56 protein-coding genes and 1 pseudogene (1 of these 57 only partly in view) are annotated in these 55,731 nt (G+C 61.7%); 24 read left to right on the forward strand and 33 right to left on the reverse strand.

Annotation, left to right across the window (positions count from 1 at the left end; all coding sequences use genetic code 11):
- The 3 genes from P0D70_RS22350 to P0D70_RS22360 form a co-directional block, all read right to left on the reverse strand.
- Positions 1-1,139: MFS transporter (locus P0D70_RS22350; RefSeq protein WP_408186075.1), on the reverse strand; the 1,139-nt coding region annotated here is incomplete at its 3' end.
- 154 nt (positions 1,140-1,293) lie between these two features.
- Entirely contained in the window at positions 1,294-2,052 is a 759-nt protein-coding gene (locus tag P0D70_RS22355) for an SDR family oxidoreductase (protein ID WP_091796257.1), read from the reverse strand.
- Positions 2,053-2,103: 51 nt separating this feature from the next.
- Positions 2,104-3,543, reverse strand: a complete 1,440-nt coding sequence (locus P0D70_RS22360) for an aldehyde dehydrogenase family protein (protein ID WP_408186076.1) — start codon at positions 3,541-3,543, stop codon at positions 2,104-2,106.
- A gap of 253 nt (positions 3,544-3,796) precedes the next feature.
- Between P0D70_RS22360 and ppa the strand changes: the two genes are divergently transcribed.
- Positions 3,797-4,324 (forward strand): inorganic diphosphatase, encoded by a 528-nt coding sequence (ppa, locus tag P0D70_RS22365; protein WP_408186077.1) that lies wholly within the window; start codon positions 3,797-3,799, stop codon positions 4,322-4,324.
- 271 nt (positions 4,325-4,595) lie between these two features.
- The gene (locus P0D70_RS22370; RefSeq protein WP_408186078.1) at positions 4,596-6,695 is read left to right on the forward strand and encodes an FUSC family protein; all 2,100 of its coding nucleotides are present in this window, start codon (positions 4,596-4,598) and stop codon (positions 6,693-6,695) included.
- Positions 6,696-6,725: 30 nt separating this feature from the next.
- Here P0D70_RS22370 and P0D70_RS22375 read toward each other — a convergent pair whose 3' ends face one another.
- Both P0D70_RS22375 and P0D70_RS22380 read right to left on the reverse strand, forming a co-directional pair.
- The gene (locus tag P0D70_RS22375) at positions 6,726-7,052 is read right to left on the reverse strand and encodes a GIY-YIG nuclease family protein (RefSeq protein WP_408186079.1); all 327 of its coding nucleotides are present in this window, start codon (positions 7,050-7,052) and stop codon (positions 6,726-6,728) included.
- Positions 7,053-7,061: 9 nt separating this feature from the next.
- Entirely contained in the window at positions 7,062-8,231 is a 1,170-nt protein-coding gene (locus tag P0D70_RS22380) for a GNAT family N-acetyltransferase (RefSeq protein WP_408186121.1), read from the reverse strand.
- A 133-nt stretch (positions 8,232-8,364) separates the two neighbouring features.
- Here P0D70_RS22380 and P0D70_RS22385 point away from each other — a divergent pair, with 133 nt between their 5' ends.
- Both P0D70_RS22385 and glnK read left to right on the forward strand, forming a co-directional pair.
- Positions 8,365-10,053 (forward strand): NAD+ synthase, encoded by a 1,689-nt coding sequence (locus P0D70_RS22385; protein WP_408186080.1) that lies wholly within the window; start codon positions 8,365-8,367, stop codon positions 10,051-10,053.
- Between the two features lie 136 nt (positions 10,054-10,189).
- Positions 10,190-10,528: a P-II family nitrogen regulator gene (gene glnK, locus P0D70_RS22390; protein WP_006048444.1), complete on the forward strand. Its 339-nt coding sequence runs from the start codon at positions 10,190-10,192 to the stop codon at positions 10,526-10,528.
- Positions 10,529-10,789: 261 nt separating this feature from the next.
- Here glnK and P0D70_RS22395 read toward each other — a convergent pair whose 3' ends face one another.
- The 5 genes from P0D70_RS22395 to P0D70_RS22415 all read right to left on the reverse strand — a co-directional run bounded on the left by P0D70_RS22395 (position 10,790) and on the right by P0D70_RS22415 (position 15,834).
- Positions 10,790-11,941, reverse strand: a complete 1,152-nt coding sequence (locus tag P0D70_RS22395; RefSeq protein WP_408186081.1) for a porin — start codon at positions 11,939-11,941, stop codon at positions 10,790-10,792.
- A gap of 590 nt (positions 11,942-12,531) precedes the next feature.
- Positions 12,532-13,311: an ABC transporter ATP-binding protein gene (locus tag P0D70_RS22400; RefSeq protein WP_091796244.1), complete on the reverse strand. Its 780-nt coding sequence runs from the start codon at positions 13,309-13,311 to the stop codon at positions 12,532-12,534.
- Positions 13,312-13,357: 46 nt separating this feature from the next.
- Positions 13,358-14,071 carry an ABC transporter permease gene (locus tag P0D70_RS22405; protein ID WP_091796242.1) on the reverse strand — a complete coding sequence of 238 codons (714 nt, stop codon included), beginning with the start codon at positions 14,069-14,071 and terminating at the stop codon, positions 13,358-13,360.
- Entirely contained in the window at positions 14,068-14,757 is a 690-nt protein-coding gene (locus tag P0D70_RS22410; RefSeq protein ID WP_091796240.1) for an ABC transporter permease, read from the reverse strand. Before P0D70_RS22410 ends, P0D70_RS22405 begins: the two co-directional genes overlap by 4 nt.
- Before the next feature lie 300 nt (positions 14,758-15,057).
- The gene (locus P0D70_RS22415; protein WP_408186082.1) at positions 15,058-15,834 is read right to left on the reverse strand and encodes an ABC transporter substrate-binding protein; all 777 of its coding nucleotides are present in this window, start codon (positions 15,832-15,834) and stop codon (positions 15,058-15,060) included.
- Between the two features lie 478 nt (positions 15,835-16,312).
- Here P0D70_RS22415 and P0D70_RS22420 point away from each other — a divergent pair, with 478 nt between their 5' ends.
- Complete coding sequence (locus P0D70_RS22420) at positions 16,313-17,023, forward strand: pirin family protein (RefSeq protein ID WP_408186083.1); 711 nt, start codon at positions 16,313-16,315, stop codon at positions 17,021-17,023.
- A gap of 172 nt (positions 17,024-17,195) precedes the next feature.
- On the opposite strand, the gene P0D70_RS22425 is transcribed toward P0D70_RS22420, so the two are convergent.
- Positions 17,196-17,741: a Spy/CpxP family protein refolding chaperone gene (locus P0D70_RS22425; protein WP_408186084.1), complete on the reverse strand. Its 546-nt coding sequence runs from the start codon at positions 17,739-17,741 to the stop codon at positions 17,196-17,198.
- Positions 17,742-17,961: 220 nt separating this feature from the next.
- On the opposite strand from P0D70_RS22425, the gene P0D70_RS22430 reads away from it, so the two are divergent.
- Both P0D70_RS22430 and P0D70_RS22435 read left to right on the forward strand, forming a co-directional pair.
- Entirely contained in the window at positions 17,962-18,687 is a 726-nt protein-coding gene (locus P0D70_RS22430) for a response regulator (protein ID WP_091796232.1), read from the forward strand.
- Positions 18,671-19,990 (forward strand): ATP-binding protein, encoded by a 1,320-nt coding sequence (locus P0D70_RS22435; RefSeq protein WP_408186085.1) that lies wholly within the window; start codon positions 18,671-18,673, stop codon positions 19,988-19,990. Before P0D70_RS22430 ends, P0D70_RS22435 begins: the two co-directional genes overlap by 17 nt.
- A 115-nt stretch (positions 19,991-20,105) precedes the next feature.
- On the opposite strand, the gene P0D70_RS22440 is transcribed toward P0D70_RS22435, so the two are convergent.
- Positions 20,106-20,372: a double-stranded DNA-specific endonuclease gene (locus P0D70_RS22440; RefSeq protein ID WP_007175813.1), complete on the reverse strand. Its 267-nt coding sequence runs from the start codon at positions 20,370-20,372 to the stop codon at positions 20,106-20,108.
- 144 nt (positions 20,373-20,516) lie between these two features.
- Positions 20,517-22,208 (reverse strand): sensor domain-containing diguanylate cyclase, encoded by a 1,692-nt coding sequence (locus P0D70_RS22445; RefSeq protein ID WP_091796228.1) that lies wholly within the window; start codon positions 22,206-22,208, stop codon positions 20,517-20,519.
- 709 nt (positions 22,209-22,917) lie between these two features.
- Between P0D70_RS22445 and P0D70_RS22450 the strand changes: the two genes are divergently transcribed.
- Both P0D70_RS22450 and P0D70_RS22455 read left to right on the forward strand, forming a co-directional pair.
- A complete protein-coding gene (locus P0D70_RS22450) occupies positions 22,918-24,669 on the forward strand; it encodes an ABC transporter permease (RefSeq protein ID WP_091796226.1) in 1,752 nt (583 codons plus the stop codon).
- Positions 24,670-24,688: 19 nt separating this feature from the next.
- Positions 24,689-26,035: an ABC transporter ATP-binding protein gene (locus P0D70_RS22455; protein WP_091796224.1), complete on the forward strand. Its 1,347-nt coding sequence runs from the start codon at positions 24,689-24,691 to the stop codon at positions 26,033-26,035.
- A gap of 108 nt (positions 26,036-26,143) precedes the next feature.
- Here P0D70_RS22455 and P0D70_RS22460 read toward each other — a convergent pair whose 3' ends face one another.
- The 4 genes from P0D70_RS22460 to P0D70_RS22475 form a co-directional block, all read right to left on the reverse strand.
- A complete protein-coding gene (locus tag P0D70_RS22460) occupies positions 26,144-26,713 on the reverse strand; it encodes a hypothetical protein (protein WP_408186086.1) in 570 nt (189 codons plus the stop codon).
- Positions 26,710-27,288: a hypothetical protein gene (locus tag P0D70_RS22465; RefSeq protein ID WP_408186087.1), complete on the reverse strand. Its 579-nt coding sequence runs from the start codon at positions 27,286-27,288 to the stop codon at positions 26,710-26,712. Before P0D70_RS22465 ends, P0D70_RS22460 begins: the two co-directional genes overlap by 4 nt.
- Before the next feature lie 111 nt (positions 27,289-27,399).
- The gene (locus P0D70_RS22470; protein ID WP_408186088.1) at positions 27,400-27,579 is read right to left on the reverse strand and encodes a hypothetical protein; all 180 of its coding nucleotides are present in this window, start codon (positions 27,577-27,579) and stop codon (positions 27,400-27,402) included.
- Positions 27,580-27,612: 33 nt separating this feature from the next.
- Positions 27,613-28,671 carry a sigma-54 interaction domain-containing protein gene (locus P0D70_RS22475; RefSeq protein WP_091796218.1) on the reverse strand — a complete coding sequence of 353 codons (1,059 nt, stop codon included), beginning with the start codon at positions 28,669-28,671 and terminating at the stop codon, positions 27,613-27,615.
- A gap of 372 nt (positions 28,672-29,043) precedes the next feature.
- Between P0D70_RS22475 and P0D70_RS22480 the strand changes: the two genes are divergently transcribed.
- The 6 genes from P0D70_RS22480 to otsA all read left to right on the forward strand — a co-directional run bounded on the left by P0D70_RS22480 (position 29,044) and on the right by otsA (position 33,797).
- Positions 29,044-29,361 carry an ElaB/YgaM/YqjD family protein gene (locus P0D70_RS22480; RefSeq protein WP_091796216.1) on the forward strand — a complete coding sequence of 106 codons (318 nt, stop codon included), beginning with the start codon at positions 29,044-29,046 and terminating at the stop codon, positions 29,359-29,361.
- Between the two features lie 47 nt (positions 29,362-29,408).
- Positions 29,409-29,678, forward strand: coding sequence for a hypothetical protein (locus P0D70_RS22485; protein ID WP_091796214.1), 270 nt, complete (start codon positions 29,409-29,411; stop codon positions 29,676-29,678).
- A 307-nt stretch (positions 29,679-29,985) separates the two neighbouring features.
- The gene (locus P0D70_RS22490) at positions 29,986-31,386 is read left to right on the forward strand and encodes a sigma-54-dependent transcriptional regulator (RefSeq protein WP_091796213.1); all 1,401 of its coding nucleotides are present in this window, start codon (positions 29,986-29,988) and stop codon (positions 31,384-31,386) included.
- Positions 31,387-31,521: 135 nt separating this feature from the next.
- A complete protein-coding gene (locus P0D70_RS22495) occupies positions 31,522-31,791 on the forward strand; it encodes a hypothetical protein (protein WP_091796211.1) in 270 nt (89 codons plus the stop codon).
- Positions 31,792-31,944: 153 nt separating this feature from the next.
- On the forward strand, positions 31,945-32,157 hold the full coding sequence (locus P0D70_RS22500; protein ID WP_091796209.1) for a hypothetical protein: 213 nt from the start codon (positions 31,945-31,947) through the stop codon (positions 32,155-32,157).
- A 212-nt stretch (positions 32,158-32,369) separates the two neighbouring features.
- Positions 32,370-33,797 carry an alpha,alpha-trehalose-phosphate synthase (UDP-forming) gene (otsA, locus tag P0D70_RS22505; protein ID WP_408186089.1) on the forward strand — a complete coding sequence of 476 codons (1,428 nt, stop codon included), beginning with the start codon at positions 32,370-32,372 and terminating at the stop codon, positions 33,795-33,797.
- A 149-nt stretch (positions 33,798-33,946) separates the two neighbouring features.
- Here the strand turns inward: otsA and P0D70_RS22510 are convergent, their stop codons facing one another.
- The 5 genes from P0D70_RS22510 to P0D70_RS22530 form a co-directional block, all read right to left on the reverse strand.
- On the reverse strand, positions 33,947-35,404 hold the full coding sequence (locus P0D70_RS22510; RefSeq protein ID WP_408186090.1) for an MFS transporter: 1,458 nt from the start codon (positions 35,402-35,404) through the stop codon (positions 33,947-33,949).
- Between the two features lie 125 nt (positions 35,405-35,529).
- Entirely contained in the window at positions 35,530-36,033 is a 504-nt protein-coding gene (locus P0D70_RS22515) for a YbhB/YbcL family Raf kinase inhibitor-like protein (RefSeq protein WP_091796203.1), read from the reverse strand.
- A 162-nt stretch (positions 36,034-36,195) separates the two neighbouring features.
- Positions 36,196-36,642: a very short patch repair endonuclease gene (locus P0D70_RS22520; RefSeq protein ID WP_408186091.1), complete on the reverse strand. Its 447-nt coding sequence runs from the start codon at positions 36,640-36,642 to the stop codon at positions 36,196-36,198.
- A 54-nt stretch (positions 36,643-36,696) separates the two neighbouring features.
- Positions 36,697-37,977 (reverse strand): DNA (cytosine-5-)-methyltransferase, encoded by a 1,281-nt coding sequence (dcm, locus tag P0D70_RS22525; protein ID WP_091796198.1) that lies wholly within the window; start codon positions 37,975-37,977, stop codon positions 36,697-36,699.
- A 288-nt stretch (positions 37,978-38,265) separates the two neighbouring features.
- Positions 38,266-38,592 carry a hypothetical protein gene (locus P0D70_RS22530; protein WP_408186092.1) on the reverse strand — a complete coding sequence of 109 codons (327 nt, stop codon included), beginning with the start codon at positions 38,590-38,592 and terminating at the stop codon, positions 38,266-38,268.
- 175 nt (positions 38,593-38,767) lie between these two features.
- Between P0D70_RS22530 and P0D70_RS22535 the strand changes: the two genes are divergently transcribed.
- The 3 genes from P0D70_RS22535 to P0D70_RS22545 all read left to right on the forward strand — a co-directional run bounded on the left by P0D70_RS22535 (position 38,768) and on the right by P0D70_RS22545 (position 40,333).
- Entirely contained in the window at positions 38,768-38,959 is a 192-nt protein-coding gene (locus P0D70_RS22535; protein WP_095420133.1) for a CsbD family protein, read from the forward strand.
- Positions 38,960-39,169: 210 nt separating this feature from the next.
- Complete coding sequence (locus tag P0D70_RS22540; RefSeq protein WP_091796194.1) at positions 39,170-39,391, forward strand: hypothetical protein; 222 nt, start codon at positions 39,170-39,172, stop codon at positions 39,389-39,391.
- 234 nt (positions 39,392-39,625) lie between these two features.
- Complete coding sequence (locus P0D70_RS22545; protein WP_408186093.1) at positions 39,626-40,333, forward strand: glutathione binding-like protein; 708 nt, start codon at positions 39,626-39,628, stop codon at positions 40,331-40,333.
- 326 nt (positions 40,334-40,659) lie between these two features.
- On the opposite strand, the pseudogene P0D70_RS22550 reads toward P0D70_RS22545, so the two are convergent.
- Positions 40,660-40,767 (reverse strand): annotated as a pseudogene (locus P0D70_RS22550) (cysteine hydrolase); the annotation flags it as partial.
- A gap of 258 nt (positions 40,768-41,025) precedes the next feature.
- Between P0D70_RS22550 and P0D70_RS22555 the strand changes: the two are divergent.
- Both P0D70_RS22555 and P0D70_RS22560 read left to right on the forward strand, forming a co-directional pair.
- Positions 41,026-42,099 (forward strand): acyltransferase family protein, encoded by a 1,074-nt coding sequence (locus P0D70_RS22555; protein WP_408186094.1) that lies wholly within the window; start codon positions 41,026-41,028, stop codon positions 42,097-42,099.
- A gap of 208 nt (positions 42,100-42,307) precedes the next feature.
- A complete protein-coding gene (locus P0D70_RS22560) occupies positions 42,308-43,345 on the forward strand; it encodes a methyltransferase domain-containing protein (RefSeq protein WP_408186095.1) in 1,038 nt (345 codons plus the stop codon).
- Positions 43,346-43,411: 66 nt separating this feature from the next.
- Here P0D70_RS22560 and P0D70_RS22565 read toward each other — a convergent pair whose 3' ends face one another.
- The 3 genes from P0D70_RS22565 to P0D70_RS22575 all read right to left on the reverse strand — a co-directional run bounded on the left by P0D70_RS22565 (position 43,412) and on the right by P0D70_RS22575 (position 46,811).
- Positions 43,412-43,621, reverse strand: a complete 210-nt coding sequence (locus tag P0D70_RS22565; protein ID WP_091796186.1) for a hypothetical protein — start codon at positions 43,619-43,621, stop codon at positions 43,412-43,414.
- A gap of 78 nt (positions 43,622-43,699) precedes the next feature.
- Positions 43,700-44,443, reverse strand: coding sequence for a YoaK family protein (locus tag P0D70_RS22570; protein ID WP_091796184.1), 744 nt, complete (start codon positions 44,441-44,443; stop codon positions 43,700-43,702).
- Positions 44,444-44,618: 175 nt separating this feature from the next.
- The gene (locus P0D70_RS22575; RefSeq protein WP_408186096.1) at positions 44,619-46,811 is read right to left on the reverse strand and encodes a TonB-dependent siderophore receptor; all 2,193 of its coding nucleotides are present in this window, start codon (positions 46,809-46,811) and stop codon (positions 44,619-44,621) included.
- Positions 46,812-47,314: 503 nt separating this feature from the next.
- Between P0D70_RS22575 and P0D70_RS22580 the strand changes: the two genes are divergently transcribed.
- On the forward strand, positions 47,315-48,460 hold the full coding sequence (locus tag P0D70_RS22580) for a chymotrypsin family serine protease (RefSeq protein ID WP_408186097.1): 1,146 nt from the start codon (positions 47,315-47,317) through the stop codon (positions 48,458-48,460).
- Positions 48,461-48,465: 5 nt separating this feature from the next.
- Positions 48,466-48,681, forward strand: coding sequence for a hypothetical protein (locus P0D70_RS22585; RefSeq protein WP_408186098.1), 216 nt, complete (start codon positions 48,466-48,468; stop codon positions 48,679-48,681).
- A gap of 75 nt (positions 48,682-48,756) precedes the next feature.
- On the opposite strand, the gene P0D70_RS22590 is transcribed toward P0D70_RS22585, so the two are convergent.
- Positions 48,757-49,158 (reverse strand): hypothetical protein, encoded by a 402-nt coding sequence (locus P0D70_RS22590; protein WP_408186099.1) that lies wholly within the window; start codon positions 49,156-49,158, stop codon positions 48,757-48,759.
- Between the two features lie 475 nt (positions 49,159-49,633).
- The gene (locus P0D70_RS22595; protein WP_408186100.1) at positions 49,634-49,891 is read right to left on the reverse strand and encodes a hypothetical protein; all 258 of its coding nucleotides are present in this window, start codon (positions 49,889-49,891) and stop codon (positions 49,634-49,636) included.
- A gap of 153 nt (positions 49,892-50,044) precedes the next feature.
- Here P0D70_RS22595 and P0D70_RS22600 point away from each other — a divergent pair, with 153 nt between their 5' ends.
- Positions 50,045-50,362 (forward strand): hypothetical protein, encoded by a 318-nt coding sequence (locus P0D70_RS22600; protein ID WP_408186101.1) that lies wholly within the window; start codon positions 50,045-50,047, stop codon positions 50,360-50,362.
- Between the two features lie 38 nt (positions 50,363-50,400).
- Positions 50,401-50,604 carry a DUF4224 domain-containing protein gene (locus tag P0D70_RS22605; protein WP_408186102.1) on the forward strand — a complete coding sequence of 68 codons (204 nt, stop codon included), beginning with the start codon at positions 50,401-50,403 and terminating at the stop codon, positions 50,602-50,604.
- A gap of 28 nt (positions 50,605-50,632) precedes the next feature.
- Here the strand turns inward: P0D70_RS22605 and P0D70_RS22610 are convergent, their stop codons facing one another.
- From P0D70_RS22610 to P0D70_RS22630, 5 genes are all read right to left on the reverse strand, one after another.
- Positions 50,633-52,387, reverse strand: a complete 1,755-nt coding sequence (locus P0D70_RS22610; protein ID WP_408186103.1) for an AAA family ATPase — start codon at positions 52,385-52,387, stop codon at positions 50,633-50,635.
- 530 nt (positions 52,388-52,917) lie between these two features.
- Positions 52,918-53,931, reverse strand: coding sequence for a tyrosine-type recombinase/integrase (locus P0D70_RS22615; RefSeq protein ID WP_408186104.1), 1,014 nt, complete (start codon positions 53,929-53,931; stop codon positions 52,918-52,920).
- A gap of 68 nt (positions 53,932-53,999) precedes the next feature.
- Entirely contained in the window at positions 54,000-54,563 is a 564-nt protein-coding gene (locus P0D70_RS22620; RefSeq protein WP_408186105.1) for a DUF4376 domain-containing protein, read from the reverse strand.
- Between the two features lie 11 nt (positions 54,564-54,574).
- A complete protein-coding gene (locus P0D70_RS22625) occupies positions 54,575-55,213 on the reverse strand; it encodes a gp53-like domain-containing protein (RefSeq protein ID WP_408186106.1) in 639 nt (212 codons plus the stop codon).
- Positions 55,214-55,601: 388 nt separating this feature from the next.
- Positions 55,602-55,731: the final stretch of a DNA circularization protein gene (locus P0D70_RS22630; RefSeq protein WP_408186107.1), read on the reverse strand. Its footprint extends 1,325 nt past the window's final position; only the last 130 of its 1,455 coding nucleotides appear in the window; its start codon lies off the right edge, out of view; it ends in the stop codon at positions 55,602-55,604.

Consider the following 55,731-nt stretch of genomic DNA (forward strand, 5'->3'; position numbering starts at 1 on the left):
GCGGCGCCCGTGCCGGCGAGGATCGCCGTAGGCAAACTCCAAAACAGCGGCAGGGTAGTAAGAATCCCCATCGTCGCAAGCGTCAGCGAAGCCATCGCCAACACAGTGTTATGCGTCCACACGACAGAAAGCACCAACCCAATCGCCCCCGCAAACGCCGGCAGCGCAATATGCCACCGCCGCTCCCGCTTCCTATCCGCACTACGCGACACAAACACCATCGCCACCACAGCCCCCGCGAACGGAATCGCCGACAGCAACCCGATCATGAAAGCATCCGTCACCCCAGTCGCCTTAATAATCGTCGGCAACCAGAAGCTCACCCCATACAACCCCATCACAAACGAGAAGTACGTCAGACTGAGCATCAACACCCGCCCACTCGTGAGCACCTGCCGAATCGGCATGTCATGCTTGGTCGCTTCCTCCGCGGACACATGCCGCTCGAGCATCTCCTGCTCTTCCTTGGTCAGCCACTTCGCCTTCGAGATCCGATCGTCCAGCATGGCGAACACCATGATCCCGACGATCACCGAAGGAATCCCTTCGAGCAGAAACAGCCACTGCCAGCCATGCCAGCCGTTCATGCCGTTAAAGGTCTTCAGGATATAACCCGACACCGGCCCGCCGATCACACCCGACAACGCAATCGCCGTCATGAACCACGTCGTCATGCGACCACGCCGATGCGACGGATACCAGTACGTCAGATAAAGAATGATCCCAGGAAAGAACCCCGCTTCAGCCAGACCCAGCAGAAAGCGCATCACATAAAACATCGTCGGCGTAGTCACGAACATGGTCAGCATGGAGATCACGCCCCACGACACCATGATCCGCGCAATCCACACCCGTGCGCCGACCTTATGCAAAATCACATTGCTCGGAATCTCGAAGATGAAATAGCCGACAAAGAAAATCCCCGCGCCGAATCCGTACACCGCATCGCTCAGCCCAAGATCGCTGGTCATTTGCAGCTTGGCGAAACCGACGTTGACGCGATCCAGATACGCGACCACGTAACAGAGCATCAGAAGCGGCGCGAGCCGCCAGGTGACCTTGCGGTAGGTGGCCTCTTCGAAAGTGGAAGGTGGCGCACCCGCGCCGGGATGGTGGAGCGGATTTGCGGGACTAGCCATGGTGTCTCCTCTTTTCTTGTGGAATTGAAGTACCGCCGTCGATCGATTCTATCCGCGCTCAGTGCTTTGCATGACGAATCGATACCGGGGGAAAACACTGACTGCGGCGAGGGCGGCGCAGCGGCCGCCCTCGCTCGAATGGCCCGGCGCGGCGCTACACGCAGCGCCCGCCGTCTACTTCGAGGCACACGCCGGTGATGAACTCTGCCTCGTCCGAGGCCAGATAAAGCGCGGCGTTGGCAATATCCTGCGGCGTCGAGAAACGCCCGAGCGGAATGCCGGCGAGAAAGCGCTGGCGATTTTCCGGCGTATCTTCCACGCCCATGAATTCGGACAGCAGCGCCGTCTCGCCGATCACCGGATTCACGCAGTTCACCCGAATCCGGTCCGGACCCAGCTCGACCGCCAGCGACTTGCTCGCGATAATCACCGCGCCTTTGCTGCCGTTGTACCAGACGAGCCCAGGGCGCGGCCGCACACCCGCCGTGGACGCAATATTGATGAAGCAGCCGCCGCCTTGCTCGCGGAAATACGGCACGAATTCCTGCACGCTCCAGTAGATGCTTTTCACATTCACTGCATAGACGCGGTCGAATTCGGCTTCCGTGACTTCCATCACCGGCTTGTTGCGATGCGTGGTGCCGGCGTTGTTGACGACGATCTGGACGCTGCCGAAGTCTTCGAGCGCGGCTGCGCGCAGCGTCTGCCAGTCCTCGCGCTGGGCGACGTTGCCGGCCACCGCGATCGCCTTGCCGCCGGCCAGCGCGATTTCGCTCGCCACGCGCTCGGCGGCCGGGCCGTTCAGATCGTTGACCACCACGTTCGCGCCTTCGCGCGCGTAGGTCTTCGCAATGCCTTCACCGAAACCCGAGCCGCCACCTGTGACGATGGCTGTTTTACCTGTCAACCGCATGATGTCTCCGTTGTTCGTTGTGGATGGTGATGCCAGTGCATGCCGCGCCCGCTAACCGTGCCGGATGGCAATGGTCTTCAGCACGGTGAACCCATAGAGCGCTTCGAAGCCTTTTTCGCGTCCGTGGCCCGAATGCTTGACGCCGCCGAACGGCAATTCCACGCCGCCGCCCGCGCCATAGTTGTTGATGAACACCTGGCCGGAGCGCAGGCGGCGCGCGAGCCGCATCTGCCGTGCGCCGTCGCGCGTCCAGATACCGGCCACCAAACCGAATGGCGTGCCGTTGGCGAGGTTCAAAGCTTCGTCTTCATCGCTGAACGACATGGCGGCGAGTACCGGTCCGAACACTTCGTCGCGCGCGAGGCGGTGGCTCGCGGGCACGTCGCGCAACAGCGTGGGCGCCTGATAGAAGCCGGCTTCCGGCGCTTCGGGAATTACCTCGCCGTGCGCCGCCATGGCGATGCCGTCGTGTTGCGCATCGTTGAGGAAATCCCACACGCGCCGCTGCTGTTTCGCGCTGATCAGCGGCCCGCAGTCGAGGTCGGCCTGCGAAGGGCCGACGCGCAACGCGTGAAACGCGCTGCTCAGTCGGTCGAGCAAGGGCTCGTAAATGGCCCGGTCGATCAGCACGCGGCTACCCGCCGAGCAGGTCTGCCCGGCGTTTTGCACGATCGCCGACACCAGCACGGGCAGCGCGGCGTCGAGGTCGGCATCGGCGAAAACGATTTGCGGCGATTTGCCGCCGAGTTCCAGCGTGACCGGCACGTGATTCTCGGCGGCCATTTGCGTGACGAGCTTGCCGGTCTCCGGCGAGCCGGTGAACGAAATGTGATCGATGCCCGGATGACGCGCGAGCGCCGCGCCGGCTTCATGGCCGTAGCCGGTGACGATATTCAGCGCGCCGGCCGGCAAACCGGCCTCGGCCGCGAGTTCGGCGACGCGCAGCACGGACAGGCACGCATCTTCGGCCGGCTTGACGACGCACGCGTTGCCGGCGGCGAGCGCCGCGCCCACGCTGCGCCCGAAAATCTGCATGGGGTAATTCCACGGCACGATATGGCCGGTCACGCCGTGCGGCTCGCGAATGGTCAGCACCGTATAGCCGGTCTGGTAAGGCAGCGTTTCGCCGTGCAGCTTGTCCGCCGCGCCGGCGTAAAACTCGAAATAGCGGGCGAGGGCGGCGGAATCGCCGCGCGCCTGCTTGAGCGGCTTGCCGGTGTCGCGGGCTTCGAGTTGGGCGAGTTCCTCCTGGCGCGCGGCGACCAGCATGGAGAGCCGGTACAGAATGCGGCCGCGTTCGGCGGCGCTGGCTTGGCCCCAGAGGCCTTCGAAAGCGCGGCGCGCGGCGTGCACGGCGGCGTCGATATCCGCTGCGGTGCCGCGTGCGAGTTGGGTAAAGGGCTGGCCGTCCGAGGGATCGAGTACGGCGATCGTCTCGCCGCCTGATCCGGCGGACCATTCTCCGCCGATGAAATGCCGGGCTTCTTCCATGCAGGCTCCTTGAGGTGTCACGAGCACCGCGCGGCGGTGACGTGGTGTTCACAAACGAGAGGCACAATCGAGAGACGCCCGACGATTATCGCCCCGATGTTCCGAGGGATGCCATTAGGTGATTGGCTATAATGCCGTATTCAGCACTGTCCGGCCGCAGCGCCGCTGCTCGAGGCGAGTTTCACGTTGCATCCCGTTCGAGCAAGCGCGCCGCACGCCGTGTTCCGAATTCCATCCCGACCAGAGAGCGCTCATGAGCTTCAATAACGTCCCCGCAGGCAAAGACCTTCCGCAAGATTTCAACGTCATCATCGAAATCCCGGCGCAAAGCGATCCGGTGAAGTACGAAGCCGACAAGGAAACGGGCCTGCTCCACGTCGATCGTTTCATCAGCACGGGCATGCGCTATCCGGCTAACTACGGCTACATTCCGCAAACGCTGTCGGGCGACGGCGACCCGGTCGACGTGCTGGTGATCACGCCGTTCCCGCTGCTGGCTGGCTCCGTGGTGCGTGCCCGCGCACTCGGCATGCTGCAAATGACCGACGAATCCGGCGTGGACGCGAAGCTGGTCGCCGTCCCGCACGACAAGGTCTGCCCGATGACCGCAAGCCTGAAGTCGATCGACGACGTTCCGGCGTACCTGAAAGATCAGATCAAGCACTTCTTCGAGCAATACAAGGCGCTCGAGAAGGGCAAGTGGGTGAAGGTCGAAGGCTGGGCGGATATCGAAGCCGCGCACAAGGAAATCACCGAAGGCGCGGCGAACTACAAGAAGTAAGCTGCGTCACGTTTGGTGGACAAAAAAACCGCGCGAGCCTGCAAGGGCCGCGCGGTTTTTTCATTTGCAAGTCGAAGCGGGAGGCCGGCGCGTTACATAGTCTTCAGAAGGGAGCATAGACGTAGCGCATCGATTGGATGAACCGAATGCATTTTTATAATTAGGGGTAAACCCTTATCATGGGGCAGCCGATGCGCTCACGTTGTTTCGCCGGCCTTTCTCAATGCGCTGATGCGGCGCCAATCCCTGTTCTTCTGAGCCCACCGTCCGGATGCTGAATCGCAAGTCCAACCCGTCGTCGTCTTCGCTGCGCTGGTCGAACTGGCTGTATGCCGTCGCGAGCGCGATCTATCGCAAGCGGCCGGTCTGGATGGTGTCGTTTTCCACGAGCGAGGCCAGTCTGTCGGAAGGCTTGAGAGCGGCTTGCGCATCCACGGCCATGCTCGCGCTGGGCAATGTGCTGCATGAACCGATGTTCGCGTGGGCCGCCATCGGCGCCTTCTGGACCTGTCTCGCCGATGCCGCCGGCTCCAACCGCGCCCGCTTTGCATCGATGATGGGCTTCGCGGTGCTTTCCACGGTGTGCGGTGGCTTGACCTCTTTCGCGTCCGCAGAGGGAACGGTGGTCGCTGCGCTCGCGGTGTTGCTGTTCACGAGCCTTGGCGCGTTCGGCAGGATCTGGGGCGCGGCTACATCGCAGGTGACGATTCTCGTGGCGACCGCCTGCGTCGTGATGGTCGATCGGCCGATGCACGATGTGCGGCAAGGTATGGCGTTTCTCGGTATCTACCTGGTCGGCTGCCTGTTCGCTGTCGCGCTGAGTCTGACGGTCTGGCGCATTCATCCGTTCGGTACGAGCCGCTCGACGCTGCGTGCCGTGTATCTGCGTCTGGCCGATATCGCGCTGGATAGCGCGCGGCTGCTCGAACGGCGCGCGGCTCGCGGCGAATGGGCCACGCATGCGGCGAAATTTCGCGCCGATGCCCGAGCCGCGCTCGAACGCTCGCGCAAAGTGCTGGCGCGGGTGCCGGCGTCGAGAACGGGCGGCCGCGAAACCTACGACACGCTGCTCGGCTTGCTGACCGACGGCGAAGCGTTGTTCGCTTACCTGATCGCCGTGTCCGGCGCCTGTGAGCGAGCGCCGGATAACGCATGGCGCGCGAAACGCGCGGCGCGGCTGCTGGCCGTGATGGGCGACTTGCTGCGCGACATCGGCGCGGCCGTCAATGATGCGCAGTGGGAGCGTCTCACTGCTTTGCAATTGCGCTTGCGCCGTTTTGCAAAGCGGCTCGAAACCGCGTTGTCGGAACCGGTGTCGCTGAAGTCCGATTTCGAACTGGTCGACTTCGCGCCGGTGTATGCGCAGCCCGAAGGCTGGCGCGACAGCGCCACGCGCCTCTTCACGCGCATCTGGGCTACGTTCAAGGCGAACCTGTCGGTCGAATCCGTCGGCTTGCGGCATGCGGCCCGCGTCGGCGTAACGACCACCGCCGGCTTTCTCGTGATTCGCGCGCTCGGGCTGCCGTTCGGCTACTGGGCCACCATGGCGACGCTGCTGATCTTGCAGCCTTCGATTGCCGCGACCTGGCCGCGCAGTATCGAGCGGGCGGCGGGCAGCATCGTCGGCGGCGTGTTGGCGGCGGCGATCGGCTACGCGATTCATTCGCCGCTCGGCATTTCCCTCGCGGTGTTTCCGCTGGTGATGGCGACCATGGCGCTGCGTCCCGTCAGCTACAGTCTCTTCGTGCTGTTTCTCACGCCGACTTTCGTGCTGGTGGCCGACTTCGCGACGCCGGGCGCCAGCGAATTCGTCTATGCGATCAGGCGGCTCGGCAACAACGTGCTCGGCTGCGTATTGGCGCTGCTCGCCACGTTCTATCTATGGCCGACGCGCGAAAAGATCGACTACCGCGCGTATCTGGGCGAAGCGGTGCGCGCCAATCTCGCGTATCTGCGAGCCGCGTTGGCGTCGCCTCGCCGCAGCGAGAAGGAGATGGAGCGCTTGCGCCGGGCCGCCGGTCTGGGCAGCAATAACGCGGAAGAGGCGATCGGCCGGATGCGCCTTGAGAAACTCGAGGACTCGATGGCCGATACGGTGACGCTGACGGTGCTGAGCGTGTTGCGCAGAATGGCCGGCACCGCGACGCAACTGCGGCTGAGTACGAACCGGCGCGATACGCACGACGAACTCGACGCGTGGATCGCGACCGTGAGCGCGGATATCGACGCCGCGTTGGATCGGACCTTGCGGCCGGTGCGTCACGCGTTGCCGGCGCGGGATGGGCTGACTTCGCTGGAAGCGGATGCGGTGGGGGAGCTTGCGTTGATGCATCGGCTGCTGAATGAGCGGATGAGAGAGGCGAGGGGATAGCGAGCCTGAACGAAGCCGAACGGCCCTCGTTCAGGACGCGCCAGTCACCTGCTCCGTCGCCTCATCAAGCACCACTTCAGGCTCCGGCAACGGCATCACAGACTCAAGCGTGCGCAATCCCGCCGCCAACGCCCGCTTCTCTGATGCCGCGAGCCGCTTGACCCAATACTCGGCGCGCGACGCGCTCGACCGGTCCGTCAATTCAAACGACGCCAGCACCCGCAACGGCTTGCGCGAACGCGTATAACGCGCGCCTTCGCCGCTGACGTGTTTGTCGAAACGCGCCTGCACATCGACGGCAATGCCGGTATAAACGCTGCCGTCCGAGCATTCGAGCAGATAAAGAAACCACGCCATAAACGCGCTTCAGCCTTTGAACGGATTGTGTTCGCGCAGCTCATCCACATACGCGTGGATGCTGTTCTTTTCGTTGTCGAGAAAGTGGCCGACCGCATCCGCGAAAGCAGGGTGGGCGAGCCAGTGCGCCGAGCGCGTCACCGTGGGCAGGAAACCGCGCGCCATCTTGTGTTCGCCCTGCGCGCCGCCTTCGAAGGCACCAAGCTTTTCCTCGATGCAGAATTCGAGCGGCTGATAGTACGCGGTTTCGAAGTGCAGGCACGGCACGTGTTCGAGCGCGCCCCAATAGCGGCCATACAGCGTGCCGCCGGTTTTCGCGTCGCGCTGATACACCACCAGCGAACTCGCGATCGGCTTGCCTTCGTATTCGGCGATCACGAGCAGCAGATTCTCCGGCATCGACGCGCCGATCATGCGGAAGAAATCGAGGTTCAGATACGGACTCGAAAAGTGCTCGCGGTATGTCTGCCGATAGCACTTGCTGAAGAAACGCCAGTCCGCGTCCTGAATGTCCTCGCCGCGAATCCGGCGCATCGTCACGCCGGCCTCCTGCACTTTGCGGCGCTCGGCGCGAATATTCTTGCGCTTCTTCTGTTCGAGCGTGGAGAGGAAATCGTCGAAGTCGCGATAGCCGTCGTTCAGCCAGTGAAACTGCACGCCTTCGCGTTGCATCATGCCCATGTCGGTGAGCGCGTCGGCTTCCGTTTCGGTGGGAAACAGCACATGCAGCGACGACACGTCGGCCTGCTCGGCGAACGCCATTAGCGTGGCCGCCAGATGCTTGAGCGCATGCGTATCCGCCGATAACAACCGGTTGCCTTGCACCGGCGTGAACGGCACGGCGCACAGCAGCTTCGGGTAGTACGGCAAGCCGTTGCGCTTGTAGGCGTCAGCCCAGGCCCAGTCGAACACGTACTCGCCGTACGAGTGCCCCTTCAGGTACACCGGCGCGGCGGCCACCAGCTTGTCCGTGCGCGGGTCCGTCAGCGTGACGAATTGCGGCGCCCAGCCGGTATCGGCGACCGCGCAACGGGTCGCATGCAGCGCGCTCAGAAACTCGTGCCGCAAAAACGGCGTGGGCTGCGACTGCTGGGCGAGGAGGGCATTCCATTCGGCGGCGTCCACCTCGGAGGGCGACGCCAGAATGCCCGTGCGATAATCAAAGCGTTCCTGGTTCAATCTGTGTGACTGTTCCCAATGAGCGGCGCGGCGCATCAGGCGCTACGCCGTTCGTTTATCCGATTTGTCCATTCCGTCGAGCTAACCAGCCGCGGTACTCGCAAGCCACGTCGGCTTGCCTGTCGATCCTGCCATGAAGACCCGAATCGCTCTTGCCCAAATCAATGTCACCGTCGGCGACTTCGCCGGCAATGTCGAAAAGATTGTCGCCGCCGCGCGCACCGCGCACAACGGTGGTGCGAAGCTGCTGATCGCGCCTGAACTCGCGCTCTCCGGCTATCCACCCGAAGATCTGCTGCTGCGTCCCGCGTTCTATGCCGCGAGCGCGGCGGCCCTGGCCGACCTCGCTTTGCAACTGAAACCGTTCGCCGGCCTGCATGTGATCGTCGGCCATCCTTTCCGTGACGTGGCGCACGGCCATGGTAATGCAAACGCGCCGATCGAGCGCGGCGTGCCGCCGGTCGATACGTTCAACGCGGCGTCGCTGATCGTGGATGGCGAAGTGCGCGGCACATATCGCAAGCAGGATTTGCCCAATACCGAGGTGTTCGACGAGAAGCGCTACTTCGCGTCCGACCCGCAGCCGTTCGTGTTCGAACTCGACGGCGTGAAGTACGGCGTGGTGATCTGCGAGGACGCATGGCATGCGTCGGCGGCGCAAATGGCGAAGGCGGCAGGCGCGCAAGTCGTGCTGATTCCGAACGGCTCGCCGTATCACCTGAACAAGGAAGCGGTGCGTTTCGACATTCTGCGCGCGCGGATTCGCGAGACCGGCCTGCCGATGGTCTACGTGAACATGGTCGGCGCGCAGGACGAACTGGTGTTCGACGGCGGCTCGTTCGTGCTCGACGCGCAAGGCGAACTGGTCGCCAAGATGGCGCAGTTCGAGGAAGCGACCACGATCGTCGAATTCGAAAACGGCACGCCGTTGCCCGCGGCGATCGCGCCGGATCTGTCGATCGAGGCTCAGGTTTATGCGGCGCTCGTCATGGGCGTGCGCGACTACATCAACAAGAACGGCTTTCCGGGCGCGCTGATCGGCCTGTCGGGCGGCGTGGATTCGGCGCTGGTGCTGGCCGTTGCGTGCGACGCGCTCGGCGCGGACCGCGTGCGCGCGGTGATGATGCCGTCGCGCTACACGGCGGACATTTCCACGACGGACGCCGCCGAGATGGCGCGCCGCGTCGGCGTGCGCTACGACGAAATCGCGATCGCGCCGATGTTCGACGCGTTCCGCAGCTCGCTCGCGGAGGAATTCGCGGGCCGCGCCGAAGACGCCACCGAAGAAAACATTCAGGCGCGCATTCGCGGCACCTTGCTGATGGCGCTGTCGAACAAGTTCGGCTCGATCGTACTGACCACCGGGAACAAGAGCGAAATGGCGGTGGGCTACTGCACGCTGTACGGCGACATGGCCGGCGGCTTCGCGGTCATCAAGGACATCGCGAAGACGCTCGTTTATCGGCTGTGCCACTACCGCAACCAGGCGACCACCTTCAGCAAGCAGGACATCATTCCCGAACGGATACTGACGCGCGCGCCGTCGGCGGAACTGCGCGAGAACCAGACCGATCAGGACAGCTTGCCCGAGTACGAAGTCCTCGACGCGATCATGCGCATGTACATGGAAGAGGACCGCTCGCTCGCCGAAATCATCGCGGCGGGCTACGCGGTGGAAGACGTGAAACGCGTCACGCGCCTCATCAAGATCAACGAGTACAAGCGCCGCCAGGCGCCGATCGGCATTCGCGTCACGCATCGCGCGTTCGGGCGCGACTGGCGTTATCCGATCACGTCGCGCTACACCGAACCGGTGGAGTGAGCCGCGCCGAATTCTCGGCCGATCGCTGCGGACTCAACCAAACCACGCGCCGGATTGCCGCAACGCATCCGGCGCGGCGTAGAATAAAAATCATCCATTTCCCTTTCACTCTTCCAGACACGAGACGAGGTCCGCCATGAAGCGCATCACTGCAGTCATCAAACCGTTCAAACTCGACGAAGTGCGCGAGGCGCTCGCTGAAGTCGGCCTCACCGGGCTGACCGTGACCGAGGTCAAGGGTTTCGGCCGGCAGAAAGGCCATACCGAGCTCTATCGTGGTGCAGAGTACGTGGTCGACTTTCTGCCGAAAGTGAAAATCGAAGTGGTGGTGGCGGATAACCAGTGCGATCAGGTGATCGACGCGATCATCGGCGCGGCGCGCACCGGCAAGATCGGCGACGGCAAGATTTTCGTCGCCGACGTGGAGCGCGTCATCCGTATCCGCACCGGCGAAGAAAACGAAGCGGCGGTTTGAACCGCCTGACTTCGTCGCTTCGAAGCAGGGACTGGGCGCGGCGGAATTAACCCACTGCGCTCACAAGCGCGACGTGAGCCAGGCATGCACCGAGGCGGTGCGCCAAGGCAGAAGGCAAAACCGTCCGCTCAAATAAAAAACGGTGCGATACCCTTTCGGACATCGCACCGATACGCGCCTCTCGCAGCAGCGTGAAAAAGATTCTCTTGAAGAATTCTTGACTACACCCCGGAGGAAGTCCCTCCGGGGAACACCGTTCGATTAGAACGAGTGTTGAATACCTGCGTACACGCCAGTCTGGCTATGACCCGGCAGCGGATTGTCCGTGCTGGTTGCCGTACCTGCGTTATTGGCATTCAGGCCGTAGTTAGCCGTCTTGCTGTTTTGCGTCGTTGCAACCTGGAGGTCCAGCAGCGTGCGCTTGGACAGGTTGTACGAGCCGCCGACCGTGTAGATCGTCGCGTTGCCCGCGCCATTGTTGCCGTTCACGTGGTAGACCGCAGCGATCAGCGCCGCTGCCGGCGTTGCTTGCCACGTCACACCGCCCCATTCGTGATCGAGCGTGGTCGGCTGGCCCGGCAGAACGTTCTGTGCACCTGCCGAACGGACAGCCTGGTAAGCAGCCTGAATCTTGAACTGACCCAGGAACACGTTCACGAGAGCCGAATATTCACGCGATGCCGCGAACACGCCGTTACCGACGTTGGCCGTATTGACTGCGCTCGGGTTCGGGCCGTACAGGGTACCGTTAGTCGGATTGCGGATTTCGTCGTAAATACCGCGAACCTGGAACAGCGAGTTCGTGTAGGTGACTTGTGCGCCAGCTTCACGACCTTGCGGGGTCGTGCCGTTGCCGTTCCAGCTCGTTGCGTTCGACAGCGCGTATTGACCGTAGAAGTCAAAGCCTGCGATCTTCGGCGACTGGTACGCGAAGTTGTTGCTCGATTGCGGCCAGTTGCGGCCACGCACCAGCGATGCCGACGACCAGTTCGATTGACCGAACGGGTCGAAGTCCCACACGCCGTTCGAGATGTACAGCATGCGACCCATCGTGAACGTACCGTACTGGTCGTTCGACAGGCCGACAGTTGCCCAACGATTGAAGAGACCGCCGCCGCCAGGGCCTGCACCCGTCATGGTGTTGAAGGAGCCTTCCAACTGGAACAGGACCTTGTTGCCGCCACCAATGTCCTCAACGCCCTTCAAACCCCACAGGCTGGTACCCCAGTCGCCGCTTTCAGCGCGCCAGCGGTTCGTGCTGCCAGTTGCCTGACCATTTGCACCCACGCCTTGCGGAACGCCCGTCATGTACTCAATACCGGCGTCAAGGCGGCCGTACAGCGTCACGCTGCTTTGGGCGTGCGCAACAACACCGGCTGTCATCAGCGCAGCGGCGAGCAAAGCTTTCTTCATCTTCTCCTCCATACCCTGTCAAAAAGTGAAACCCAGTACTGCGAATGGTGCTCGGCCGCGAATTGCGCCGAACAGAAATCGGTACCAGGGAGATTAGCGGGTGGATTGGGTCTCCTGCCGTGACGTGTAGCCTTGGGGCTATCTGGTCGTCATGCCGATCCCTCGCCGACCGGTTCTCCTCTGTGCTTTGAAGTAAAACTACTTTTAATGAACTTTGTTTTGCTACTTTGGTTACTAATTTATCAAAAATACACTTCACTGGGAGAAGAAATTAGTACCGGCCTCGATTGATGTCTCCAAATTGCAATAAGAATATGGGCGACGACCCGTCGCAACACCGGCGAAAATCGTGAAAACCCTTATGCGACAAGGGAATCACGGTTCGGCACGGGTAGCGTTAAGGATTGCCACTATTGACGCCTTAGATGCGGCAGAGTAGGGCGGAAAGGCGGGGGTTCGAGGCGGATAGGAGGCGGATTTCGTGGCCGAAATCGCCGGAATGCACAGGTCACCGAAACAAAAAAGGCGCCGGTAAGCGCCTTGTAATACTACTTCGACTACAGCCCAGATAATGGGTTATTCGTGGGCCGTTATTTGAGGCTGCCGGAGAGGAATTGCTTGAGCCGTTCGCTCTTCGTGTTCCTGAACACTTCGTCGGGATGGCCTTCTTCTTCCACGCGGCCTTGATGCAGAAACATCACGTGATTCGACACGTTGCGCGCGAACGCCATTTCATGCGTGACGACGATCATCGTGCGGCCTTCTTCGGCGAGCGTCTGCATGACCTTGAGCACTTCGCCGACCAGTTCGGGGTCGAGCGCGGAGGTCGGTTCGTCGAACAGCATCACGTCCGGATGCATGGCCAAGGCGCGCGCGATTGCCACGCGCTGCTGCTGGCCGCCCGACAGATGCGACGGATACTGCTTTTCGAGGCGCGGCGCGAGCCCGACCTTTTCCAGATATTCGCGCGCGCGCTCTTCGGCTTCCTTGCGCTTCAGTCCCAGCACGTTCACGGGCGCTTCGATGATGTTCTCGAGCACGTTCATGTGCGACCACAGGTTGAAGTGCTGGAACACCATCGAGAGCCGGGTGCGCACACGCTGCAACTGCTTCGGGTCCGACACGCGCAACGCGCCGTTCTTGCCGATCTGCGTGCGGACTTCTTCGCCATCCACGAAGATGCGGCCGGAATTCGGCTGTTCGAGGAAGTTGATACAGCGAAGCATCGTGCTCTTGCCCGACCCGGATGAGCCGATCACGCTGATCACGTCGCCGGCATTGGCCCGGAGCGACACGCCCTTGAGAACTTCGTTGTCGCCGTACTGTTTGTGAAGCTCATCGACGAAGAGCTTTTGCTTCTTGGTGTTCATCTGAATCCTTGGGCGTGCTGACTTACTGAGGGCGCGGTGCCTTGGGTTACTTGCCTTGCGGCCGCAGGTAAGCGAGCCAGCGGCGCTCGGCGCGGCGGAACAGCCACACGAGCGCGAACGAAATGCACAGATAGAGCAGGGCGGCGATACCGAACGCATTGAACGACTGATACGTGGCGGAGTTCACGTCGCGCGCGATCTTGAGGATGTCCGGCACGGTCGCGGTAAACGCGACGGTGGTGGCATGCAGCATCAGGATCACTTCGTTGCTGTAGTACGGCAACGCGCGGCGCAATGCCGAAGGCAGAATCACGCGCCGGTACAGCGTGAACGACGACATGCCGTAAGCGCGGGCCGCTTCGATTTCGCCATATGGCGTCGCCTTGATCGCGCCGGCGAAAATCTCGGTGGTGTACGCGCAGGTGTTCAGCGTGAAAGCGAGCAGCGTGCAATGCATGCCGTCGCGGAAGAACGCGTTGGTGAGCTCGTGATTGCGGATGATCTCGAGGCTGTACAAGCCGGTGTAGCAGAGCAGCAGCTGCACATACAGCGGCGTGCCGCGGAAGATATACGTATACAGCCACACGAGACCGGCGAGCCACTTCTTCTTCGACACGCGGGCTACCGAGAGCGGAATCGACAGGCAGAAGCCGAGCCCGATCGACACCACCAGCAGCCACAGCGTGATCGCCACGCCGGTGATGCGGTAGCCGTCGGTATAGAGGTAATTGCGCCAGTATTCCTGAATGATCTCGATCATAGATCCGCCTTTCGCACGCCGGTCGAGTAACGCTTTTCGAGGTACATCAGCACGAAGTTGGACACTGTGGTGATGACGAGATAGATCGCCCCTGCGAACAGGGTGAAGAAGAAGAACCGCAACGTGCCCTTGCCCGCGTCCTGCGAAGCCTTCACCACGTCGGCGAGGCCGATGATCGACACCAGCGCGGTGGCCTTGACCATCACCTGCCAGTTGTTGCCGATGCCGGGCAGCGCGAAGCGCATCATTTGCGGGAACATCACGCGGGTGAACACCTGCCAGCCGGTCATGCCGTAAGCCGAGCCGGCTTCGAGCTGACCGCGCGGCACGGCGAGAAACGCGCCGCGGAAGGTCTCGGTGAAGTACGCGCCGTAAATGAAGCCGAGCACCGCAACGCCGGCCACGAACGGATCGATGTCGATCTGATCCCAGCCGAGCAGGTCGGTCAGGTTGTTCAGCCAGATCTGGATGCTATAGAACAGCAGCAGCATTAACACCAGATCGGGCACGCCGCGCACGAGCGTGGTGTAGACGGTGCCTACGCCGTTCGAGATGCGGTTTTTCGACAGTTTCGCCGCCGCGCCGAGCAGGCCCAGCACGAAAGCGAACGCCAGCGACAACACCGCCAGTTTGACGGTTTGCCAGGTGCCGTTGAGGAGCAGCGGGCCGTAGCCTTGAAGGAACATAGGGGGTCCTTGACGATGTGTTTGCGACACACCGCGAAAGACGCGGCCAACTCTGCGCCGCGTTTGTCGCGAGCTGGTGGCTCGCTGTGACCTGCGGCGCACAGCGCACCGCTGTGCAAATCATGACTGCATGGCCGTTGCCGGTCTTGCAGCGCGCTTTTCGACTCTTGGGGTGAAGCTACGGGTGAATCTACTGCCGACTGTATTACGAAGCCTCGTGAAAGCCCATGCGGGCGTGCCCCGAGTTTCGTGGGTGCTGCTTCCGGTGTCCGGGCTCAGTGTCCGGGCACCGGTCCGGACTCAATGCCCAGGATAGATGTCGAAGTCGAAGTACTGCTTCTCGAGCTTCCTGAACGTGCCGTCCTGATGAACCTGCGCCAGCGCCTGGTTGAACATCGCCTTCAGCTCGGCGTCGTCCTTGCGCAGGCCGATGGCCGTGCCTTCGCCGATCGTCTTCGGATCCTTCACTTCGGGGCCGGCCCAGCCGAAGCCTTTGCCGCGCGGCGTCTTCAGAAAGCCGGCGTCGGCCTGCACTTCGTCCTGCAATGCGGCGTCGAGACGCCCCGAGGCGAGGTCGGCGTACACCTGATCCTGATTCTGGTACGGCACCACGGTCACGCCTTTGGGCTCCCACCATGCCTTGGCATAGGCTTCCTGCGTCGAACCCTGCTCGACGCCGACGCGCTTGCCCTTCAGCGAGGCCGCCGTGGGCAGCAGCGGTGAACCGGTCCGGGCGATCATGCGGGCGGGGGCGTCGAACAGCTTGTCGGAGAAGTCGATCTGCTCGCGGCGCTTGTCCGTGATGGTCAGCGACGACACGATCGCGTCGAACTTCCTGCCCTTCAACGCGGGAATGATGCCGTCGAGATCCTGTTCGACCCACACGCATTTCACGTTCATCTTCGCGCACAGGGCGCGGGTCAGGTCGGCGTCGAAGCCGACCACCTGGCCGTTGGGGGCCATGGATTCGAACGGCGGATAGCTGGCGTCCACCCCGATTCGCACGGTCTTCCACTCTTTGGCCATCGCGCCGGTGGCCATGACCGCCAAGGCCACGCACAGTGCGAGCTTCTTCATGTTTCTCCTGGGTCAAACTGATCGTCGTGGTGCTCCGATCTCGACGACCGCCGGTTCGTGGCCGGCCGTCGCTATTCTAGGCGGTCAAAATTGTCGCGCCGCCCGCTGATCCTGCTTCGCGGTGGGCCGCGTCCATTTGATGCCGCGATGGAGTCTGGCGCGGGTCTGGAACCCGCCGCTCATCCATCACGGTCCGCCGTGGCGGGCCCGCTGACGTGCCTTCGGCGCCCACGCAATCTCGAAAAGCGCGGTATTTTACCCGAACAGGGACGGGGCGCCAGTGCGGGGCGCCTGCGGCAGTGAACTGGCGGGTGCGGACGTTGTGCGAGCGCGACGCTAACAGCGCAACAGCGCAACAGCGCGCCAACTGCCGATTGCACTCATTGATGAAACGATCCGGTGCACTCACGCCGATTGTTTAGCGCAGGCTCTGCCCATACATTCTCGACATCGCCATTTACTCACCGGGAGTTCCTCCATGTTCGAGATTCGCCGCTCCGAAGAACGCGGTCACGCCAACCACGGCTGGCTCGACTCGTATCACAGCTTCTCGTTTGCCGACTATCGCGATCCCCAGCACGTCCACTTCGGCCCGCTGCGGGTCATCAACGAAGACCGCATCGCCGGCGGACAGGGTTTCGGCACGCACGGCCATCGCGACATGGAGATCGTCACGTATGTGCTCGAAGGGGCGCTGGCCCACCGCGACAGCATGGGCAACGGCTCGACCATCCGTCCCGGCGACGTGCAGCGCATGAGCGCCGGCACGGGCGTGCAGCACAGCGAGTTCAACGCGTCGCAGGACGAACCGGCGCACCTGTTGCAGATCTGGGTGATTCCGCAACGCGCGGGCGACCAGCCGGGCTACGAGGAAAAGCGCTTCGACGCCGCCGACAAGCGCGGCCGTCTGCGCGTGGTCGCTTCGCCCGACGGCCGCGACGGCTCGGTGACGATTCACGCGGACGCGTCGATTTACGCGGCGCTGCTCGATGGCGCGGAAACGGCCACGTTCGCGCTGCCCAAAGGCCGGCTCGCGTATGTGCATGTAGCGCGGGGCGCGGTGACGGTGAACGGCGAAGCGCTGCGCGCGGGCGACGCCGCCAAGCTCAGCGAAACCGATACGGTGACACTGGAGAAGGGCGATGACGCCGAAGTGCTGCTGTTTGATCTTGGGCCGCTGAACGGCTAAGTCGCAAGCTGCCGGTTAGTGCGGCCGTCTTCGCATAAAGGACGATCGACGCGCGCGCTGCGAGCCCGCTGTGTAACAAAAGAAACGCCACGGAAGGCAAACCTCCGTGGCGTTTTTGCATCTGGCAGAGCAGGCGGCCGCGCCAGCCGCTTGCCTGCCGTGAACTGTCTACTTACTGATTGGCCGCAGGCGCCGATGCCGGCCCCTTGCGATGCTCCCAGCGCTCGTGCATCTTTTCATGACGCGACTCCATCTTCGCAAAGCGCTGTTTGAGTGCCGTGCTGACGGTGGTCTTCTGCTGGTCGTTCAGGCCGTTATAGAACTTGAGCCACGCGTCCGTGGTTTGCTGACGCAACTGCGCGTCTTTCTGCTCGACCTGCTGGTGCGCGGCGGCCATGGCGTTCAGGTCCAGAATCGGCTGCTGCTGCGCGGCCTTGAACTGGTCCTTGATCTGGTCATGGTTGGCGCGCATGGCCTCGTGGTTCTGCTTCATGGTGTCCAGCGCGGCTTGCCACTGCTTTTCCTGATCCGCGTTCAGCTTCAACTGGTCGTGCAGTTGAGTCAGTTCCTTCATGAAGTGGCCGTGCCAGCCGCCGGGACCGCCGGGGCCGCCGGGCCCGCCATGGTCAGCGGGTTGTGCGGCATAAGCAGCGCCCGCGCCGATGGCGAGAGCGGTGGCGGCAACGGCGAGAACGCGCGACATCTTTTTGGTGGACATGTGAGACTCCCTGTAATGGAATAGCCGACGATGCAACCGGTTAAAGTGAACGGCCTGCATTCGGTAAGACACAGCGTAGAGAACTGCGCGATTGGCTGTGTTACGTGGCTGGACGCGGACGTTACGGCACATTACGCATGCCTTTCACCGTAACACCCGGTAACCCTTGAGGCCCGTCTGAAATCGAAAACCCTTCCTGCTGCGCGTTAAACTTCATCCCATGGCTACTCAAATACTTGTTGTCGACGACGACGTCGAATTGCGCGATCTGCTGCGCGACTATCTGGCCCGTCAGGGCATCGAAGTATCGGTGCTGCACGACGCGGGCTCGCTCGAGCGCAGGCTCGAACGCGAGCGTCCCGATCTGATCGTGCTCGACCTGATGATGCCGGGCGTCGACGGGCTCACCGCGCTGCGCAAGCTGCGCGCATCGGGCGACGACATCCCCGTGATCATGCTCACGGCGCGCGCGGACGACGTGGATCGCATCGTCGGTCTGGAGCTCGGCGCGGACGACTACCTCGGCAAGCCGTTCAATCCGCGCGAGTTGCTGGCGCGCGTGCAGGCGGTGCTGCGCCGCCGCCGCACGCTGCCGTCGGCGGCGGCGCCGGAACAGCGCGAGCCGTTCAACTTCGGCCGCTTCACGCTGGATTTCCAGTCGCGCACGCTGCATCTGGAAGACAAGCCGCTCACGTTGTCGGGCAGCGAATTCGCGCTGCTGAAGATTTTCGTCAATCACCCCATGCGCACCCTCACGCGCGAGCGCCTGCTCGAACTGCTGCACGGTCCGGAATACGACGGCACCGACCGCGGCATCGACGTGCAGGTCTGGCGTCTGCGCCGCATTCTCGAAACCGACCCGTCCACGCCGCGCTTCATTCAAACGGTGCGCGGCCGCGGCTACGTGTTCGTGCCCGACGGCGAACAGCATGCGCCGTCCCATTGATTCGCTGTTCGGACGGCTGGCGCTGCTAGTCGTCGCGGTCCTGCTGCTGTCGCATTTCGCGTGGTACTCGCTCATGCGCCTCGAGCGCAGTCAACTGCAAACACGCTACGCGGTCGAGGAAGCCACCTTCCTCGTCGACGCGGTGCGTCAGCACGTCGCCCGAACACCGGATCAGCCGTTGCCGTCACGCGTGAAGCTGGTCGATCCGGCGAGCCCGGAAGTGCCGCCGGAGAGCGCGGACATGCCGCCGCCGCTCGAACGTTTCCTCGAAGACGTGCGCGACCGCATGCCGTCCGGCACGCAGGTGCGCGTCGGTGTGCCGGGCCGTCCGCCCACGCTGTGGGTGCGTGCCATCTCCGATCGCAGCTGGATCGTGGTGCCGGTGCAGCCGTTGCGCACGCCGCGCTCGCTCGATCGCACGGTGTTGTGGCTTGCCATCATTTTCTCGTTCGCGGTCATGGCGGCGCTCTTCGCCGCGTGGGCGCTGCAGCAGCCTTTGCGCTCGCTCGCCCAGGCGGTGGCGCGCTTCGGCCGCGGCCTGCCGGTGCCGCCGGTGCCGGAGCGCGGCCCGCGCGAGTTGCGTCAACTGACCCACGGTTTCAATCAGATGGTCCAGGAAGTGGCGCGCACGGAGAACGACCGCGCTGTCATGCTCGCAGGTGTCGCGCACGATCTGAAAACGCCGCTGGCGCGTTTGCGGCTGCGCGCCGAGATGATGGACGAAGTAAAGGTGCGCGACGGCGTGGTGCGCGACGTCGATTCCATGACGCATATCGTCGACCAGTTTCTGGTGTTTGCGCACGACGGCGCCGATCGCAGCGAGCCCGTCGAAGTGGATGCGCAGTGCGAGCGCGTAGTGCGCAGTTATCGGGCGGTGGCGTCCGGCGCGCCCACCGTGCAGACCGAACTCAACGCGGGGCCGGCGTTCCTGTTGCCTGCCGCCACGCTCGACCGGATTCTGTCGAACCTGCTCGACAATGCGCACGCGTACGGCGCCCCGCCGATCGTCGTGGCCACGGCGCGTACTGCGCAAGGCTTCACCTTGTCAGTGAGCGACAACGGCGACGGCATCGCGGCGCAGGATCTGATCAATGCCAGCCGGCCCTTCGTGCGGCTCGATCCGGCGCGCGGCGGCAACGGCCATAGCGGCCTGGGGCTCGCCATTGTCGAGCGGCTGGTGCGGCGTGCGGGCGGGGAATGGGAGATCGGCAACCACGGCGGCCGTGGTTTGCGAGTCTTGATGAGCTTTCCGTTCGAAGTGTTGCCGCGGGTCGCGGCAACCTCGGAGAATGCCTGGTCGTGAATGGCGACTTGCGCCTGGTGCCTGGCGATTGGCGGCGCGGCTCGAACTTGAGCCGCCCGCACCGCGCGCCGCGATCCGAACGCAAGGTTCGCAGGCGCGGACAGACGGTGGCGCGCTAATCTGAAAACAACGTATTCAGCGCATTCGCCGCGTCGCTATCCACGGTATTCCACGTCACCGTTTCGGCTTCGAAAATGTAATGCGTGGTGTACTTGCCGAGCCGCGCCAGGATCTCCTCCTGAATCAGTTCCGGCGCCACGTCCAGCTTCAGATACCACGCGGTGGACGACAGGCGCGTCTGGAACGCACCGTATTCGGCCAGCAGATGGTCGAACGCGTCAGCATCCTGATCGCGACAGACGATGACCAGATTTCCCTTCATGCGAATCTCCGTAAGAGCGGTAGCGGCAACCTCGATATCAAGGTCGATCATACCTGCTTCACTACGAGACGCCCGAAGGCGGATCTTGCGTTGCGTCAGTTTCTTGCGTAGTGGCCGAGGCGCCGGCGGCCACCGGCGAGCGCGTTACCAGACGTTGGCCACGGTGCGGGCGGGCGGCGCGGTGTCGTCGGGCGGCAAGGCTTCGGTGCGGTCGCGGCCGCCCGATTTCGCCGCGTAGAGGGCCGTGTCGGCGCGGCTCATGATGCGCTCGGGCAGATCGTCGGGCGAGAGTTCGGTGATGCCGATGCTCACGCTCAAGCCCACGGAAGCGGGCAACTTCGGCGAAGGCATTGCTTTCAGGCGCAGCCGCAGGCGCTCGACGACTTCGCGGCCGCCGGCCAGATCCGTGGCGGGCAACAGCAGGCCGAACTCTTCGCCGCCCAGCCGGCCGATCGCATCGGCGCCGCGCAACTCGGCGCGGCAGGTGTCGACGAAATGCTCCAGCGCACGGTCGCCGGCTGCGTGGCCGAAGCGGTCGTTGATCTGCTTGAAGTGGTCGAGGTCGGCGATCGCCATGCACAACGGCTCGTTGCTCACGTGCGCGCGTTCGATCTCATGACGCAGCAAGTCGAGGAAGTAGCGCCGCGACAGCGCGCCGGTCAGCACGTCGTGACGGGCCTCGGCCGAAAGCAGCGTGTTGGCGGATTGCAATTGTTCGGCAAGATCGCGGGTCGCGCGATGGTGGCGCCGCTCGCGCACGTACGACACCGTGATGACCCACGCCAGAGCGACCGTGCCGGCCAGCGTGAGGAACACCAGCAAATGATCGCGCTTGTGATTGCGCAGCAGTTCCGGCCAGGCCGCGAGCGGATCGACCAGATGCGCCGACAGCCCGGAGTTCAGGCCGCCGCGCGCCTGATAGAGCGACGGCACGGGGCGCTCGGACATGCCGAACAGTTGTCCGGCCACGGCGGACGGCACCCACGGCGCCTGTTCGCGCACCTGGGCGTCCACTCTGATCTGGATGTCGGGGAAGCTGTCGCGCAGATAGATGGTCTTGCGCTCGGCGGGACTCATCTGCGCGACGCGTGAGTTCGGCAACGCGCGGCCTTCGAGCGCGCTGTTGTGCGCCATGATGATGACGCCATTGTCGTCGGTGACGAAGGTGCCGGCATGCGCGACCCAGTGGCGCAGCCGCGCGATCCCGACCTTGGCGACGACCACGCCGACCAGCAGACCGTCCGCATAAGCCGGCGCGGCGATGAAAATGCCGGGCTCGCCGCTCGAGCGTCCCACGCCATAGGCTTCGGAGAAAGCGCCGAGCAGAGCGTTGGTCAGGTAGCCGCGCACGCGCATGTCGGTGCCGACGAACGAGCGCTCGGCCGCGAACGGGTTGTTGATCGAGTTGCTGGAGGCGACGCAGATGCCGTTTGAATTGACGAGCCAGATCTGGTCGAGCCCGGAGAAACCTTGTGCGTCGTGCAGGAAGTTGCTCACGGCGGTCATCTTCGCGTCTTTCAGCAACGCGGCGCGCAGGGCGGGTTCCGTCGTTTGGTCGTTCACGGCATAATTCTGGGATTGCACCAGAGCGCGCTGGACCACGTCCATTTCGGCCATGGTCGCGGGGATGGCCCGAGACATCGCGAGGTCGCTGGCGATCACCTCCGCCATGTTGTCGACGATCGACGTGGACATTTGCCGCTGCGCACGCAGGGCCGCGTCCAGCTCTTGCTGTACCATCCGGTCCGCGACCATGCCGGCCACGAACCAGCAAACCAGTACGATCAGCATGAAGCTGACCGGCCCGGTTGCCTGGCGCAAGGTTGTCCTGTTCATCGACTCTCTGATCCGTCTGGCTGTGACATGCAACTAGCTCATTCGTGGCAGCGCGCCGGCGCTGTTTCGCCCCTGCGCAAGCGCTCGGCAAAACGCCGCCGCTGTGGCCCGGGATAAATCGACGGCAGGCGTCGTCTTCTGATTTTAACCGTCATGGGGCCAGACGCCATTGTTATTGCGGGAAAGCGAACTACCCGCACCGCGCCCATCAGGTTCTTAACGGCGGCCCGGCCGGTTTCTTAATGGCAGTACGGGTTTTCCGGGGGCCGCCGATGCGATCCGGGTCGCCGCCGCCCCGGCTGAAGATGTGGCCTGCGCGCGACGACGAACGGCCTGCCGCTTGACGTGCGCGCGCGGCCCTCAAGGACGATAGCGGCACGTCCCCCGTTATTTATCGCGATTTACCGCGAAAGGTTGTGCCTGAAACATAGGATGGTGTAGTGTCGTGCCGTCCAAAACAAGGAAAGCTCGCCAGCCTACGGGCGGCGCCCGCGGCGACAGGAGTCGGGTTTGAGGGTTGCGGTCCTGGGCGGCTCGTCCACGGACACATCCTTCACCGGTCCACGTGTCTCCAACGCTAACGATTTACCGCGCACACGCGTTTTGCCATGCCTGATTTCCGCTTTCCGGACCGATCTTCAGACCGCCGCGCCGAAGCCGCGGCCTCCTTGTTGTTTGCGAACTGCTGGCTCGACGGGGAGGGCATCTGATGGATTTCAGCTTCAACCTCAAGCGCACCGCCAATGCGTCGGCATGGCGGGTGCTGCCCAATCGCTGGGACTTCGTCGCCTTCCCGCTGATCATCTGCGTGATCGCCATGGCGGCGATCGGTTTTCACGAGACCTTGGCGCCCATGTCGACGCTCAAGACTCAAACCATCTCGCTCGATCCGGCGAATCTGCCTGAGTACGCCATGCGCACTACGCTGCGCATGCTGGCGGCCATGGTCGCCTCGCTGATCTTCACGCTGGTGTACGGCACGCTGGCGGCCAAGAGCCGCCGCGCCGGGCTCGTGCTGGTGCCGATTCTGGACATCCTTCAGTCGGTGCCCGTGCTCGGCTACATATCGTTTACGGTCACCTTCTTCCTCGCGCTGTTTCCCGGCCGGGTGCTCGGCGCCGAGCTGGCGGCGATCTTCGCGATCTTCACGAGCCAGGCGTGGAACATGACGTTCAGCTTCTATCAGTCGCTGCGCACGGTGCCACGCGATCTGGACGAAGTCTCGCGCGGCTTCCACCTCACTTCATGGCAGCGCTTCTGGAAACTGGAAGTGCCGTTTTCGATGCCGGGCCTCATCTGGAACATGATGATGTCGATGTCGGGTGGCTGGTTCTTCGTGGTGGCCTCAGAAGCGATCACGGTCGGCAACCGCACGATCACGCTGCCGGGCATCGGCGCGTATCTGGCGCAGGCGATCTCGGACAAGAACCTGCATGCGATCGGCTGGGTGATCCTCGCCATGACGGTCGTGATTCTCGCGTACGACCAGTTCCTGTTCCGGCCGCTCGTCGCGTGGGCCGACAAGTTCCGCATGGAAAACACCAGTTCGGGCGACGCGCCGGAATCGTGGCTTCTCGATCTGATTCGCCGCACCCGCCTGATCCACCGGCTGCTGGTGCCGCTCGGCTGGATGTTCGCGCGAGCCGCGCGCGTGCCGCTGCGGCTGCCGGCCATCCAGGGGCCGCGCTTCCAGATCCCGCAGATGCAGAAGAGCTCGCGCGTCGGCGATATCGTATGGGCGGCGCTGGTGCTGCTCACCACCGTCTACGTGGTGTACCGCGTCTTCATGTATGTGCGCACCGGTGTCTCGCTGGATGAAGTCTGGCACGTGTTCGTGCTCGGACTCATTACGCTCTTGCGCGTGGTGGTGCTGATCGCGCTGGCCTCGGTGGTGTGGGTGCCGGTTGGCGTGCTGATCGGCTTGCGCCCGGCGCTCGCCGAAAAGATCCAGCCGCTCGCGCAGTTTCTCGCCGCGTTCCCGGCCAATCTGCTGTTCCCGGTGTTCGTGATCGCGATCGTGCGCTTCCACCTGAACCCGGACATCTGGCTGTCGCCGCTGATCGTGCTCGGCACCCAGTGGTATATCCTGTTCAACGTGATTGCCGGCGCGACCTCGTATCCGAACGACTATCGCGAGGCGGCCAAGAACTTTCATATCCGCGGCTGGCAGTGGTGGCGTCAGGCGATTCTGCCGGGCATTTTTCCGTATTACGTCACGGGCGCGATCACCGCGTCGGGCGGCGCGTGGAACGCGAGCATCGTCGCGGAATTCGTGCAGTGGGGCGACACCAAAGTGGCCGCGCACGGCTTGGGCGCTTACATCGCGCAGTCCACCGCCGCGGGCGACTATCCGAAGATCATCGTGGGCATCGCCGTGATGTCCCTGTTCGTGACACTGTTCAACCGCCTGCTGTGGCGTCCGATGTACGCCTACGCCGAAGCCAAGCTCCGGCTTGATTGAAATTTGAAGGCAAAACGCGATGCAAAATCCTAAAGCTGCTATGACCGCCGCGCCGATCCAGACGCCGCCGAAGCCGCCGCGCCTCGGCGAAGAGATCCTGCGCGTCAAGGACGTGTGCCGCGGTTTCAACAAGTCGCAGGGCGAACTGCTCGTCCTCGACGACGCGAACCTGTCGCTGCGCGAAGGTGAGATCGTCGGCTTGCTGGGCCGTTCGGGCTCGGGCAAGTCGACGCTGTTGCGCATCATCGCCGGTCTGATCGAGCCGACCGACGGCGAAGTCACGTATATGGGCAAGCCGCTCAACGGTCCCGCAAAGGGCGTCGCGATGGTGTTTCAGACCTTCGCGCTGTTCCCGTGGCTGACCGTGCTGCAAAACGTGGAAGCGGGCCTCGAAGCGCAAGGCGTCGGCGCGAGCGAGCGGCGCACGCGCGCGCTCGCCGCGATCGACCTGATCGGTCTGGACGGTTTCGAAAACGCTTACCCGCGCGAACTGTCGGGCGGCATGCGCCAGCGCGTCGGCTTTGCGCGCGCGCTGGTGGTCGACCCCACGCTGCTGCTGATGGACGAACCGTTCTCCGCGCTCGACGTGCTGACCGCCGAAACGCTGCGTACCGACCTGCTCGACCTGTGGACGCAAGGCCGCATGCCGATCAAGGCGGTGTTGATCGTCACGCACAACATCGAGGAAGCGGTGTTCATGTGCGACCGGATCCTGGTGCTGTCGTCGAATCCGGGCCGGGTAATCGCCGAGATCAAGGTGCCGTTCAAGCATCCGCGTAATCGTCTCGACCCGGCGTTCCGCCGGCTGGTGGACGAGATCTACGCGAAGATGACCGCGCGTCAGACCGACGAAAAGACCAAGAAGGGCCTCGAACTGCACAGCTGGCTGCCGCATGTGTCGACCAACCTGATGGCCGGTCTGATCGAAACATTGGCCGCGGCGCCGTACCACGGCCGCGCCGACATGCCGGAAATCGCCCGTTCGCTGCATCTGGAGGTGGACGATCTGTTCCCGGTCGCCGAAGTGCTGCAGCATCTCGGTTTCGCCGACGTGCGCGAAGGCGATATTTTCCTGACGCCGCCGGCGCGCGTGTTCGCCGAGTTCGGCACGCAGGAACGCAAGATGATGTTCGCCGAGCATCTGCTGCGGCATGTGCCGCTCGCCGCGCGAATCAAGAAGGTGCTCAACGAACGGCCGGGGCATCGCGCGCCGCGTGTGCGCTTCGAGCAGGAGCTGGAGGATTTTCTGTCGGACAGCGCCGCGGAAGAGACGCTCGACGCGGTCATCAACTGGGGCCGTTATGGCGAGATCTTCTCGTATAACGACCAGACCGAAATCTTCAGTCTGGAAGACGTGGAGTCTTGAGCGCGCTTGAGTAGCGCGTTCGAGCTGATCGGTTTGAACGTCGCGCCTCGCGCTGAAGCGAAACAGGAACGGCAGGGGAGACCACGCCGTTTTTTTATTGCCGCGCGCTTATTGCAGATTGCCCCAGCGCGGAACGGCCGGTTCAGCGGACGCCCACTTCCAGCCCTTGTCCTGTTGACACGCGCTCGCCGTGTACCAGTCCTCATGCGCGCTCGGGCCGTCGCCGTCCTGCACCGAGAACACGAATTCCTTGCAGAGCGCGAGGGCCGAACCGAATGCGCGCGTCACGCGAACTTGGCCGTGGCCGTTCTCGATCGGCAGCGTGTGCTTGACGGCCCACGGGCGCGTCTCGCCGACCGGCATGGCGCCCGCCAACGCGGCGATCATGTTCTGCTGATCGGTGTGCATGGTGCGCATATAGTGGCCCACGGCCTCGTCAGTCGCCGCCTGTACGGCAATACCGACACCGATGCCGATCGCCGGATTGGACGTCACGAGACCCGACGCGACACCGGCCGCCGCGCCGCTTGCCGCGCCCACCGACGAGCAGCCGCTCGTCATGACACTCGCGCCGACGCACAGCGCGCCGGCCAGCACGAGCCGCAGCCGGTTGCCGGACCATGCAGCGAGGCGCACGCGGCGCGCCTTGAGTCCAGCCGTATGCGAACGCGCCGTCATTGCAGCGCGCCCCAACGTTCGGTGGCGGGTTCGGCCGATGCCCATTTCCAGTTCTCGCCGTCGCGGCAGATCGAGGCGACATAAAACGCGCTGCTGGCCGGCACATTCTTGGTGGCGGTCTGGTCGACGGAGAAGACGATTTCCTTGCAGTCGAGCGCGCCCGTGCTGATCATGCGGCTCACGGTGACGCGGCCGTGTTCGTCGTCTTCGATCGGCACAGAGTGGGTGACGCTCCATGGCGCCACTGCGCCGACGTCGAGCGGCCCGGCGATTTTGGCGATACCGTCCTGCGTATTCGTGTGAACCACGCGCTCCGAATACTGCACGCCGGCCCGCGCCGCGGCGACCGCGCCGAGGCCGATGCCGGTTGCGACGGCCGCGTTGTTCGTCACTTTTGCCGCGAGCGCGGCGCCTGCGATACCGGCGCCGGCGGTGGCGCCTTCAGAGTAGAGCGAGCTACAGCCGCTCAACGCCGATGAGATCGCCACGACGAGCGCAGCGAGTGCCGTGGCATTGGGACGACCACGCCCGGCGGTTTGTTTTGCCCATTCGGCCCAGTCCATACTTTTTTGCATTTCCCTGTCTCTGCTCCTGCAAGTGCCTTTCGTTCGCGCGCGATAAACACCGAATGAACGAGTAACACGCGTTCCCCACCTGGCAATGCGTGTGCCGCATTTTGCAGGATGCTATTTGTAATTGGCAGAGGGAAAATGCAAGCAATTGCAAAAGATGGTGCGAGCAAAATCGGTTTCTGTCTGGCGCAGATCGATTTTGATTGGTGGTGCGAAGGGATTGGATTCGGAATTCGACGCGCGCAAGCAAGGGCTTTTTGCAAGCGCTGTCAGATGCACGATATCGGTACTCACGCGGCTTCTCCGCGTGAGTACCGTGTCACGCAGTTATTGCTCGGACTCGTCTTCCGCGCTTTCGTCGCCGTATGCGCTCAAGCGGTTGTACAGCGTCTTGAGACTCACGCCAAGGGCTTTGGCCGCACGCCGTTTGTCGCCGCCGCAATATTTCAGCGTGCCGAGAATGATCTGTTTTTGCGCGTCGGCGAGCGGCGTGCCGATCCATACGCTCATCGCATCGCCTTGGGTCATGGGCTTTTTCACCCGCGACGCGAGATGCGGATGCGGCAGCTCCACCGTCTTCTCCGCGAGAATGAAGGCGCGATACACCGCGTTCTTCAGCTCGCGCACGTTGCCTGGCCACGACCAGGTGCGCAGCGTTTCGATCGATTTTTTGCTGAAGCTTTTGCTCGTGCCTTCCTGCTGATTGAGCAGCGCGAGGAAGTGCTGCGCGAGCAGTTCGCGATCGTTCTCACGCTCGCGCAGTGGCGGCGCGCGTAGCGGGAAAACCGCGAGCCGGTACATGAGGTCTTCACGCAGACCGTTTTCTTTGACCGCGACCGCCGGGTCGCGATTGGTCGCGGCGATCACGCGCACGTTGCCGCTGATCAGGTCATTGCCGCCCACGCGATAAAAGGTGCCCGTTTCGAGCGCGCGCAGAAGCTTGACCTGGCGCACCGGCGCCATTTCGGTAATCTCGTCGAGGAACAGCGTGCCGCCGTTCGCATGTTCGAAGTAGCCGATGCGGCCTTGCACCGCGCCAGTAAAACTGCCTTTTTCGTGGCCGAATAGTTCGGCTTCGATGAGTTCGTCGGGAATCGCGCCGCAGTTCACGGCGACGAATGGCGCGTCCTTACGGCCGCTTTGATCGTGAATCGTGCGGGCGATCAATTCCTTGCCCGTGCCCGATTCGCCGATGATCAGCGCGGTCGCGTCGGTGCCGGCGACGCGTTCGATCTGCTCGTACAGATCCAGCATCACCGGCGACGAGCCGTACAGCAGGCCGTACGACTTCAGTCCCGCGATGCCGTCCGCGACGCGCTGCTTCGCCTGTGCCGAACCATTGCCGCCGGCGGAGACGGCGGGCGAGTCCAGGTCGATTGACGCCATAAACGGGGGTCCTGTGCAAATGTGTTCGTTGTTGCGGCGCGCAGGCCTGGGAACGAGATAAACCAGTCAAGCCGCTATCTCTCAAAGATTGATTTAACCACTTTGGCACCGTTTTCGGCAATCGATGTGAAGGCCTGCGGATACATTCGTTTCTGGTCGGTCGAAAGTCCCTGGCGCAGCGACCGCCTTGGGATTTAAGGTCAAAGTTACCGGGCACGGTGTTTGCGAATTCCACCCGACACGCGTGTGCTTTTTCTCGCGATCCGATGCCATTCGATGGCTCGTCACTGCGGGTGGCGCTTGCCGATCCGCAGGCCCGGCAGGCTCGCCGGAAAGCTCACGCGAACGCCGAACTCAGACCAGGAGTGAATGATGACTGACACCACGCAACAGCTTGCACTCGGCGGCCAGAAGATTGTCGAAGATCTGCGGGTGCTGCTGAAAGACTCGGAAGAAATGCTGCGGCTTGCCGCCAACGTGCCTGGCGAGGGCGTCGACGCTCTCCGTGACAAGCTGGGTACGCACGTCGAAACCCTGCAATCGGCGCTGGGCGACGCGCAGCAGAATGCGCAGCGTCGTTACCGGACAGCCACCGTCAATACCGAACGCTACGTGCGCCACAATCCTTGGCGTTCGATCGGCATTGCCGCGGGCGTCGGCTTCGTGCTCGGCGTCCTGACGACGCGCTAAACGCGCGTTCCGGTACCAATCCGCTTCATGAAGACAAGGAGTTCACGATGGCACGACCTAAAATCGGCATCTTCGGCGCGCTGATGGCGCTCGGTGGCTTTCTGGCTATCCGTTATGTGCAGCGCAGCCGCGCGGCTCAGATTCCGGTGGCGCGTGAATTGAGCCGTTGGGAAAACGAAGGCGGTACGGTGGCGGCGCCGGCAACCCCCGCGGCCAATGCGGCTCCGGCGGCCGATGTGAGCCCGGGCGCGCATGGCGCCAACGGCTCCGCGTATCCGAACGGCAACGGCGGCGCATGGCCGTTTCCTCGCAGCTGAGGGCACTGTTTAAACAGCGTCGCCGGTGTGCCGCCCTAGCGGGCGGCGCCCGGGTGCCTTGTTAATTTTGCCTCGATAAAGCCGTATAATAGGTAAATAGACAACAATGTCGGTTTATACCGGGGGTTTTGGCTCGATATTGTTGCAATATTGAATCAAGTCGGTGGTTGGCGTGTTTCGTTGAGGTTGGTGGGCGCTCACATTGGAGCACCTGGCAGCCCGGCAAAGCGCCAGGCCGTCGGCGCGCTTTTAAGCATGCGCCTTAGCATGTATTCCCACACCCACGCTTGCAGGCTTTCGAGACGCGATGCCACATGTACTGATTGTCGATGACGATGCCGGTACCCGCGAGGCGCTTTCCGCCATCATCGGGGAAGACGGCCTGACCACTGCCACCGCGGGCGATTTGCGCGAAGCGCGCATTCAACTGGTCCGGCAGATGCCGGACGTTGTCTTTACGGACCTGAAGCTGCCGGACGGCAGCGGGGTTGATCTGTTCGAAGATCTGGATCCGCGCTCCGGCGTGGAAGTGATCGTGATTACCGGCCACGCCACGGTCGAGTCGGCGGTCAACGCGCTGAAAATGGGCGCCACCGACTATCTGGTCAAACCGATCAACATGCAGCGCGTGAAGGCGATCCTCTCGCGCCTGCCGCGCGCCGGCGACCTGAAAGCGGAAATCGGCACGTTGCGCGGCGAGCTGCGCCGCATGGGCCGCTTCGGTCTGATGCTCGGCAATTCGCCGGCCATGCAGGAGGTCTATGACCAGATTGGCCGCGTCGCGCCGACCGCGGCTTCGGTCATGCTGGTGGGCGAGTCGGGCACCGGCAAGGAAGTCGCCGCGCAAACGCTGCACCAGCTCAGCTTGCGCCGCAAGCACGCGTTTCTCGCGGTGAATTGCGGCGCCATTTCGCCGAACCTGATCGAATCGGAAATGTTCGGCCACGAGCGCGGCTCGTTCACCGGCGCGGACCGTCAGCACAAGGGTTATTTCGAGCGCGCGAACGGCGGCACGCTGTTCCTCGACGAAATCACCGAAATGCCGATCGAGTTGCAGGTCAAGCTGTTGCGCGTGCTGGAAACAGGCATGTTCATGCGGGTCGGCACGACCAAGGAAATCGAAACGGACGTGCGCCTGATCGCGGCCACTAACCGCGATCCCGAGCAGGCCGTGCTGGAAGGCAAGCTGCGGCTCGACCTTTACCATCGGTTGAACGTGTTTCCGATCAGTTTGCCGCCGTTGCGCGAACGCGGTAAGGACGTGGAACTGCTGGCGCAGGCTTTCCTCGACGAACTCAACGAACGCCACAGTACCAAAAAGCATTTCCCCGCAGCCGTGAAGGACATGCTGATGTCGTACCCGTGGCCGGGCAATGTGCGCGAGTTGAAGAACTACGTGCAGCGCGCGCACATCATGTCGGGTTCGGATTCGGACAGCACGGCGACCGTGCCGCTGCAGATCACGCTGTCCAAGCCCGCGGCCGGCACCGCGATCACGATTCCGTTCGGCACGTCGCTCGCCGAAGCGGACCGTCAGCTGATTCTGGCGACGCTCGAGCAGTGCGGCGGCGTGAAGACGCGGGCCGCCGAGATTCTCGGCATCAGCCTGAAGACGCTGTACAACCGCCTGGTCGAGTATGGCAACGACGCGCGCGAAGACGGCGATGCCGCCGACGAATCGCGCGCGCTGGGCGGCGCGGACGCTTAATCGTCGCTGCGTGTCAGCGGCGTGCCACCCGCGCCGCTGACACCGTTCACCACCGCCGATGTGATCCTGCCGGGCGCATCCGTAACGGCACAGGCCTTGCTGCATTCCAGTGGAACGCAAACGAGGACAAATAACATGCCGGAATACGCTGCCGCTCCCGTGCTTCCCTTGCCGATGCATGCTCACCGCCCTGAGCCGATCGAGCCGCCATCAGCTCCTCCGATTGCGCCACCGAGTCCCGGCGAGCCCGACACCATTCCTGTTCCGAGTCCCGATCCGGGGCCGCAACCGATCGAACCCATCGAACCAGTCGCTCCGCCGATTGGCGATCCGCCGCCGCAGCCCACGCAAACGCCACAAGCCAGTCAGGGGTGGCCGTCACCGTCGCCACGCATGCAACTCTGACGCGTTCCGTGCGTTGCGGCACAGTCCGACGTCGAGAAGTTATGTACTTGTTACAAAGCCGGCGCATCTTTTACCGGCAAATTACCTTGGCGGCCCCTAGACTGTATTGATGCCGCAAAACTGGCGGCAGGCTTCCCCTTGGAGGCGTGGATCATGAGACATCCAGCACTGCGACGTTCAGCGCGTCATTCGAAGCGCGATTCCCGGCCGGGCGGCAGCAAGGACAGCGCAACGGCGTCGCCCGATCCGGCAGGGCAGAACCGCGTCGCGCCCGATGCGCCGCCAGACGGCGAGCACAACCAGGGCGGCGTGCGGCCAGAAGGGCTTGAATACCAGCGCGACCTGGGCTCGGAGCAGGACGCCTGAGACGGTTCGACGACCGGTAAGAGGCGTTCCGGTTTCGTCAGATAAAGCAGAAAAAATTTCTTCGTGGCGGAGCGGCGCTGCGCGTTCTTGCTCGCTCGTCACATTTGCATACATTTTTATTTCCAACATCTCAAAAAACGGCACGCGACTTGCATGCACCTTTTTGGCACATATCCGTATGCAACGAAACAACTGAACTAGGTGGAGCACCAATGAGCAGACTGATCGTGGTATCGAATCGTGTCGCGCCGACCCAGGAAGGCCGTCCCGCAGCGGGTGGCCTCGCTATCGGCGTGCTGGACGCGTTGAAGGAAACCGGCGGAGTCTGGTTCGGCTGGAGCGGCGAGACGGTGAGTGAGCCGAGCGCTCCGGTGATCGAGAAACAAGGCAACGTGACGTACGCGACGGTGGGCCTCACCAAGCGCGACTACGACCAGTATTACCGCGGTTTTTCCAATGCGACGCTGTGGCCGACGTTCCACTATCGCAATGACCTGTCGCGCTACGACCGGCAGGAATATGCGGGCTACCAGCGTGTGAACGCGACGCTCGCGAAGCAACTCAAGGAGTTGCTCAAACCCGATGACATCATCTGGGTCCACGACTATCACCTGCTGCCGTTCGCGCGTTGTCTGCGTGAACTGGGGGTGAAGAATCCGATCGGCTTCTTCCTGCATATTCCGTTTCCGGTGCCGGAAGTATTGCGGACCATTCCGCCGCACGAAGAACTGGTCAAGGCCATGTGCAGCTATGACGTGATCGGCTTCCAGACGGAGGCGGACCGCCAGTCGTTCGTCGACTTCATCGAGCGCGGCCAGCACGGCACCTCGAGCGAGGACGGCATGGTGCACGCGTACAACCGCTTCGTCAAAGTGGGCGCGTATCCGATCGGAATCTATCCGGACGCGATTGCCAAGGCCGCCGAACAGTTCACCGACCGTAAGCCGGTGCGCAGCCTGCGCGACGGCATGCGCGGGCGCAAGCTGATCATGAGCGTGGACCGTCTCGATTATTCGAAGGGTCTGGTGGAACGCTTCCAGGCCTTCGAGCGGCTGCTGCTGAACGCGCCGGGTTGGCACGGTCGCGTGTCGCTGGTGCAGATCGCGCCGCCGACGCGCGCGGACGTGACGACTTACCAGCGGATTCGGCAAACGCTCGAGGGCGAAGCCGGCCGCATCAACGGCCGGTTCGCGCAGCTCGACTGGACCCCGATTCAGTATCTGAATCGCAAATACGAGCGCAATCTGTTGATGGCGCTATTCCGCCAATCTCAGGTCGGCTATGTGACGCCGCTGCGCGACGGCATGAATCTCGTCGCGAAGGAATATGTCGCCTCGCAGGATCCGGCCGATCCGGGCGTGTTGGTGCTGTCGCAATTCGCCGGCGCCGCCGAGCAGTTGCCGGGCGCGCTGGTCGTCAATCCGTTCGATCTGTCGCAGATGGCCGAAGCGCTGGAGCGCGCATTGTCGATGCCGCTCGCCGAGCGACAGGCGCGGCATGCCGACATGATGGCGCCGATGCGCGAGAACAATCTGTCCGTCTGGCGCGATACATTCCTCGCCGATCTGCGCAACGTCGCGACGGCCTCTTCGGTGGCCGCTAAAGCGGTAAAGCTCGCTGACGTGACCGCATCGTCGTAGCCGGATTAGCGGCCGCGCGGCTTGCGGTTGCGCCGCGCGTGCTGGTCACGTCGTTGAAGCTATGTGGATGGTTCTGGATGAGAAGAAGGGCGCGAATCGCGTGATGCGAAACGCGCCCTTTTTGCACAGCTGCGTCCGAACGACTCCGGTCAAGCGTTCAGGCCGCTTGCGCGATGCCCCGGCTGCACCACCCGCATCGTGCTGATCACGGCGGCGAGTGCCGAGAAGCACGCGGCGACATAGAGCGCGATGGTCGGCCCGTGCTGCGGCGCAACGCCGAAGATCAGCGCGACCAGCGCCGCGCCGAGCGTCTGCCCGGTCAGGCGCGCGGTGCCCAGCATGCCGCTCGCGCCGCCGCTGCGCTCGCGCGGCGCGGAGGACAGCATGGTGCGATTGTTCGGCGACTGGAAGATGCCAAAGCCCGCGCCGCACAGCGCCATGCGCCACGCAATCTGCATGGCGTCGGGATGCGCGCCGAGCGTGGCAAGTAATATCAGCCCCGCCGTCATGGCGGCCAGTCCGACGCCGCCCAGCCATCCCGACGACACCTTGTCCGATAGAAAGCCCGCAATCGGCGCCGCGATGATGATCACGGCCGGCCAGGGCGTCATGAGCAGCCCGGTTTCCACCTGCGACAATCCCAGTGTTTCCTGCAACAGAAAGGGCAGTGACACGAAGGCGAGCATCTGCGCGCAGAACGAACAGACCGAGGTGCCGATCGAAAGCGCAAAGATGGGAATCCTGAGCAAATCGACCGGCAGCAGCGGCGCCGGCTGCGTCAACTGACGGCGCACGAAGAAATAGCCGATCACCACGGCCGCAATCACTTCGATCGCGACGTAGCCGAAGCGCTCGCCGTGGCCGAGTCCGTCGACGGCAAAAATCAGCAGGCCGAATACGAACGCGTTCATCACCGCGCTCAGGTAGTCGTAGGGGGATTCGTGACCGCGGTTCATCGGCAGCGCCTTCAGGCCGCCGACAATGGCCGCGATGCCGATCGGCACGTTGATCGCGAACAGCCACGGCCACGAGGCGACGGCGAGCACGCCGGAAGCGACGGTCGGCCCGACCGCCGCCGACACCGCGACCACCATCGCGTTGATCGAGACGCCACGCCCCAGCTGACCGGGTGGATAGATCATGCGCACCAGCGCCGTGTTCACGCTCATGATGCCCGCCGCGCCGAAGCCTTGAATCACGCGGGCGAGCGCGAGCGTCGGCAGCGAAGTCGACATCGCGCAACCGAGCGAGGCCACCGTGAACAGGATCAGCCCACCGAGGTAGATGCGCCGGTAGCCGATGCGATCGCCGAGCGAGGCAAGCGGCAGCAGCGAGATGGTGATCGCGAGCTGATAGGCGTTGACGACCCAGATCGAACCCGCGGCGCTGGCGTGCAGGTTGCGCGCGATAGTCGGCAGCGCCACGTTGGCGATCGCGCTGTCGAGCACCGCCAGCGTGAGGGCGAGCGCAATGACCAGCATTGCCCAGTAGCGCTGCGGAACCGGCAGGCCTTGTTCGGTGTTGTCCGATAACGCGGTGTCGGGGGCGAGTGTGTCGGCCGCTTCGGGGGGAAGGGCGCCGTCCTTGCGCGATGGTTGTGCGTGCATCGATTGTTCGAGTTGTAGGGGAAGGCTCACCGGTCACGCGACGAGTCACGCGCGTTGCTCGCCGCCATCGAAAGAGCCGGCCGTCGCAACGACGATGCCGGCGCGCCGGCATCGCGTCTCGCGCATTATTTGAGTTCGTACAGGCCGGTATGAGTGGTCGAGTCGAGTTCGTTCAGATGCGTCATGAAACGCGCCACTGCGTTGGTGGTGTCCGCGTTGATCGGCAGATGCGGCACCCGCAGCGCGTGCAGACGGAAGATGTAGCGGTGCGCCTTGTCGCCACGCGGCGGCGCGGCGCCGCCGAAGCCGACCGTGCCGTAATCGTTGCGCACCTGCAGCGCGCCTTGCGGCAGCAACGAGCCGTCCGCCTTGCCGGCATTGCGCGGGAGCGAGCGGGCGTCGGCCGGAATGTTCACCACGACCCAGTGCCAGAAGCCGCTGCCGGTCGGCGCGTCGGGATCGTGAACGGTGAGGGCGAAACTTTGGGTGTCGGGCGGCGGCGCTTCCCACTGCAATGCCGGCGAGATGTTTTCGCCGTCTACGCCGAACGCCTTGTCGTGATATTCGTGGGCTTTCGGCATGAAGCCATTGGTGGGAAATTCGTCGGACCAGAGACGGAATTCTGCCATGATGTGCCTCCCTTCTTGAGTGGTTCTGGGATGGTCGGGGCGAGTGGTTGTGGAACCGCTTTGCAGCGCCGCGCGCCACGCATAAGTGCCCCGAGTTAGCCAATCGAGTGTATCACCAGCGGGCTTCGCGCTCGCGCGGGCAGGAAGGTCTACAAGCGGCTTTCAGCCGCGTTCCTCGAAGCTCGGCGCGTCGCTCTTCAGCCAGTCGACGAGCCGCTGCAAGATCCCTTCGATATCGCGATTCGCCCCACGCAAAGCGCATTCCCACACCACGGCGACGCGCCAGCCGCTCGCGAGGAGCGCCGCGCGAACCTTGTCGTCGTTGCTGCGATTGCGGCCGATCTTGTCGCGCCAGAACTCCGGCCGCGTTTGCGGCCACTTGAAAAGACGACAGTCGTGGCCGTGCCAGAAACAGCCATGCACCAGCACGACAGCGCGGTAGCGCGGCAACACGATATCCGGGCGTCCCGGCAGATCGCGCGCGTCAAGACGGAAGCGGAAACCCTGGCGATGCAGCAGGCTGCGGATCAGAATTTCGGGCTTGGTATTGCGCCCGCGGATGCCGGACATCATCCGGCTGCGCGTCGCGCTATCGACGATATCCACCATGTCTAGCGCCTGCCCAATGCGTCGACAAGCCGCCCACGCACACCTATTGATCGCTCACGCGTACAGCGAAAGAGTTTGCTTCGAGCCATGGCGCGTCTCCTCGGCGAGCAGGGTTTGCACATGCGGCAGCATGATGCGCGCTACTTCGCGCATGACCGGCATCACGACGCTGTTGCCGAACTGCCGGTAGGCCTGCGTGTCGCTCACCGGGATTCTGAAGGTATCGGGAAAGCCCATCAGCCGCGCGCATTCGCGTGGCGTGAGGCGGCGGGGCCGCAGCGCCTCGCCCTGATAGACGAGGATTTCCGAACCGTCCTTGTGATAGCGCGCCGACAGCGTGCGCGTCACGCTGTTCGGATAAGCCATGCCGAAGCCGAAGCCGTTGCCCGCCGCGCGGTGTTTCTCCGCGTAGTTCTGCAGATAGGTCCAGAGGTTCGGCGTAAGCGTGTACTTGGGTTGCACGCGTCGGCTCGCGTGATCGAAGAAACGGTCGTGGTCCCACGGCAGCACCGGCTCGCTGCCGTCTGTGCGATGCAGGATCGAGCCGAGGCGCGGGCCGTTGTCCGGCAACTGCAGATCGTCCCACGAGAACGAGGTTTTGCCGCGAAACCCGACGATGATGATCCGCTCCCTGTGCTGCGGCGTGAAATGCTGGCCGTCCACCACGCGATAGTGCACTTCGTAACCCAACTCGTCGCGCAAGGTCTGCAGGATCACGTCGAAGGTGCGGCCCTTGTCGTGCGACAGCAGGTTCTTCACGTTTTCCAGCAGGAATGCGGCGGGGCGCTTTGCCGCGATAATCCGCGCGACGTCGAAAAACAGCGTGCCCTGCGTGGTGCACTCGAAACCATGCGGCCGGCCGAGCGCGTTCTTCTTGCTCACACCGGCGATCGAAAACGGCTGGCATGGGAAGCCGCCGAGCAGCACGTCGTGGCTCGGCACTTCTTCAGCCGGAAACGAGACGATATCGCCGATCAGCGCGTGCTCGCCGCCGCTCGGGTAATTCTCGCGATACGTCTTGGTCGAAAAGTCGTTCCACTCGCTGGTAAAGACGCAGTCGCCGCCATGCGCCTCGAAGCCCATGCGAATCCCGCCGATGCCGGCGAACAGGTCGATAAAGCGGAACTGGGCGCTGTCGCCCGCGCTGCGCCTGGCTCGCGCCCGGTTTTGCAGCAGATCGCGCAAGGCGGGTTCCAGCATCGCCGGGCAGGGTGTTTCGCCTTTTTCCCAGCGACGCACCGTCTTGATGTCCTTGCCGACATGCGCGGCGATTTCGCGTTGAGTGAAGCGGGCGCGCGCTTGCTGGAGCAATGCGAGCGGTGCGGCGAGGGTCACGGGTGTCCTTGCTGGGAATTTTTGCGGACATTATGACCTAAGGTCGTCCCATTTCCCTATTTTTTGCGTCGCTTGGGCAGAAAATTTCCAGCGTTGGCACGCGTTGCCACGGGAGGTCCGCGCCTAAATGCGGCTGTCACAGTTGCGCGTGTAAGCTTCCAGCGTGACGCAAAATCCCTGCGTTGCGACGTGTTGAGGCCGCGACATGGTTCGCGGCCGTTTTTTTAAGTCGTGAGCAATGGGGATACGGCCGGCCCGGAAGAGTCGGCGGCTCAGGCTCGCAGCGCCTCAGGCAGTGTGGTGGGCGCTGGCCGGATAGGGTGGCGGAAAGAGGGCGGCGGAGGCCGGGGCCAGTGCGTCCCATGCCAGTTGAGGCTCGGCCTGGAACTGGTCGAGCTGAAGCAGAAGGCTGTCGACCGCGCACAGTTGTGCATGTGACAGATTGCCGGCGTCGAGCAACTGGTAGAGGCGCTTGCGCCAATACGCGGCCGACAGGATCGGCCCGCCCAGATCGCCGTGTAAAGACGGCCGCATCACACGCGCAATGTGCGCAATGTCCCGATCGATCAGTGCAGCTTGGGACGACCCCGAAAGCGTAATCAGTGTACGGTCCATGGCTCCTCCATGGCACCCTTTACGGCAGGCTGCGCCGGAACTTTAGGGCTATTTGAAAATATTTTTTGCAGCGCTCGTTTGGGCAGATCGGCGACGTGCGGCCTCGGGCACACCCGTTGCTGAATACGGATACTGGCGTAATCTCGCGCCGGCATTCCAAATAGTGGAGCCGAATATGAACAAGGACCAGGTGAAGGGTGTGGCCGAGCAGGTCAAGGGCAAGGTCAATGAAGCAGTCGGCAAGGCCACGGACAACCCGGGCAAGGAATTGAAGGGCGACCTGCAACAAGGCGCTGGCAAGGTGCAGAAGGCCTATGGCGACGCTAAAGAAGACGCCAAGGACAATGCGAAGCGCAACGCGCCGTAATCGGCTGCGACCAGATTGACGGAAAAGGCGCCTCGGCGCCTTTTTCCGTTTCTGAGCGGTGCCTTTGACCGTGAACGTCTTGTCTTGGACAGTGGGCTATCGTGCCGATGGCGATTTTCGCCTGGGAGTAACCCGGGGACGGCACGCGGAGCATTCCGCACGCGGAGCGTCGCCTTTAGACTTGGCGCATCCAACACGGAGACGGCGCCCATGACACCCGAGAAAATTCTTTCGATGTTCGAACGGCAATACCTGGAGGGCAAGACGCCCGTCGATCTGGAGCAGACTTGCGCGAGTTTTGCGAGTTGGCTGGCGGTGGCGTGGGAGTTGCTCGACGCAGAGCAGAAGACGCTGCTCCTGACGATCGGCGCGACTCTGTGGCGTGAAGGTTATAACTTGCGCGCCGGCGCGGCGACGAAGGATTTGTGGTGAGTCGCGCCTCGCGAGCGTTGCTGCGTTCGCAGTGCGATGCTCGCAATACGTCGACGCACGAGCGCGCCGTGCCGGCGTGGCCTCTGAGCAGCGCGCCGACGCGTTGTACCAAGTCGGTTTATATTTGACGATCCCGCGTTGGTATTTTGGGCGCCGGTCCTCCAGCCGGCGCCGAAGCCCGATGCCTCATGCCCCTATCAGGCCGCAACATTCGCACAAGGGTTACATCGTCACATGACCGATCTATCTGCTTTTCCGATCACGAATAAATGGCTTGCTGAGCATCCGGACCGGATTCAGCTCTACTCGCTGCCTACGCCCAATGGCGTGAAGGTGTCGATCATGCTCGAAGAGACGGGTTTGCCGTATGAACCGCATCTCGTGCGCTTCGATACGAATGATCAGATGACGCCGGAGTTTCTGTCGCTCAATCCGAACAACAAGATCCCCGCGATCATCGATCCGAATGGGCCGGACGGCAAACCGCTGCCGCTGTTCGAATCCGGCGCGATCCTGATCTATCTCGCGGACAAGAGCGGCAAGTTTATTCCGCAGGACGCCGCCGGCCGCTATGAAGCGCTTCAGTGGGTGATGTTCCAGATGGGCGGAATCGGGCCGATGTTCGGGCAGGTGGGTTTCTTCCACAAGTTCGCCGGCAAGGAGTATGAAGACAAGCGTCCGCGCGATCGTTACATCGGCGAAGCGAAAAGGCTGCTCGGCGTGCTGGATCGGCAACTCGAAGGGCGCGACTGGATTCTCGGCGATACGTACTCGATCGCCGATATCGCCACCTTCCCGTGGGTGCGCAATCTGATCGGTTTCTATGAGGCGGGTGAGCTCGTCGGCATTCAGGATTTCCCGAACGTGACTCGCGTGTTGGCGGCGTTCGTCGCGCGACCGGCCGTGGCGAGGGGTCTGGAGATTCCGAAGCGGCCCGCGTAGGCGAGTCGTGAGGCCGGGCGGGGGGGTGGCGTCCGGCCGTGGTTTAATGAAGTCACCGCGCGAGTTGCGTTAGGTCTCAGTACCCATTGGTCTGCTTCGAGACCGGCGGTAGTGGGCAGCAACTCGCGCTGGGCGAGTTGCCCGGCTGCTCTGTCAGGGTAAAGCGCCAAGTGTTATGGTTGAGCAGGGATCATTAGGATGCCAAATATAAAATTCCCTTGCTGAATTATGTGCCGCTTTTTCGGTGGTCAATAAGAGTACGTCGGCCGTACTCATCACCGACCCAAAGGTGTCTGGCATGTCGGCGTGAATTTCGACTTGCCGGCTATCGGCAGCGAGCCGGTGAAATATTCGTTCTGGAAGTCGATCAACAGCAACGCCGTGCGGCGAGCGATGAGCGAGGCCGGGGCCCAGGCATGCGGGATGCTGCGCAGTGTTCGGTTGGACGCGCGGTTCTCTTTGATGGCGCTCGGAAAGGAACCGGGTCTAGGATTGGGGACGCATCGCAACAACGCCGCGGGCAAGACTAGGTCTGAGCGTGATTTGCACAGATCGCAGCTCGTTTTCTCGTCTTGAAGGTACTCGCTGACTGGCTGAATCGTTATAGCGTCAGCCTTACCAAATATCTCAAGAAATCATTGATTGTCGCTATCCGCGTAGCGGGATAGTCGCCGCACACTCCGGAATAGGTCATGGATCAACCGCAGCATCTTCGGATTGCCGGGCTCGACGGCCTGCGCGCACTGTCCGTCATAGCGGTCTTTCTTGCGCATACTGGCCTTGCGGGTGTGGTGGGAGGCGGATATGTCGGCGTCGATGTATTTTTCGTTTTGAGCGGCTACCTCATCACAAGCTTGCTCGTAACGGAGCATTCGCGCACCGGGCGGATTGATTTGCCGGCTTTTTATTGGCGGCGCGCCCGGCGCCTTTATCCCGCTTTATGTCTGATGCTGGCCGGCGTCACACTCTATTGTCTGATATTTCCCGTTGCCTTCAGGGTTGGGTGGGAAGTCTTACCGGCTTTCTTCTACGTGATGAATTGGGTTCGTGCGCTCGGGATCTACGACGCTCATCTCACCGGACATGCATGGACATTGGCAGTCGAGGAGCAGTTTTACCTGGTTTGGCCGCTGATTCTGCTGGTTGTATTGAAATTCTGGCCACGTCGCGCCTTGATCGCATTTGCCCTTCTGACCGTTGCGGTGATCTGTTGGCGCTCGTATCTCATCTCGCTTGATCTTCCCATGGCCCGCATTTATTGCGGCTTTGATACTCATTCCGACGGGCTTCTGATCGGCGCTTTGCTGGCGGTGATGCCTCGCCGATGGGCAGTCAGGGCCGGGAAGTTGTGGCCGGTTGCTGCTGTGTATCTGTCTTTCGTATTGCTCAGCGAAACCGGCATTGAGTTTTCGTTGCGAGCGGTGGGATATCCGCTGACGCCATTGGCCGCGGCATTCATCGTCGCGAAGGCCGTCACGCAACAGCGCTCCGCTCTGGTGCGGGCGCTCAGCATTGCCCCGCTAGCGGGGTTCGGTCGTGTTTCGTACGGCTTTTACCTCTGGCATTACGTTGTGCTGCAGTCGATGCTCTACGGCGGGTACGAAACCATGGGCGCATTTTTCGGTGGATTTTCTCATCCGAGAATCGCCATGGTGACGATCACATTCGGTGTGTCAATCGCACTGACCCTTTTCTCGTGGTTTGTCATCGAAAAGCCGGCTATGCGATTGCGTTTCCCTTGGAGGCGCAACGTGGCGATGGCTTGAGCCGATGGCACGGACGCGAGCTTCACGCTCATGAGCGTACGAGCCTCGCCAAATGGGCGGCGTTTATCGCGTATTCGGCTACGGATAGTCGGGCGACTACCCTTCAATTGTTTAGTTTTTGTGTAAGGCAGTAGAGATTGTTTTATTCGCCGGTCGGGCAAGGCATGGTAAGTTGCGTGATGGTCGGCCCATTGCAGAGAGGTGGTTCATGAATCTGGTTACGACGCTTCGCCGCGGGCACCTTCTGAAACACATCGATCTGTCGGGCGTCGGCCTGGAGATTGGGCCGTATGACCAGCCGACCGTCTTCAAGTCGGAAGCGGACGTCCGGTATCTGGACTGGAAAGACAAAGAGCAACTGGTGCAGGAGTGTACGCATCCTGACATGATCGTCGACATACCCGATATCGATTATGTGGTTCATTCGAATCGGTACTGCGACTATATCGCCGATAAGTTCGACTACATTATCGCGAATCATGTGATGGAGCATGCGCCGAACATGATTCAATGGCTGTCCGATCTGTGCGACATGATGCAGCCGGGCGGCGTTCTGTTTCTCGCGCTGCCGGACAAGAAGTTCAGTTTCGACAAGTACCGGCAGGATACGGCGCTGAGCCATTTTGTGGCCGAGTATCTGGCGGGCGTCGAGGACATTCCGCGCGAACATCAAATCGAATGTGAAATCTACTACGACGAAGCATTCGTCAACAAGCCGATGCATGTGGCGGATAAGCTGGATATGAACCGCATCATGGAGAAGCTGAAGGCGCCTCCGCATGTCGGCATTCACAGCCATGTTTTCGAAAGCGGTACGATCGTGTCCAAGGTTTTGAAGCCTATCCTCATGATGGGTTTCGTGGAATTCAATCTGGTCGACTTTGTGCCTGCGCGCGGCGAGACCGGCGGAGAGATGATCATTGTTCTTCGCAAGGAACCGCCTCGCGTGGAACTGGCCACCGAAGAGTTCTACAGTGCCGCGGTGGAGACGACGCATACGTCGAACACGGCTGACACGGCTGACACCGTTGACGCGGTCGCCACGGCGCAGCGGCTGGCCGATGCCGAGAAAGCCGTTGCGGAATTGCGCGCGAGGCTTGCAGTGATGCAAGAGGAAATCGCATCGAGGACGTCGACGATCAGTGCGCTCGAGTCGTCCACGTCCTGGCGAATCACCGCACCGTTGCGCGCCGCGGTGACCAAGCTTCGAGGGCTCGGCCCGGGCGGGCGAAACGTCTCGTATTGAAGGGCCACGTCGAAGCGATTGTTGTACGTTCGCCATGAGACATCTTCGACCGGCCGCTGTCAGTTGTCAGTGCAAATCCGCAGGGTTGCCGCCCATCGCTCGATAAAGATCGCGCACAAACTCTTCGCTGATCACGTCCCATTCCGGTGAGGCATAAAGCACGTCCTCGGGGTTCTTCTTGCCCTGTGCGTGCCGCAGTGTGCGCACGGTCAATTCGAGGGCCATCGCCTCTTCATAGAGAGGGTGGCCGGGGCGGAGGCGGTCGTCGTTGTCCATGCCTGATTTTCGGCAGCCACCGAACAAACTTTAGATGCAGCCTCGCAAGCGCGCATGGAATGGCCGCGTGGCGTTTGTCTAAGCCCGATAGGCGCGCATGTCGTCGACGATTGGGACAACGGCAAGAGTAAGAAGGACGATCGCGAGAGGAATGGTCGACACAAATCCCAAATGCCTGAAACCTACAGCGCCGGCAACGCCGCCCCCGAGGAACGACAGCAACAAGGATCCGAGAAGTGCCAGTTTCTGGCGATCGCCTCGGACCGGATTACCGGACGCACCACCGAAATTCCAGTAAAACAGCTTGCCAAGCTCGATGCCAATATCGGTTACCAAACCGGTGACGTGCGTCGTCCGAATCTCCGCCTTCGAAATTTTGGTGATCATGGCGTTCTGCAGCCCCATCACGTAGCAGAGAAGACAGACTGTAGCCGGGACGAACAGCACACGGTGCTTCTCCAGATTCGAGCCGAGCAAACCGAAGAGTAGAAGCAGTGACGCCTCGAGCATCAATGGCATTGCATACTGGCTATGCAAGTGCTTGCGGTGCCCCCAATTGATCAGGATCGCCGAGGTGGCCGCTCCGACAAGGAAGGACATTAAGGAACTGAATCCGGCCACCACCACGTCGATGTCGCCAAGCGCGAAGTTATCGGCAAGCGACGACACGATGCCGGACATGTGTGACGTGTACTGACCCACAGCAAGGAATCCGCCGGCATTGGCCGCCCCGGCGACAAACGCGAGCGAACGCCCAAGCCGGCGATTGGTCTCGTCGTTGCGCTCTGGCTTGGTCAAACCGCGAAGGTAATTGATGGGCATGTGATTACCCTCGGTATCGGCGCTTGGTATCGGCGATGTGGCCAACACATGTTGCGTAGGTGTGAGTCGATGCTAACACGAAACAATGCTGCCTCTGCTGGCCTGGCGTCGCGCGTTTGGCCTCTGTCAAGCTGACGGCCGCAGTAGGGCGATCGACCTCGGCGCATCGCGACACTCAATAGCTGTATCCCAGTGTGAGCATCACGGAGCGATCGTCGCCAAGCGCCACGGCGTTGCTCAAGCCACCCGTGTAGTAGTGCTTGTTGAAGACGTTGCTCACACGCAGCGCGGCGCGCCAGCGCGGCGCCGTGTAGCCCACGCCCACATCGCTGACCACGAAGCCCGGAATCGTCATGCCGTACGCGTAGAGATTGCTCTGGCCGCGCACGCCGCCGTTGATTTCCCAGCGATACAGTTCGCCCGGCAGCTTGTAGCGCGCGAACACATTGAAGCTGTGGCGCGGCACGTTGTTGATGCGTTCGCCGTCGGTCGAAGGTGTCTGGCCGCCGTCGTCGGCAATCACCGCCGACGTATACGCGTAGCCGCCCGTCACGCTCAGATGATTCGTCGGCGCGGTGTTGAAACTGAATTCGAAGCCGCGCGAATGCTCCTCGCCCACGGCGATGCTGTAGCCGTCGTTGTTCGGATCGTCTTCGAGCACGTTGCGTCGGCGCAGATCGAACGCCGCGACCGTCACGCTCGTGCGGCCCTTCTCGATGTCGAACTTCACGCCCGCTTCCCACTGCTTGCCCGTTTCCGGATCGAACGCGTTGCCGTTCACGTCCGCGCCGCTGTTCGGATAGAACGATGTCGCGTAGCTCACGTACGGTCGCACTCCCGGATACAGTTCGTACATCAAGGCAACCGAGCCGGTCGTGGCGTTCGAAGGATTGCGGCTGCGCGTGTCGGTGAGTTCGTTGAGCACATCGCTCGACGCGCTGTCGTAGCGCACGCCTGCGAGCACACGCCAGCGCTGGCCGAGCGCGATCTGGTCGCGCGCATAGAAGCCGAGATCGCGGATCGTCGTGTACGTATGCGTTTTCGGCGTGGACGGGCAGGTGATCGAGCCCGTGTAGACCGGGTCGTACATGTCGATCGAGCCGACCGTGCAGGTGGTCGAGGCGGCATCCTCCCGGCCGCGCATGTAGTCCATGCCGAAGGTGAGTTCGTGGCGGCCGAGCGCGGTGTCGAAGGTCTTCTGCGCGTTGTTGTCGAGCGAGATCGTGTCGCCGGACCATTGCGAATCAGTGGCCGTGCGGTTCAGCGTGTAGCCGTTCGAGGCGAGCTTGCCGTTGGCGACCAGCTGGCCGCCGAGTGAGAACTGTTGCCAACGGAAGTTCTGATTCACCGTCCAGCCCGAATCGAAATGATGCGCGAAGGCGTAGCCGACGCGCGCCTCGTGACCCGAGTACGGCTGCTGATCGGGCTCGCCGGTAAAGGTGCTGCGCGCGAGGCTGCCGTTCTTGTTCGCGAGCACCGAGCCGGACCACGGCAGGCCTTGCTGGCGGATGTAATTGCGTTCCTGGTAGCTCGTCAGGATCGTGAATTCCGTGCGCGGGCCGAGATCGAGTGATAGCGACGGCGCGATATAGCGATTGCGCGACCAGACGTAGTCGGTGGCGTCGTTCGAGTTCATCGCAAGCGCGTTGATGCGGAACGCGGCCTTGCCGTTTTCCGAGAGCGGCGTACCCATGTCGACGCTACCCTGGTAGTAGCCGTGGCTGCCCGCGGTGACATCGACGTCGGCGAAGGTATAGGTTTCCGGGCGCTTGCTGACCATGTTGACCATGCCGCCAGGCAGCACGAGCCCGGAGAGCAGCGTGGCCGGTCCTTTGAGCACTTCAATCTGCTGCAGGCCGAAGATTTCTTCAGCGAAGCGGTTGTTGATGGCGGTGCGCAGGCCGTCGAGATACACCGAATCCGACGCCGTCTGGCCGCGAATGATGAAGTCGTCCCAGCCGCGTCGGCCATACGTGCCCGAGATGACGCCGGGCACGTCGTGCAACGCGTCGTTGAGCGTCTGGGCCTGTTGCGCGTCCAACAGGTCGCGCGTGACGACGCTGATCGATTGCGGCGTTTCGTTCAAGGGCACCGACGATTTCGTCATCTGGGCGGAGGCGGGCATGTCGAACGCGGTCCCGGACACGCCGCTCGCGGTGATCTTCACGACGGGCAATTCGGCCGGGCCTGCCGTGTTCTGCGTACTGCCCGTACTCGCGGGCGTATTGGCGGACGTGCCGGTTCCGGCTTTCGGTGCGTTCTGGGTGGTGCGACTCGCTGCATCCGGCGCGGCGGCTTGCGCGAAGACGAGCGTGGGCGCCGCAAAGAAGGCAATCAGAAGTGCGGCATGGATCTGGCGGAAGCGCATCGAAGAACCCTTGTCGAAATGCGAATCATTATTAATTGAGTCGCGAATCCTACTACGGGTTATTCCCTACAATCAATGCGTGTTGTATCGACGCGAATATTTAGCGCGCTTGCGTTTTATTGGCAAAGGGGTGTCGTTGCCGTACCCGGTCTTGGCCAGCGATACGGATAGAGACGGTCATGACGCTGTTGAGACGAAAGGCGGTCATGGCAGGGACACCCGTTGGTACGTTCTGGGTGCGCCACGGATACCAATGATGCCTTGTGAGGCTTGCTGGGCAAGGGTTTCGGCCGAATTGCCGCCGAGTTCCTGGTCCCTGACAGGAATAATACGATAAGGCTGATAGGGAGTTACGGGAGATTTGTCAGATTTTATGCCCCCACCAGTGCCCCTAAAATCTGTCTCCTGAGGAAATACGGATGCGATTCCTGCGGCGCCCAGTTTGCATCTACCGGCCAAGTATGCCTAAATATCGCGCAACAACAAACAATGAGAGGGCCGCGATGGGAGATGTAGTTGGAGATATTGCAATTGGTGCCGAAGCGCAGGCGCCGCAAGTAGAGCTTCAGACTGCGACATTGCGGTTGTTACGGTGGGCCCACGACCTTTCTCTGCTTCGGCCCGAGGCGTACTTTCCTGGGGACGCTTATGCTCACCCGGAGTTCGATCAGATCACGGATGGCGCCGTCGCCTTTCTACGACAAAAGCAAATTCGGTTTGTCGGCACTGACGAAAGCCGCGGAGAGATTTCCGTGTTTCTCCAAAAGGCGGCGCCGGGCGACCGGGCATTAAAGGCGTTGCCTGCCTTCGCAGACGGTTACCGATTACGTTTCAGACAGGGCAATCCAGAGACCGTTTCCCCAACAAATGTCGCCGAAGCAGCTACTCCATGCGCGATGCATGTCGTGCAAGGTACGGCCCGCTATACCTGTGGCAGTTCTATTTCGGTGGGCAACGCTCGAGCAGCAGGTACGTTGGGTTGCTTGCTGCGAGACGCAGGCGGTCAGCTGTATGGGTTGTCCAATAATCACGTGTCGGGAAGTTGTAACTATTCGCCGACCGGGCTCCCGATTGTTGCGCCCGGCATTCTGGACGTGTCCCCGCACAATCCTCAGCCTTTCACAATCGGATTTCACGATCGACAACTGACGATGTTGATGGGCGACCCGACTGTCGTCAATTCTCAGCAGAACCAGGACGCGGCTATATTTCGAATCACGAACGACCAGTTGGTTTCGTCGATGCAGCAAAACTTCTACGATTCGCCTGCTACCGCGTTGCCGCTACGCGCGGGCATGGAAATCGAAAAGGTCGGCCGCACCTCCGGCCATACCCGAGGCCGCGTGATTTCTCAGCTCATGGGGCCGGCCGACGTAACCTACGGAGCGCCTCAGTACCATTTTAATGGCGTCGTATACTTCGATAACATGTTTCTCGTGCATGGAATAGGGGACAGATTTTCGGAGGGCGGCGACTCGGGATCCCTTGTCGTACACACGGATGCGGCCGGTGTGCGCCACGCAGTCGGGATCGTTGTCGCTGGCGGTACGGATTCTTCCGCTCCGGGCGGGAAAGTCTCGATGATTATGCCGATCACTCCTATACTGGCTTTATTCGGGATGAACTTGGTCGCCGGGCACAACGTCTAACCGAAATGAAGCCAAACGACGCCGCGAAGCATCTATACGAAACCTTGACGGCCCCCCGCGGGACGGTCAACGTTGCTGCTGTGCCTGATTCAGACTCAGGGTTTATGCTGAAGATTTGGGTTGCGGCAGGGTATGTGCTGCGCGATGCTCCGACGTGTTTTGATGGCTACCCGGTGAAGGTGGAAGCCCGCCCGCGTATCAATGCCGAACTGCAGGCGTAACCGCTGACTCGATCGGAATTCTGAGAATGGCCCAGCCTCGCGCTGGGCTTTTTCACATCTTGCCCTTAGCCCGAATTATCGGTCAGTGCTGCCGTCGAGCTTCTCCATCGCGCAAGGGCAATCCAGTTCGATGAGCCTCTTCTCGATCGTCGCAATCGCATCGTTGCGCTTTCGCAGACGCCCTCGGTGCCTCCACGGCGAGGTCAAGAAAAAGATACCTAGAGCTGCACCGGCACAGCAGACGAAAAGTGTCTGGTTACTGATCTTCTGTGCAAGGCCAAATTGCCAAACCATCTCTAGCGGCGTTCCGGTCATGAACAGCATTAGGATGCCGGCTCCGAACCCCAGCCAGTCGTTTCTTCTTTCTAAGCGTTTCAGCGTGCGTGTTTCCATCTCGGATGCTCGCAAGCGAAGGCATTCGTTGTTGCTAGGGTGATCAGGATCGTTGTATTTGCGAAAATCTTTGAATACGTCCATTTTTGCTTTTTGAAGTCTGGCCAAACTTATCTAACGGCATAAGCGCGGAAAGCTTTAATCTCGCCATACTGCCCGACGAGGCGAGCAAGTGTGATCAGCGCGCAACCATTCGCCGGTGCGCGCCATTGCGACCAGCTCAGCGACGACGAGATAGCAGAGCAACCCGGCGCGGGGGCTGTCGACAGGAGTCACGTCGCGCTAGCTCTCATCGATTGGGACTTCGTAGCGCGTACCACAGGCCTTGCAAACGACCGGCTCGACACTTCCTTGTGCATCGAGTGGTACAAGCGGCTGCTCCTCGCCGTTAAGGAAGCAGACCGGGCAGGGGAGATGCCCGTGCGGCCCTAGCTGGGACCAACGGTCGACAAAGTGTTGGATCTCCATGGGGGGCGCGTCGATCGCCTCAAGGTGATCCAGCAAGACGTGGAAAAGCGGAGCGTTCTGCATGTCGCCTCCATAGGCGGTATGCGTCATGTTACCCGGAGGTACACGAGAACGTCAGTTCCGCCTCCTGCGGCGTCCATCCGCGCACGCCGTGCGTCTGCATGTCGACTTGATGCATCTGCTTTCCCTTTTGGCTGCAGTACTCGTCCGCACGCTTGAGACTCGATGCTTTCACTTCGCCCCAAGGAGTCATGCCGCCGCGGACTTGGGTCGTGACGGTGTAGCGCCCATTGCCGGCCGGCGTCACATCTGAAATAGTCGTGCACGCAGCGAGCACGGTCAGTCCCATAAGCGCTATTCTTTTTTTCATTAATTATTCCCGTTTCTGTTCAGACAGATTTTGAAGGCTAAGTAACGTTCCAGCAACCTAAGGTCAATGCAATGCTGAGTTCGCTCCGGAGACTCTGATTGGCACGTGACATCAACCATGGCGGGGTATGAAATGGACATTGCGAAGGGAAAACGCGTGAGCGCCACGGAGGCGGCTGAGATACTTGGCGTGCCCCGTTACGCGATAAGCCGTATCGACCGAGCTGGCGAAATTATTAAGCGCTTCAAGCTCGGGCATAAAACGCACGTTTATGACCTCGATTCACTCTATGCATTTCTCGAAGCATCGTTGGTGAAGCCTATCCAGAAGCCGATCGTAACTAAGTCGACCGCTGTTCGTCAGCGCGTACGCGATTGGAGCCCGGAGAAAAAGCCATTTAGCCTGCGCGAATTTCTTGACGTCAAAGACGCCCCGAAAAAGAAACGTTAAGCTTCTGCGTTTCCTCGCAATCGCATATCGGAGCCAAGTTGAGCATTCTGACGAACGACGAACTGGTGCTGCTAACCGGCGGCCTGAAGCAAGGCGCGGCTCAAATTCGCTGGATCGAGAGGCAGATGGGAATCAAGGCGCCGCGGAAGGTGGACGGGCACCCGATGATCACGTGGGAGCAAGTAAACGGACGGCCTGAGGAGCGCGTAAGGACTCGTCCGAAATGGAAAATGTCCTTGTAGTCTGGAGCGCAGTCGGACGGGCCGTCGATTAATCGTTCGCTGCCTGGATCATCTCAACCAGAGCCGTGATCCTTTTTCGCAGGTCGAGTACGTCGAGATCAGCAGGTTGCTCGCAGACCTTTTTTGCCACTTTCACCTTATCCACATCATCGAAGACGGTTCCGCTGGCAATGGCCTTCTTTGATCGCGCAGTGTTTGCGGCGAAGAAGTGCAAGGCGTGATCAAATTGTCCGACACTAACGGGACCGGCATAGCGATCGCCGTAGACTTCTTCGATTGCCTTATGGAGCAGTTTAGGTTCGACGTAATTCTCGATCTCACGGCCCATCGTCACCCAGCCAATGCCTCCATCCTCGTCGAATTCGCCTAGCACTCGCTTCTTCGTCGCGTTGATATGAGTGTGGGAACTGCGCTTATCGCTGTCAATGATAATTGCGAGGTGTCGATTCAGTCGGCGCAGTGCGATGAAGTCATCGACCTCCTGATCTGAAGCGCTCAAGTGACTCAGCAGACGGCCGCCATAGAACATGATTGAATAGTGTGTTCCTTCAATCAACCCTGGTGCGACCGCACGGATCCAATGCTTGATGTAAATGCGATCAGACGGCCCTTCAACCCATATGATGGCATTTGATTGAACCAGGTCCGACGCTTTGTAACCCAAGTCCTGGCAGATCGAGAAGCGCTGATTTGGTAGGAGTGCCGCATCTAAGCTCGTTACGCCATCTCGATTGTAGACGTGAAACACAGCCGCTCCAGGCGTGTCAATGAATGCAGCGGAATGCGTAGCAATGAAGTACTGATTGCTGGTGTTTTTCGATAAGTAGCGGATCAACTTCCGTTGCAAAAGGGGATGAAGGTGTATCTCGGGTTCCTCGATGCAAACAATCGAATTCGTGAGCAGCGTACAGAAGGACGCAAGCATTACGACCTCATGTATCCCAGTGCCTAGAGACTGGAGTGGCAATAGCTTTTCGCCGATGTGCACCAACACATGATTACGGTCAAATGGGATCTCGATTTTTGCCATCGGCTCATCAGTGACCGTGCGAAGGAAGTCGTTTATCTGCTCGAACTGTTTGACTTTGCCTCTTTCGTCTAGCCCCGGATTTTGCAGATTTGCCAAAGCACTGATCAGGCCCTGGCCGCTGTGATCGAATTTCGATCCGTCGTTGTCACCGATCGCTCTAATGGCTGGTATCAGGGCACACTCTGGCAGATCCAATCCGGCTGCCGGAAGCGACTTCGATAGCGCTACCTCGACGCACTGGTCGATTGACACCGGCCCATTAGTCCGTACGAGGCCTTGATAGATACGTAACCAATAAGTCTCGGATAGTTTTTTTGGTTCGGGCTCTTTGACAAACTTCCAACGGCCACGACTTGCCTTAGGCGGCTCAATCCAAATTAGGCCCTTGTCATCAGCCAATATCTGGCAAAGCTGCGACACGGCTGTCTCGGCCGCTTGACGACTGCGGTCGTCGAGCATCAATGACAGCAACTGCGCCTTGACTGACTGTTCGCTGAGGGGGATTCGAACGGCGACGGTGCTAGGCGAAGCTCCGAGGTGAACCTCAAGCGAATCCAGCTTTAGTGGCAACGCGTCAGACGGCAGCTTGGATAATCGGAGCAAATGCCTCGAGATGAAATTGAGGATCGTCGACTTGCCGGAATTATTCGAGCCAATGAAAAAATTGCACTCTTTGAATGGCGCGGCCTCCTGAAATTCTTCGCCGAAGCCACAGTAATTTTTTAGAGCAATCCCTTCAAGGTAGATCGGCATTTTTATCAGACCAGCATTGACCCCGGACCGCGATCGTAGCATATAGCCTGAACGCCTTTACCTCCCAAGGCGACCGTCCGAGGTGACCAACAATACAAAGTTTGTTACCCGGGTTGTTACCCACGCTCTGTTACCCGAAACTGTTACCTTGCGCAGGGTAACAGCAGCAGGTAACAGACCAAAGCCCTATTGGGCAACGCTCTCACCTAATCTGTTACCTGTTACCCAAATTCAAAAAGTTTGTAGCTAGAGAAAGATCGCGCGCGCGCAGGGCCCGTAGGTTCGATAGGGCACCTAGGACCCGCGATGTAATTTGTGCATGGTCTTGGCGTCCTTGAAGGGGCTCTCCACGGTCGATTTTGGAAGGGTTTACAACGTCGCGGCGCGGCGCGAGGGCCGACGATTCGCCGACCGCTCGGTTGGTTCTGCACAACTCCTGATAAAGCAGAGCGCCTTGTCTGGCTTCGCTTTCGGGAATTCGTTCGCCAGTACTTCGCCACTTTGAGTCGACGTCGGCTGGCCGGCTGAACTCACGCGAATCCGCACTGTTCGGCGATGCGCTGCTGGGCCTTCGCTGCGTGCGTGAGGTCGCTCTCGAGATAGCCGACGGTCGTCAGCACGCTCTTGTGACGCATTACTTTCTGAACCACCTGCACGGGTGCACCGTTCTCGCTGAGCAGGGTTGCGAACGTGCCTCTGAGGCGATGGGGCGTAATCCTGTCAATACCGATGCGGCGGCTCGCGATCGCGATGCTCGCTCGCGTGAACCCTCGACCAAAGGCGCGTCCGTCGGCACGCGCGACAATCAGCCCCGTGGGCTTCCGAAACGGCCGGAGGTAATCGATGAGCCATGCCGGCACCGGAATCGGCTCGGCCTCTCTGCCTTTGGTTTGTCCGGGCGTATAGGTCTGGCGCGCGACGTCCAGCCATTCCCATCTCGCGCTGGCTGCCTCGGCCTCGCGAAGTCCCATACCGAGCATCAGACGCACCGCGATCTGAACGGGCGGCCGGCCCGATTCGTCGAGCGTACGCAGCCAGTCGAGTGACAGACTGACCGGCAGCGTCGCTCGTGGCTTGCGCTGTACCTTGAGCATCTTCACTGTGAACGGTACGGCGTCGATCATCCCCCGGTGCGCGGCCCATTTGCACAGCAGTCGGATGATTCTCGACCAGTGGTTTGCCGAGCTCGGCGCATGGGTAAGGAGATGGAGGTTGCGCGCCTCTTCGATTCGGGCTGTGGTGAGATTCGAAATCGCGGTATCGGCCAGCGAATACAGGTGCAGACGTCCGAGTATCTCGACGCCCTGCAGATGCGAGGCGCTCGCAGTTTGCCGGTGCGCGTCGAGCCAAAGACGGACGAGGTCGCGAAGAGTTGGACAATTGCAATTGGCACCTGACTTCAACAGAGCATCTCGATAAGCCACGCCGGCCAGTTGCTCGGCGCGACGTCTGTTGCTTTCGCCCGTCGAACGCTGCGTGCGAGCGCCTCTAATCTGAAAGCGGTAATGCCAGACCTTGCCAACACGGAACAGGTGATAGGTCATCGTTTTAGCTGGGGTGGTACTTCACCACCCCACGAATAGCCGCTGGATCGGCGCTGATGGCGAGTGTGTCAAGGCCATGTGATCGACTGAACGGCGGCGATCGTCGCGGCGCTCCGAACCTGTGCCTTGAGCGTTTGCAGTGTTTGGAAGGCCGTGTTTCCTTGCTGCAGCATGACTGCGTATAGGCCTTTCAGATCTGCCAGCGCGAACGGCACCTGTGTGTTGTCGTCTGCGACCCAGTAGAAGCCTTGCGGCGTCGCACCTGCGAGGTTGTAGCCGGTGGTCGCGATGAGAAGCACATTCTGGCTATTGCTGTCGGCTTGAAAGGTCTTCGCGGTGCCGGCGGCGGTCGTGAAACTCACAGGTTGTTGAACGGCGGCCTGATATGCCACAGTCAACGCCGACATCTGAGCCGCTTGCGCGTTTGCAAGAATTTCGGACTCCGTTGCCGCCGGCGGACTGACGAGCACGCCGCTCAAGACAATGTAGCCGGGACTGTTAATACACGCTTGCCATTGTTCTTCGCTGATGTTGATCACGTCGACGAGGCCGGCGGGGACCGGGCTGTCTTCGCTGTCGTAGAAGGCCGTGATAACGCCGGCGGAATTGTATGCTGCAGATTTTTGACCCATTCCGATTCTCCTCAGTTACCGATCGCGAAGCCATAGCCCTGGACACCGCCAGAGGACGAAGATAGCGATGGGGGAGTGCCGCCCGTGGCTGCGAAAGCGCTCCAGTTAAACCCGGTGAGCGTCTTGCCGTTCAGCACCGCATACGCTTGCGTATTGCCGGTTGCTTGCAAGCCAGTCAGCGTCACTGCGAAGCAGTTGTTCGGAAATGCGATCGGGAACGTGCCGCTGCTGGTAGTGCTGGCCGTGTTGTTGATGGGAAACCACTGAAGGATTAGCGGAGTTCCGCTGACGTTGGGAATCTTCACATAACCCGACGTGAGGAGCGACGTGACGAACTGGCCAAGATTGACGGCTTGATTGCTTGACGCTGCAGCAGCGACGCTAAAGGCTTTTGTCGAATCACCATTGACTTTCGCGAAAAGCGCCAAGAGCGCGTCGCGAACCTGCGTGTATGTCGTTTTGCTCGGCGTCAGCCCCCCCGCGACCACGATGGCGCGCAGTTCTTCCTGGATCATATTCAGCCACGAGCCACGCACATTCGTTGCTGGCGTGCCGGTGGCCGGATTGCCTTCGGTCCAGTAGCCTTCAGTTCCGGCTGCTTCCGGTGTCGGCAGGCTAGTCGCTGCCGTTGCATCATCAATGCGGAACATCGATTCCTCCCTGGTCGTCTAGTGAACTCGCGGTATGAGCTGGCCGCGAACCACACGGGCCGCCGGCAATCAAGCATTGCTCGGGTTGGCTTCCATGGCCACGCACGCGCGACTGACCCACCCGGGACAGATGCGATAGCGAAGCGTCCGCCAGCGCACTTTTCGTTTGGTTTTCGTGATCGTCAGGTTTCATCTTGTTTCTCCGTTTTGCTCGATAGCGCCGATTAATGATTACAGCCATTAGCAGTCCTTTTTTGAGTTACTGCGCGCCCGCCGCGGGGTTGGCCGGCCACAAGCCGGAAAGGAATCCGCTTCCATGAGCGTCGCGCAGTTGCCGGTGTTATTGCCCACCGCCGGCTGGGGTACACATGACTCGTCCGCCCCTCTGTTACGACGATGGCGCCTTGAATTTGGTTGGCATGAAGGCTGGGTGAATGGGATTGGCCTGTGTAACCAGTTCATCGGCACGCGTTGCATCGCCGTATATCCGTTGTGCCAGCACGAGCGAAGGCATGCTG

It is taken from the genome of Paraburkholderia sp. RL17-381-BIF-C, assembly GCF_046026435.1.
Lineage (GTDB): Bacteria > Pseudomonadota > Gammaproteobacteria > Burkholderiales > Burkholderiaceae > Paraburkholderia.

Coding starts and splice junctions, on each gene's coding strand:
- P0D70_RS22355 (WP_091796257.1), bottom strand. CDS start 2,052: ATGCGGTTGACAGGTAAAACAGCCATCGTCACAGGTGGCGGCTCGGGT.
- P0D70_RS22360 (WP_408186076.1), bottom strand. CDS start 3,543: ATGGAAGAAGCCCGGCATTTCATCGGCGGAGAATGGTCCGCCGGATCA.
- ppa (WP_408186077.1), top strand. CDS start 3,797: ATGAGCTTCAATAACGTCCCCGCAGGCAAAGACCTTCCGCAAGATTTC.
- P0D70_RS22370 (WP_408186078.1), top strand. CDS start 4,596: ATGCTGAATCGCAAGTCCAACCCGTCGTCGTCTTCGCTGCGCTGGTCG.
- P0D70_RS22375 (WP_408186079.1), bottom strand. CDS start 7,052: ATGGCGTGGTTTCTTTATCTGCTCGAATGCTCGGACGGCAGCGTTTAT.
- P0D70_RS22385 (WP_408186080.1), top strand. CDS start 8,365: ATGAAGACCCGAATCGCTCTTGCCCAAATCAATGTCACCGTCGGCGAC.
- glnK (WP_006048444.1), top strand. CDS start 10,190: ATGAAGCGCATCACTGCAGTCATCAAACCGTTCAAACTCGACGAAGTG.
- P0D70_RS22395 (WP_408186081.1), bottom strand. CDS start 11,941: ATGAAGAAAGCTTTGCTCGCCGCTGCGCTGATGACAGCCGGTGTTGTT.
- P0D70_RS22400 (WP_091796244.1), bottom strand. CDS start 13,311: ATGAACACCAAGAAGCAAAAGCTCTTCGTCGATGAGCTTCACAAACAG.
- P0D70_RS22405 (WP_091796242.1), bottom strand. CDS start 14,071: ATGATCGAGATCATTCAGGAATACTGGCGCAATTACCTCTATACCGAC.
- P0D70_RS22410 (WP_091796240.1), bottom strand. CDS start 14,757: ATGTTCCTTCAAGGCTACGGCCCGCTGCTCCTCAACGGCACCTGGCAA.
- P0D70_RS22415 (WP_408186082.1), bottom strand. CDS start 15,834: ATGAAGAAGCTCGCACTGTGCGTGGCCTTGGCGGTCATGGCCACCGGC.
- P0D70_RS22420 (WP_408186083.1), top strand. CDS start 16,313: ATGTTCGAGATTCGCCGCTCCGAAGAACGCGGTCACGCCAACCACGGC.
- P0D70_RS22425 (WP_408186084.1), bottom strand. CDS start 17,741: ATGTCCACCAAAAAGATGTCGCGCGTTCTCGCCGTTGCCGCCACCGCT.
- P0D70_RS22430 (WP_091796232.1), top strand. CDS start 17,962: ATGGCTACTCAAATACTTGTTGTCGACGACGACGTCGAATTGCGCGAT.
- P0D70_RS22435 (WP_408186085.1), top strand. CDS start 18,671: ATGCGCCGTCCCATTGATTCGCTGTTCGGACGGCTGGCGCTGCTAGTC.
- P0D70_RS22440 (WP_007175813.1), bottom strand. CDS start 20,372: ATGAAGGGAAATCTGGTCATCGTCTGTCGCGATCAGGATGCTGACGCG.
- P0D70_RS22445 (WP_091796228.1), bottom strand. CDS start 22,208: ATGAACAGGACAACCTTGCGCCAGGCAACCGGGCCGGTCAGCTTCATG.
- P0D70_RS22450 (WP_091796226.1), top strand. CDS start 22,918: ATGGATTTCAGCTTCAACCTCAAGCGCACCGCCAATGCGTCGGCATGG.
- P0D70_RS22455 (WP_091796224.1), top strand. CDS start 24,689: ATGCAAAATCCTAAAGCTGCTATGACCGCCGCGCCGATCCAGACGCCG.
- P0D70_RS22460 (WP_408186086.1), bottom strand. CDS start 26,713: ATGACGGCGCGTTCGCATACGGCTGGACTCAAGGCGCGCCGCGTGCGC.
- P0D70_RS22465 (WP_408186087.1), bottom strand. CDS start 27,288: ATGCAAAAAAGTATGGACTGGGCCGAATGGGCAAAACAAACCGCCGGG.
- P0D70_RS22475 (WP_091796218.1), bottom strand. CDS start 28,671: ATGGCGTCAATCGACCTGGACTCGCCCGCCGTCTCCGCCGGCGGCAAT.
- P0D70_RS22480 (WP_091796216.1), top strand. CDS start 29,044: ATGACTGACACCACGCAACAGCTTGCACTCGGCGGCCAGAAGATTGTC.
- P0D70_RS22485 (WP_091796214.1), top strand. CDS start 29,409: ATGGCACGACCTAAAATCGGCATCTTCGGCGCGCTGATGGCGCTCGGT.
- P0D70_RS22490 (WP_091796213.1), top strand. CDS start 29,986: ATGCCACATGTACTGATTGTCGATGACGATGCCGGTACCCGCGAGGCG.
- P0D70_RS22495 (WP_091796211.1), top strand. CDS start 31,522: ATGCCGGAATACGCTGCCGCTCCCGTGCTTCCCTTGCCGATGCATGCT.
- P0D70_RS22500 (WP_091796209.1), top strand. CDS start 31,945: ATGAGACATCCAGCACTGCGACGTTCAGCGCGTCATTCGAAGCGCGAT.
- otsA (WP_408186089.1), top strand. CDS start 32,370: ATGAGCAGACTGATCGTGGTATCGAATCGTGTCGCGCCGACCCAGGAA.
- P0D70_RS22510 (WP_408186090.1), bottom strand. CDS start 35,404: ATGCACGCACAACCATCGCGCAAGGACGGCGCCCTTCCCCCCGAAGCG.
- P0D70_RS22515 (WP_091796203.1), bottom strand. CDS start 36,033: ATGGCAGAATTCCGTCTCTGGTCCGACGAATTTCCCACCAATGGCTTC.
- P0D70_RS22520 (WP_408186091.1), bottom strand. CDS start 36,642: ATGGTGGATATCGTCGATAGCGCGACGCGCAGCCGGATGATGTCCGGC.
- P0D70_RS22530 (WP_408186092.1), bottom strand. CDS start 38,592: ATGGACCGTACACTGATTACGCTTTCGGGGTCGTCCCAAGCTGCACTG.
- P0D70_RS22535 (WP_095420133.1), top strand. CDS start 38,768: ATGAACAAGGACCAGGTGAAGGGTGTGGCCGAGCAGGTCAAGGGCAAG.
- P0D70_RS22540 (WP_091796194.1), top strand. CDS start 39,170: ATGACACCCGAGAAAATTCTTTCGATGTTCGAACGGCAATACCTGGAG.
- P0D70_RS22545 (WP_408186093.1), top strand. CDS start 39,626: ATGACCGATCTATCTGCTTTTCCGATCACGAATAAATGGCTTGCTGAG.
- P0D70_RS22555 (WP_408186094.1), top strand. CDS start 41,026: ATGGATCAACCGCAGCATCTTCGGATTGCCGGGCTCGACGGCCTGCGC.
- P0D70_RS22560 (WP_408186095.1), top strand. CDS start 42,308: ATGAATCTGGTTACGACGCTTCGCCGCGGGCACCTTCTGAAACACATC.
- P0D70_RS22565 (WP_091796186.1), bottom strand. CDS start 43,621: ATGGACAACGACGACCGCCTCCGCCCCGGCCACCCTCTCTATGAAGAG.
- P0D70_RS22570 (WP_091796184.1), bottom strand. CDS start 44,443: ATGCCCATCAATTACCTTCGCGGTTTGACCAAGCCAGAGCGCAACGAC.
- P0D70_RS22575 (WP_408186096.1), bottom strand. CDS start 46,811: ATGCGCTTCCGCCAGATCCATGCCGCACTTCTGATTGCCTTCTTTGCG.
- P0D70_RS22580 (WP_408186097.1), top strand. CDS start 47,315: ATGGGAGATGTAGTTGGAGATATTGCAATTGGTGCCGAAGCGCAGGCG.
- P0D70_RS22585 (WP_408186098.1), top strand. CDS start 48,466: ATGAAGCCAAACGACGCCGCGAAGCATCTATACGAAACCTTGACGGCC.
- P0D70_RS22590 (WP_408186099.1), bottom strand. CDS start 49,158: ATGGACGTATTCAAAGATTTTCGCAAATACAACGATCCTGATCACCCT.
- P0D70_RS22595 (WP_408186100.1), bottom strand. CDS start 49,891: ATGGGACTGACCGTGCTCGCTGCGTGCACGACTATTTCAGATGTGACG.
- P0D70_RS22600 (WP_408186101.1), top strand. CDS start 50,045: ATGGACATTGCGAAGGGAAAACGCGTGAGCGCCACGGAGGCGGCTGAG.
- P0D70_RS22610 (WP_408186103.1), bottom strand. CDS start 52,387: ATGCCGATCTACCTTGAAGGGATTGCTCTAAAAAATTACTGTGGCTTC.
- P0D70_RS22615 (WP_408186104.1), bottom strand. CDS start 53,931: ATGACCTATCACCTGTTCCGTGTTGGCAAGGTCTGGCATTACCGCTTT.
- P0D70_RS22620 (WP_408186105.1), bottom strand. CDS start 54,563: ATGGGTCAAAAATCTGCAGCATACAATTCCGCCGGCGTTATCACGGCC.
- P0D70_RS22625 (WP_408186106.1), bottom strand. CDS start 55,213: ATGTTCCGCATTGATGATGCAACGGCAGCGACTAGCCTGCCGACACCG.